Below are 55,269 nucleotides of genomic sequence, written 5' to 3'. Positions count from 1 at the left end.
AGCCGGGACGGATATCGCCCACCCAGCCCTGACCTGCGCTTTCGATGTCCCCGGTGGTCGGCCGCAGAGTTATCCACAGGCTCGTCACGGATGCCGCGGCAGCGGCTACGGTTTTTTGTGTCAGCGGGCGCGGACGGCGCCGGCCACACACTCCACGGGGGAGACGCATCATGTCCGGCAACACCATCACGCACGGGGTCGCCCCGGTCGACGAGCCGACCGGCACCACCCGGGGCGCCTCGGTCGCACTCCATCGCGCGGCCCGGGAACTGGGCCTCAGGCGAAGCGAGTTCGACCTCGCTGTGCAGCTCGGCCGGGTCCGTACGGTACCCGACGACGGAGGAGGCGGGCGGCGCGTCCCCCGCGGCGAGATCGACCGGATCCGGGCGTCGGACGGTTTCCCCGAGGTGCTCCGGGCCGGTGTCCGGGCCGTCGGGACCACGGAGGGCGCGGCCCTCATGGACGTGACCACGGCCCGGTTCACCCGTCTCGCGCGGCTGGGACTGCTGGTGCCCGTGAAGTTCTACGTCAACCGGTACCGCGCCGTCGTCTGGCTGTATCTGGCGGAGGAGCTGCGGCAGTTCAGGGCCGACGGGCGCAACACCGCACTGCTGAAGGGCCGCACACCCGAAGGACTGCGGGACCAGCTGGAAGAAGGGCTTGACCTGCGTCCTCGCAACTGGCGGGGAAGGCATCTCGGATTCCTGCTCCGGCAGGCTGACGACCCCTGGGCCCGGGCCGCGGCGATTGCGTCGCTGCTCGGCGCCGCCGAGATCTCGGACGTCGTCACCGATCCCTACGAGCGCTCCCATCTGCGCCGGTTCCGCCCCGCACCCGCTACGCACGGCTCACCGGGCTCCCCGGCCGCGCAGCTCGCCGAGGAGCTCCTGACGGCCGCCGACCCGGACGAGGTCGACTGGCTCCGCTCGGACCTGGCGGCCGCTGTGGACACGGCCCGCCGACACCGTCCGGCCCCCCGCCCGGCCCTGCACGCCGTGCCTGGCCCGCGCGGTCCGCGATCCGTACAGGGCGAGACGGCACAATCAGGGCGGCCCGAGGCGGAGCACCCCGCGCCGCCCGAGGCGGAGCACCCCCGAGGGTTGAGCGGCCTGATCGGCAGGCTCTGGCGCAGAGACTCCTGACCTACAGAGCCCGGAAAAGCCCTTCCTGCACCACGGACACCAGCATGCGTCCCTCCGTGTCGTAGATCCGCCCACGGGCCAGCCCGCGCCCACCGGTCGCGATCGGCGACTCCTGGTCGTACAGGAACCACTCGTCGGCCCGGAACGGCCGGTGGAACCACATGGCGTGGTCCAGCGACGCCATGTCGAACCCCCGGGGACCCCACAACGGCTCCACCGGGATGCGCACCGCGTCCAGGAGCGTCATGTCACTGGCGTAGGTCAGGGCGCAGGTGTGCACGAGCGGATCGTCGCCGAGCGGCCCGACCGCGCGCATCCACACGGCGCTGCGCGGCTCGGCGCCCTCGACCTCCTCGGCACTCCACCGCAGCCGGTCGACGTAGCGGATGTCGAAGGGCTGACGGCGCGCCATGCGCTCGAACTGCTCCGGCAGCGTACCCAGGTGCTCCCGGACCTCGTCGGTGACCGTCGGCAGGGACTCCGGATCGGGGACCTTGCGGGCCGGCGGCAGCTGGTGCTCGAAACTCCCCTGCTCAGGCTTGTGAAAGGAGGCGGTGAGCGTGAAGATCGTGCGGCCCTGCTGCACCGCGGTGACCCGGCGGGTGGTGAACGACCGTCCGTCCCGGTCCCGTTCGACCTGGTACACGATCGGCACGCCAGGGCGTCCGGGACGCAGGAAGTACGCGTGCAGCGAGTGCACCGGGCGGTCGCCGTCGGTGGTGCGGCCCGCGGCGACCAGCGCCTGGCCGGCCACTTGGCCGCCGAAGACCCGCTGCAGCGACTCCTCGGGGCTTCGGCCACGGAAGATGTTGACCTCGATCTGCTCCAGGTCAAGGAGGGCGACGAGGCTCTCGGCCGGATTCGTCATGGGTGGGGTTCTCCTGTGCTCACAGCTGGCCGACATCGGAGACACGGACGACCGCACGGCCCTCCGTGTCCGAGGCGGTGAGATCGACCTCCGCACTGATGCCCCAGTCGTGGTCGTCGTTCGGGTCGTCGAAGATCTGCCGCACGCGCCACAGCCCGTTCTGCGGCTCCTCCTCGATGATCAGCAGCTTCGGACCGCGCGCGTCCGGGCCGGTGCCGAGGTCGTCGTACTCGTCCCAGTACTTGTCCATGGCCTCGCCCCACGCGTCGGCGTCCCAGCCCGCGTCGGCGTCCATCTCGCCCAGCTCACCGACCTGGTCCAGGGCAGCCAGCTCGACACGGCGGAACATGGCGTTGCGGACCAGCACACGGAAGGCGCGCGCGTTGGCGGTGACCGGCCGTACCTGATCGGCCTTCTCCTGCGCCTCCTCGGCGGTCATCTCCTCCGGGTTGGCGAGCTGCTCCCACTCGTCGAGGAGACTGGAGTCGACCTGGCGCACCATCTCGCCGAGCCACTCGATCAGGTCCTGGAGGTCCTCGGACTTCAGATCGTCCGGCACGGTGTGGTCGAGGGCCTTGTAGGCGCTCGCCAGGTAGCGCAGCACGATGCCCTCGGTGCGGGCCAGTTCGTAGTGGGAGACCAGCTCCGTGAAGGTCAGTGCCCGTTCGTACATGTCACGGATGACCGACTTCGGGGACAGCGGGTGGTCCCCGACCCAGGGGTGGCTCCTGCGGTACGTGTCGTAGGCGTGGAAGAGCAGCTCCTCCAAGGGCTTCGGGTACGTGATGTCCTGGAGGCGCTCCATGCGCTCCTCGTACTCGACGCCGTCCGCCTTCATCGCGGCCACGGCCTCACCACGCGCCTTGTTCTGCTGGGCGGCGAGGATCTGCCGCGGGTCGTCCAGCGTGGACTCCACGACCGACACCATGTCCAACGCGTACGACGGCGACTCCGGGTCCAGCAGTTCGAAGGCGGCCAGGGCGAACGTGGACAGCGGCTGGTTCAGCGCGAAGTCCTGCTGGAGGTCCACCGTGAGACGCACGACGCGCCCCTCCGCGTCCGGCTGGTCGAGCTTCTCCACGATGCCGCCGTCCAGCAGCGAACGGTAGATGGCGATGGCCCGCCGGATGTGCCTGAGCTGCTGCCGGCGCGGCTCGTGGTTGTCCTCCAGCAGGTGCCGCATCGCGGAGAAGGCGTCGCCAGGACGGGCGATCACCGACAGCAGCATGGTGTGCGTGACCCGGAAGCGGGACGTCAGGGGTTCCGGCTCCGAGCCGATGAGCTTGTCGAACGTGCTCTCCGACCAGGCGACGAACCCCTCGGGAGCCTTCTTCCGGACGACCTTCCGCCGCTTCTTCGGGTCGTCACCGGCCTTGGCGAGCGCCTTCTCGTTCTCGACGACGTGCTCGGGCGCCTGGGCGACCACGAACCCCTCCGTGTCGAACCCGGCCCGCCCGGCCCGCCCGGCGATCTGGTGGAACTCCCGGGCCCTCAGCGTGCGCACCCGGGTGCCGTCGTACTTGGTCAGCGCCGTGAACAGCACGGTACGGATCGGGACGTTGACGCCCACGCCGAGCGTGTCCGTTCCGCAGATCACCTTCAGCAGGCCGGCCTGCGCGAGTTTCTCCACCAGCCGCCGGTACTTGGGCAGCATGCCGGCGTGGTGGACCCCGATGCCGTGCCGCACGTAGCGGGAGAGATTGCGGCCGAACTTCGTGGTGAAGCGGAAGTTGCCGATGAGGTCGGCGATCCGCTCCTTCTCCTCGCGCGTGCACATGTTGATGCTCATCAGCGCCTGTGCCCGCTCCACGGCCTGCGCCTGGGTGAAGTGCACGATGTACACGGGGGCCTGCCGGGCCGCCAGAAGATCGGTGAGCGTCTCGGTGAGCGGTGTGTAGCGGAATTCGTAGGAGAGCGGCACCGGCCGGGTGGCCGAGCGGACCACCGCGGTGGGACGGCCGGTACGGCGCGCGAGGTCCTTCTCGAAGAAGGAGACGTCACCGAGCGTCGCCGACATCAGGACGAACTGGGCCTGCGGCAGTTCCAGCAGGGGAATCTGCCAGGCCCAGCCGCGGTCCGGCTCCGCGTAGAAGTGGAACTCGTCCATGACGACCTGGCCGATGTCCGCGTGCTTGCCGTCACGCAGCGCGATGGACGCCAGGACCTCGGCCGTGCAGCAGATGACGGGGGCGTCGGAGTTCACGGAGGCGTCGCCGGTCAGCATGCCCACGTTCTCGGTGCCGAAGATCTTGCACAGCTCGAAGAACTTCTCCGACACCAGCGCCTTGATCGGTGCCGTGTAGAAGGTGACCTCGTCCCGGGCCAGGGCGGCGAAGTGCGCGCCCGCCGCGATCATGCTCTTGCCGGAGCCGGTGGGCGTCGACACGATCACGTTCGCGCCGGAGACCACCTCGATCAGCGCCTCCTCCTGGTGGGAGTAGAGCGCGAGACCGCGTTCCTGGGCCCACGCCTCGAAGGCTTCGTACAAGGCGTCGGGGTCGGCGGTCCGCGGCAGCTGATCGATGAGGGTCACGCCCCCATCTTGCCTGCCCCGGGCCGCGATGGGGGAATCGGCTGTCCGTGTGAAGATCACGAACGCTACGCTGGGTCGCCGACGCGGCAACAGCGGACCCAAACAACTGCACAGCGGCACACGAGGAATGGGGCGGGCAACGGCGATGATGGGACCAGCACACTCACTGTCGGGCGCCGCGGCGTGGCTCGGCGTCGGGGCGGCGACCGCCGCCGCGGGACAGCCGATGCCCTGGCCGGTGCTGCTTGCCGGAGCCCTGATCTGCGCCGGAGCGGCGCTCGCCCCGGACCTCGACCACAAGGCTGCCACCATTTCCCGGGCCTTCGGACCGCTCTCCCGGGGTCTGTGCGAGATCGTCGACAAGCTGTCCTACGCCGTCTACAAGGCCACGAAGAAGGCGGGCGACCCGCGCCGCTCCGGCGGACACCGCACCCTGACGCACACCTGGCTGTGGGCGGTCCTGATAGGCGGGGGCGCGTCGGTCCTGGCCATCACGGGCGGCCGTTGGGCGGTGCTGGCGATCCTCTTCGTGCACATGGTGCTGGCCATCGAGGGGCTGCTCTGGCGGGCCACCCGCGGCTCCAGCAGCGACGTGCTGGTCTGGCTGCTGGCCGGGACCAGCGCGTGGATCCTCGCCGGCATCCTGGACAAGCCGGACGGCGGCGCGGACTGGCTGTTCACGGCGCCCGGCCAGGAGTACCTGTGGCTGGGGCTGCCGATCGTGCTCGGCTCGTTGGTGCACGACATCGGGGACGCGCTGACCGTTTCGGGCTGCCCGATACTCTGGCCGATACCGGTGGGACGCAAGCGGTGGTACCCGATCGGTCCGCCGAAGGCCATGCGGTTCCGGGCGGGCAGCTGGGTGGAGCTGAAGGTGCTGATGCCGGTGTTCATGCTGCTCGGGGGAGTGGGCGGCGCGGCGGCGCTCAACTTCATCTGACCGACGCGGGCCCGGCCGGCTCAGCCGGTTTCCCCGGTGTCCTGCCCCTCGCCCGCGCCGTAACGCCGTTCGAAGCGGGCGACGCGGCCCTCCGAGTCCACCGTTCGCGCCTTGCCCGTGTAGAAGGGGTGGCTCTCCGAGGAGATCTCCACGTCCACCACCGGGTAGGTCTCGCCGTCGTCCCACGCGATGGTCTGGTCGCTGGTCGCGGTGGACCGGGTCAGGAAGGCGTACCCGGCACTGCGGTCACGGAAGACGACGGGCCGGTAGTCGGGGTGCTTGTCCTGCTGCATGGCTGCTCCTCGTACCGCACGGTTCATGGGAGCGACGGCAGGGGGCTGCCGCCGCGAATGGTGTCAGCCGGGCAGGGAGTCCTCGTCGACCACGTGCATCGCGGCCTCCTCGGCGGAGGCGGCCGCGCCGTCGATGCCCACGTCCATGGCGACCAGCGCCGGCTCCTCGTCCTCGTGCGCCCCTTCGTCGGGCGCCACGAGCCGGCCGGAGCGGCCCGCGCCGACCTCTTTGTCCAGCAGTTCCCCGTCGGTGCCGTCGGAGTCGCCCAGCCCGTCACCGTCGGGCGCGAGCTCGTCCGGCCGCTCCTCGGCGAGCCGCTGGTCCAGCGTTTCGCCGCGGCGGCGTTCGGCGGCGGTCACACCGGTGTGCTCCACCGCCCAGGGGCGCTCGGGCGGGGACCAGCCCCGGTCGAGGGGATCGTCGACACCGTCCTCCTCGAGGGTGTCCTCACCGTCGAGCAGCCCGGTGTCCTCCCGCTGCTCGGATCCGTCGGGCTGGTAGACGTCATCTCCCCATCCGTCGACGCTGTTCACGGATACCTCCAGGGGGTGGGGACCGGCCCCTTCTCACCGTGGACGGCGGCGGGCCGCCGCTGCACGGGGCACAGGCCTCATCTGTCGCGGAACCGCGCGGTTCCCGGGCCTACCTCGAGCCGGTGCCTTCTCCCAGCCTTCCACTCCCGTTCGGGACCGCGCAACGGCACGGACCCCGCCGGAGTACGCGGCAGGCCCGCCCCCGCGGCTTCGCCGGGCCGGCCGGCCCACGCCGGGCGCCCCGGCGCCGGCGGCGGGTCCGCTCCCGGGCCATCACCCGGCCTCCCACCGAGGCCCCGCCCGACCGGGCCGACTCGGCCGCGAAGGTGCGCGGGGCGGCTACCCGTGCCAGGACCTCCACAGCGCCGCGTAGGCGCCGTCGGCCGCGACGAGCTCGTCGTGGCTGCCCAGCTCGCTGATCCGGCCGTTCTCGACCACGGCGATGACGTCCGCGTCGTGAGCGGTGTGCAGGCGATGGGCGATCGCGATCACCGTGCGTCCGTCCAGGACCCGGGCCAGGGACCGTTCGAGATGGCGTGCGGCCCGTGGGTCGAGCAGGGACGTCGCCTCGTCCAGCACCAGGGTGTGCGGGTCGGCCAGCACCAGGCGGGCCAGCGCGATCTGCTGGGCCTGCGCCGGGGTGAGCGCGAAGCCGCCCGAGCCGACCTCGGTGTCCAGCCCCTTGTCGAGCCCACGGGACCAGTCGTCCGCGTCGACCGCGCCCAGCGCCGCCCACAGCTCGGCGTCGGTGGCGCCGGTCCTGGCGAGCCGGAGGTTGTCGCGCAGGGAGCCCACGAAGACGTGGTGCTCCTGGTTGACGAGGGCGACGTGCGAGCGGACCCGTTCCGTGGACATCCGGGACAGTTCCGCGCCGCCCAGGGTGATCCGGCCCTCGCGCGGACCGTAGATGCCCGCGAGCAGCCTGCCCAGGGTGGACTTGCCGGCACCCGAGGGGCCGACCAGGGCCAGCCTGGTCCCGGGGACGACCTCCAGCGACACCTTGCGCAGCACGTCGACCCCCTCCAGGTAGCCGAAGTGCACGCGGTCGGCACGCACGTGCCGTCCGTCGGGGGTCAGCGTGCCGTCACCGGCGTCCGGCTCGATGTCCCGGACGCCCACCAGCCGCGCCAGGGAGACCTGGGCCACCTGCAGCTCGTCGTACCAGCGCAGGATGAGGCCGACCGGGTCGACGAGCATCTGCGCGATCAGGGCGGCCGTGGTCAGCTGGCCGACCCCGATCCAGCCCTGGAGGACGAAGACACCACCGATGAGCAGGACGGAGGCGAGCACGGTCACATGGGTGACGTTGATGACGGGGAAGAGCACCGACCGCAGCCAGAGGGTGTAGCGCTCCCAGGCCGTCCACTCCTTGATCCGGCGCTCCGACAGCTCGATGCGACGGGCGTCGAGCCGGTGCGACTCGACGGTGCGCCCGGCGTCCACCGTCTCGGCGAGCGCGGCGGCCACCGCGGCGTACCCGGCGGCCTCCGAGCGGTAGGCGGCGGGCGCCCGGCGGAAGTACCAGCGGCAGCCGATCACCAGCAGCGGCACCGCGATCAGCACCGCGGGCGCCAGGGGCGGTGCCGTGACCACCAGGCCGCCGAGCAGCAGCACCACCCACACGGCGCCGATCGCGAGCTGGGGCACGGCCTCGCGCATGGCGTTGGCGAGCCGGTCGATGTCCGTGGTGATCCGGGAGAGCAGGTCGCCCGTGCCGGCCCGTTCCAGCACGCCGGGCGGCAGCCCGACCGAACGCACGAGGAAGTCCTCGCGCAGATCGGCCAGCATCCGCTCGCCGAGCATGGCCCCCCGCAGCCGTACCTCGCGCACGAAGACGGCCTGCACCACGAGGGCGAGCACGAAGAGCGTGGCCGTGAGGCCGAGGCGCAGCTCGCGCGCGTCGTCCGAGACCCGCTCCACGAGCCCGCCCAGCAGGTAGGGGCCCGCCATCGACGCGATCACGGCGACGGTGTTGACGGTGACGAGGAAGAGGAAGGCCCGACGGTGCCGGCGCAGCAGTTCCCCGACGTAGGCGCGCACGGTCGGGCGGGCGCCGACGGGCAGGGAGCCGGCCGTCGTGGGGGCCGCCGGGTCGTAGGACGGTGGCGCGACGCCGATCATGCCGTCTCCTCGATCTCTTCCAGTCGGTGCAGTACGTCGTCGTCGCTCAGGGCGCCGTCACGGTCGTCGACGCGGCCGTCGTCACTCAGGGGCCGCGCCGGCTGCCTGCCGGCCGGTACGGCGTCCGGCTGCGCCGCGGCCTCCTTGTCGGTCTCGCGGGTCACCACTGCCCGATACCTGGGTTCGGCGTGCAGCAGTTCCCGGTGGGCGCCGACCGCGGCGACCTCGCCGTCGTGCAGGAACACGATCCGGTCCGCGCGGTCCAGCATCAGCGGTGACGAGGTGAACACCACCGTGGTGCGCCCGGCGCGCAGTGCCCGCACGCCCTCCGCGATCCTCGCCTCGGTGTGCGAGTCGACGGCCGAGGTCGGTTCGTCCAGGACCAGCGCCTCCGGGTCCGTGATCAGGGACCGGGCCAGTGCCAGGCGCTGGCGCTGGCCGCCCGACAGCGAGCGGCCCCGTTCGGTGATGCGGGCGTCCAACGGGTCGTCGGCGCCGAGCGAGCCCTGCGCGAGTGCCGCCAACACGTCGCCGCACTGGGCGGCGGCGAGCGCGTCCTCGGCGGCGACGGCACCGGACGCGGGCACGTCCAGCAGCTCGCGGAGCGTTCCGGAGAGCAGTACCGGGTCCTTGTCCTGCACCAGGACCGCGGTGCGCGCGGACTTCAGGGGCAGCTCGTCCAGTGGCACCCCGCCCAGCAGGGCCGACGCACCCTGCTCCGAGGGATGCCCGCCGAGCCGTTCCGCCAGCCGCCCGGCCGCGTCCGGGTCACCGCACACCACGGCGGTGAGCCCGCCCGCCGGAGCCAGGAGACCGGTGGTCGGGTCGTACAGGTCCCCGGTGGGGATCTCGGCGGCGCGCGACCCCCCGGTGTCCGTGGCGCGTTCCAGGGCCAGCACCCGTGCGGCCCGCTTGGCCGAGGGGCGGGAGAAGGAGTACGCCATGGCGATCTCCTCGAAGTGCCGCAGCGGATAGGTGAGGATCATGACGGAGCTGTAGACGGTGACGAGTTCGCCGACGCCGATGCGGCCCTGGCGGGCCAGGTGGACGCCGTGCCAGACCACCGCGATCAGCAGCAGTCCCGGCAGCAGCACCTGGATCGCGGAGATCAGGGACCACATGCGGGCGCTGCGCACGGCGGCGTGGCGCACCTCCTGGGAGGCGCTGCGGTAGCGGTCGAGGAAGAGCTCCTCGCCGCCGATGCCGCGCAGCACGCGCAGTCCGGCGACGGTGTCCGAGGCGAGCTCGGTGGCGCGGCCGGCCTTGTCGCGCTGGACGTCGGCCCGCCGGGTGGCGCGGGGCAGCAGGGGCAGCACGGCGAGGGCCAGCACCGGCAGTCCCACGATCACGACGACGCCGAGCGCCGGCTGGTAGACGACCAGCGCCACGCAGACCAGCACGATGGTGAGTGCGGCGGCGGTGAAGCGGGAGACGGCCTCCACGAACCAGCCGATCTTCTCGACGTCGCCGGTGGACACGGCCACGACCTCACCGGCCGCCACGCGCCGGGTCAGCGCCGAGCCCAGCAGCGCCGTCTTGCGGGCCAGCAGTTGCTGGACGCGGGCCGCGGCGGTGATCCAGTTGGTGACGGCGGCGCGGTGCAGGAAGGTGTCGCCGAGCGCGTTGCCGACGCAGCACAGGACCATGACGCCGCCCGCGAGGGCGAGTCGGCTGCCGGAGCGGTCGACGACCGCCTGGATGGCGAGACCGACACAGAAGGGCAGGGCGGAGACGGAGGCGAAGTGCAGCAGGCCCCAGGCCAGCGACGTGAGTTGGCCACCGAGCTGGTTGCGGAACAGCCACCACAGGAATCGGGGGCCCGAGCGTGCGTCCGGCACACCCGGGTCGGGATACGGAAGGTCTTGGATCTGCATGACGTCCCAGTGGCTCGTGTCAGGGGGTGCCGTTGCCATACGGCATCAAGAGGCTGCAAACCGTGAAAGGTTCGCGTCGCCACGTGCCCAAAATCAAGCGGTTTTCCGCGACGGCGTACGAATCCGGCTGCGGAGCGCCGCGCGCCGTCCGCCCGCGTCGGCAGCGGTCCACCCGCCCTCGTCCGCCGCCGTCCCGACGGCATGCGCGCAGGGGATGCGACGATGGACGAATGGCACGTGGTGGTGGACGGCGTACGGCGGTCGTGACGGCGGCTCTTGGCTCCCTGCTGGCGGTGGCGGCGCTGTCCGCCTGCGGCGGCCCGTCGGGGGACGGCGCGGACTCCCGGGCGAGCGGACCCCCGGGCGGGGACGGCCGGAGCAGCGCGGCGGCCGACCCGACGAGGATCCCCGGCGTCGGCGACCGGCTCCTCGAGCGCATCCCCAGCGACTCGCGCCAGGTCGTCGCGGTGTACGGAGACGGCAGGGATTCCGCCGACTCCACGGTCGTGCTCTACACGAAGCAGGGCTCCGCCTGGCATCGCGCCCGCAGTTGGGCGGCGCACAACGGCACCAAGGGGTGGACGACCGACCACCACGAGAACGACAAGCGCAGTCCCGTCGGCGTGTTCACGCTCAGCGACGCGGGCGGCGTGCTCCCGGACCCGGATCCGGCCCCCGGCACGGGGCTGCCGTACAGCAGGTCCGCGAGCTTCGCGGCCCCGCGGTGGTGGGCGAAGTCGTACTGGCACGACTTCGACTACGTCATCGCCATCGACTACAACCGTGTCAAGGGCACTCCGCCGAACGACCCGACCCGTCCCGAGGGGACGTCGAAGGGCGGTTCGATCTGGCTGCACATGGACCACGGCAGCGGTACGTCGGCCTGCGTCAGCCTGCCCAAGCCGGCGATGGAGTACCTGCTGCGCACGTTGGACCCGGACCGGCACCCCGTGGTGGTGATGGGGGACAGGGCGCACTTGAAGGCCTGAGCGAGGGGCTTTCGGGACCCGGCCACTCGGATCACCCGGCCACTCGGATCACCCGGCCACTCGGATCACCCGGGACCGGACCGACTGCCCGGATCACGCCGTCCGGCGGCCCTCGCCCGTGTCCGGCCCGTCGATCAGGGTGTCCAGCAGTCCGCCCAGCACCGCGCGCTGCTCGTCCGTCAGCGGGGCCAGGATCTCCTCGGCGGCGGACCGGCGCGCACCGCGCAGTTCCCCGAGGGCCGCGTGCCCGTCGTCGGTCAGCTCGATCCGGATGACCCGGCGGTTGGCGGGATCCGGGACGCGGCGCACCTTCCCGGCCGCTTCCAGCCCGTCGACCAGAGTCGTCACCGCCCGGGGCACGACCTCCAGGCGCTCGGCGAGGTCCGCCATGCGCGGGGGCGAGCCGTAGTGCGCCAGCGTGCGCAGCAGCCGGGACTGGGCCGGGGTGATGCCGAGGTCGCGGTGCTCGAGATGGCGCTTCTGGATGCGGTGCACCCGGCGGGTGAGCCGCAGCAGCTGCTCGGCGAGCAGGCCGTCGGGATCGGGGGCGGTCATGGGGGAACAATATCAGGATGATGTTCATTGTGAGTATAGGTAACAATGACCTATGATCCGTAAGGTCCGCGCATGCCTGCGGCAGGCCCCCGAGGTCTGCGCCGCGAAGGCTCCGCGGGCCTCCCCTCGCCGCCTCCGAAGGAGCCCATGCACCCCGATCGCGAATCCGCCTGGACCGCACCCGCCGACGCCAGGGAACAGCCCCGGCAGGTGCGTCGCATCCTCAAGCTGTTCCGCCCCTACCGCGGCCGCCTCGCGGTCGTCGGTCTGCTGGTCGGCGCCGCGTCCCTGGTGTCGGTCGCCACGCCCTTCCTGCTCAAGGAGATCCTCGACGTCGCGATCCCCGAGGGGCGTACGGGCCTGCTGAGCCTGCTCGCCCTCGGCATGATCTTCGGCGCCGTCCTCACCAGCGTCTTCGGCGTGCTGCAGACCCTGATCTCCACGACCGTGGGCCAGCGCGTCATGCACGACCTGCGCACCGCCGTCTACGGACGGCTCCAGCAGATGTCCCTCGCCTTCTTCACCCGCACCCGCACCGGCGAGGTCCAGTCCCGCATCGCCAACGACATCGGCGGCATGCAGGCCACCGTCACCTCCACGGCGACCTCACTGGTGTCCAACCTCACCAGCGTGGTCGCCACGATCGTCGCCATGGTCGTCCTCGACTGGCGCCTGACCGTCGTCTCGCTGCTCCTCCTCCCGGTGTTCGTGTGGATCAGCCGCCGCGTCGGCAGGGAACGCCGGAAGATCACCACCCGGCGCCAGAAGCAGATGGCCGCGATGGCCGCCACGGTCACCGAGTCGCTCTCCGTCAGCGGCATCCTGCTCGGCCGCACCATGGGCCGTTCCGACTCGCTCACCCGCGCCTTCGCGGACGAGTCCGAGAGCCTGGTCGACCTGGAGGTGAGGTCGAACATGGCGGGCCGCTGGCGGATGGCCGTCATCACGATCGTCATGGCCGCCATGCCGGCCGTCATCTACTGGACCGCGGGCATCGCCCTGCAACTCGGCGGCCCCGACGTCTCCCTCGGTACGATCGTCGCCTTCGTCTCGCTCCAACAGGGGCTGTTCCGCCCGACCGTGAGCCTGCTGTCGACCGGTGTGCAGATCCAGACCTCGCTCGCACTCTTCCAGCGCATCTTCGAGTACCTCGACCTGCCGATCGACATCACCGAGCGGGAGGACCCCGTCCACCTCGACCACATCAAGGGCGAGGTCCGCTTCGAGAACGTCGAGTTCGGCTACGACGGCAAGGGCGGCCCGGTGCTCGACGGCATCGACATCACCGTCCCCGCCGGCAGCAGTCTCGCCGTCGTCGGTCCCACCGGTGCGGGCAAGTCCACGCTCGGCCACCTGGTGCCGCGGCTGTACGACGTGACGGGCGGCCGGGTCACCCTCGACGGGGTCGACGTGCGCGACCTCGACTTCGACACCCTGGCCCGCGGGGTCGGCGTCGTCTCGCAGGAGACGTACCTCTTCCACGCCTCCGTCGCCGAGAACCTGCGCTTCGCCAAGCCGGACGCCACGGACGCGGAGCTGGAGGCGGCGGCGAGGGCGGCCCAGATCCACGACCACATCGCCGCCCTGCCCGACGGCTACGACACCGTGGTCGGCGAGCGCGGGCACCGCTTCTCCGGCGGCGAGAAGCAGCGCCTGGCCATCGCCCGCACCATCCTGCGCGACCCGCCCGTCCTCGTCCTGGACGAGGCGACCAGCGCCCTGGACACCCGTACCGAGGCCGCCGTGCAAGGTGCCATCGACGCCCTGTCGGCCAACCGCACCACGATCACGATCGCGCACCGCCTCTCCACCGTCCAGGGCGCCGACCGGATCGTGGTCCTCGACTCCGGACGACTGGCCGAACAGGGTACGCACGAGGCACTGCTGGCGCAGGACGGGAGGTATGCCGCGCTGGTCCGTCGGGACGCCCGACTGGAGCCGACAAGATGACGATATGCCGGGTTTGCGGCTGTATGGGGGTTACCGTGCCCGCATGCAGATGAACACTCCGCCACGGAGCGCGAGAAGCGTGAGAAGCGCGAGGAGCGCCAGAGGCCCCAGGGCGGGCCTCAGAGGCTCCACAGGACTCAGGGGTCCCAGAAGCCCCAGAAGTCCCAGGAGAACGATCCGGTTGACGCGCCGGGGCCGTATCGCCCTGATCGCGGCCGGCGCCGTCGTCGCCGGTACCGTCGTGGCGGTGCCGCTGCTGACGACGGAGGACGAGGGCGAGTCCCGTCCCACCTCCCTGGTGATCCCGGAGGGGTGGCGCGCGACCCAGGTCTACGGAGCCGTCGACAAGGTCCTCGCCCTGCCCGCGGGCACTACCAAGAAGTCCCTGGCCAAGGCCAACCTCAAGCTGCCGAACGACGCCGAGGGCAACCCCGAGGGCTATCTCTTCCCCGCGACCTATCCGCTGGGCGAGAACCCGACCCCGGAGAAGCTGCTGACGGCCATGGTCGACACGGCGAACAAGAAGTTCACCGGCGCGCCGGTCGCCGCGGGCGCCCAGCGCAACGCGCTGAACGTCTACCAGGCGGTCACCATCGCCAGCATCGTGCAGGCGGAGGCCGCCGCCAAGGAGGACATGGGCAAGGTCGCCCGGGTGATCTTCAACCGGCTGGAACGCGGCATGCCGCTGCAGATGGACTCCACCATCAACTACGCCCTGGGCCGTTCCACCCTGGAGACCACCGACAAGGACACGAAGATCGACAGTCCTTACAACTCGTACCAGCGCATGGGGCTGCCGCCCACCCCCATCGCCAGTCCGGGCGACGAGGCGATGACCGCCGCGATCAACCCGACCCCCGGTGACTGGCTCTACTTCGTCACGGTCAAGCCGGGCGACACGCGCTTCACCGCCGACTACGCCGAACACCAGCGCAACGTGGACGAGTTCAACCGCCTCCGGCAGAGCGCCTCGAAGCAGGCCGAGGCCGAGGCCGCCAAGTGACCGGTCGGGGCGTCACGCGGCGACCGGCTCCTCCTCGGCCAGCAGCCGCCTGATGTCCCGCACGGCCGCGCGTCCCGCCCGGTTGGCGCCGATGGTGCTGGCGGAGGGCCCGTAGCCGACGAGGTGGATCCGCGGGTCGGCCACCGCGCGCGTCCCCTCGACACGGATACCGCCGCCCGCCTCCCGCAGCCGCAGCGGCCTCAGATGGTCGATGGCGGCCCGGAACCCGGTCGCCCACAGGATGACGTCCGCGGCCACCCGCCGCCCGTCGCCCCACTCCACCCCCTCGGGCGTGATCCGGTCGAACATGGGCTGCCGGTCCAGCACCCCCGACTCCAGACCGGCCCGGACCGCCTCGTTCAGCGGCAGCCCGGTCACCGACACGACACTCTTCGGCGGCAGCCCCTGCCGCACCCGTTCCTCCACGAGCGCCACCGCCGTCCGGCCCGCGTCCTCGTCGAAGGGCCCCTCGCGGAAGACGGGGGGCCTTTTGGTCACCCACGTGGTGGCCGCCGCGTACGGGGCGATCTCCATCAGGTGCTGCGTGCCCGAGGCGCCGCCGCCGACCACGATCACGCGCCGACCGGCGAACTCCTCCGGCCCGGCGTACTGCGCGGTGTGCAGTTGCCGTCCCCGGAAGGTCTCCTGCCCCGGATAGCGCGGCCAGAAGGGCCGGTCCCAGGTGCCGGTCGCGTTGATCAGCGCACGCGTCGCCCAGGACCCGGCCGACGTCTCGACGTCCAGCCGTCCGTCCGTCCCCTCGCGCACGGCGCGCACGTCGACCGGCCGCAGCACCCGCAGGTCGAAGGTCCGCTCGTACTCCGCGAAGTAGCCGCTCACCACCTCGGCGGACGGCCGCGCCGGATCCGCGCCGGTCAGCTCCATCCCCGGCAGGGCGTGCATCCCGTGCACCTTGCCGTACGTCAGGGACGGCCAGCGGAACTGCCAGGCGCCGCCGGGCCCGGGGGAGTGGTCGAGCACCACGAAGTCGCGCTCGGGCTCGAAGCCCGTGCGCCGCAGGTGATAGGCCGCGGCGAGCCCGGCCTGACCGGCACCGATGACGACGACCTCGACCTCGCGTGTGTTGTTCACGCTTCTACCAACTGCGTGGCAGGCCCCGATCTTCCCCCGGTGTCAGGATGGGGTCATGTCAGATGCCTTCACCACCCGAGTCCTCAACCTCGCCACCGGCTCGGCGGAGCGGGTCGCCGACATCACCGGTGACTGCGAGTCCTTCCTGCGCGAGGCGGCGTCCGGCCGCGACGGCCTCCTCAACGTGTTCGTCCCGCACGCCACCGCCGGGATCGCGATCATCGAGACCGGCGCCGGCAGCGACGACGACCTGCTGTCCGCCCTGCACACCCTGCTCCCCGCCGACGACCGCTGGCAGCACCGCCACGGCAGCCCCGGGCACGGCCGCGACCACGTGCTGCCCGCGTTCGTGCCCCCGCACGCGACGCTGCCGGTGATCGGCGGCCGCCTGGAGCTCGGAACCTGGCAGTCGGTGTGCCTGGTGGACACCAACCGGGACAACCCCGACCGCCGGGTCCGGCTGAGCTTCCTCGGCTGACGGCAGCCGACCGCGGGGTTCCGGCGTCCTACTCCACCGCCATCTCGCCCAGCTCCGACCAGCCCTCCTGGTCGACCGTCGTGTTCACGATGCGGGGCGTGCGGGCCAGATGGCGCGGCAGCTTCTCCTGGGCGGCGCGGAAGTGCGCGGACCGGACGTGCGCGGCACCCGCCTCGTCGTCGCGGAACGCCTCGACCAGTACGTACTCGGTAGGGTCGTCGACGCTGCGCGACCAGTCGAACCAGAGGCAGCCGGGTTCCGCCCGGGTGGCCCGGGTGAACTCGCCGGCGATCTCCGGCCACCGGTCCGCGTGTTCGGGGAGCACCTGGAACTTCGCCGTAATGAAGATCATGGGATCGGTTCGCTTTCTGTGATGCGGGCCCTGGAGGGCGTTCCCCGGTCACGGCACGAGGACGGCGCGGCCGCGGAAGCGTCCCGCGACCGTGAGCACCGTCGGCTCATACAGGTCGAGGCGGCTGCCGACGAGGTTACCGAGGCTCGGCACGAGCCGCGCCACCCGCGCCGCGGGACGGCCCGGTACGGGTCGACGTACCGGGCCGCACACACCGCTCCTGAGCACGCGCACGCGCCGCCGGACCGGGCCGGGGATCAGGCGCCCGCTCGCGTCCGCCCCCGGACGACCAGCCGCTTCACCAGCGGCCAGGCCAGCAGCAGCACGATCACCGCGTACACCGTCACCGAGAACGGCGTGTCGACCAGACCCGTCACGCTGCCGTCGCTGATCTGCAGGGCACGGCGCAGCTGCTGCTCGGCGTTCGGGCCGAGGATGACGCCGATCACGGCGGGCAGGATGGGCAGCCCGTAGCGCCGCATACCGAACCCGATCAGACCGATGACCAGCAGGATCACCAGGTCGACCACCTCACCGCCGACCGCGTACGCGCCGACCGCCGCGAAGAACATGATCCCCGCGTACAGGTACGGCCGCGGGATCCGCAGCAGCTTGGCCCACACCGGCGCCAGCGGCAGGTTCAGGGCGAGCAGCAGCACCATGCCGACGAAGAGGGAGGCGATCAGACCCCACACCAGCTCGGGCTCGCGTTCGAAGAGCAGCGGTCCGGGCTGGATGCCGTACTGCTGGAAGGCGGCCAGCATGACCGCGGCGACCGCGGTGGTCGGCAGGCCCAGCGTCAGCATGGACACCAGCGTGCCCGCCGCCGAGGCCGACGCCGCCGACTCCGGTCCCGCCACGCCCTCGATGGCGCCCTTGCCCCACTCGTCCTTGTGCTTGGACAGCCGCTTCTCCGTGACGTACGACAGGAAGGTGGGGATCTCCGCGCCGCCCGCCGGGATCGCGCCGAACGGGAAGCCGATGAACGGGCCGCGCAGCCAGGACTTCCAGGTGCGCTTCACGTCGGCGCGGCCGAGCCACGGGCGGCCCACCGGGATGGGTTCGGCCGCACCGCGCCGCAGGTGGGCCGCCACCCACAGCGCCTCGCCGATCGCGAACAGACCGACCGCCACGATCACCACGTCCACGCCGTCGGCGAGTTGCAGCGAGCCGAAGGTCAGCCGCTGCTGGCCCGTCATCTGGTCCAGGCCCACCAGACCGATCGTCAGGCCGATCAGCAGCGAGGCCAGGCCCCTGATCCGCGACGAGCCCAGCACCGACGTCACGGCGATGAACGCCAGCACCATGATGGCGAAGTAGTCCGGCGCACCGATGTCCACCGCCAGGTCGGCGACCGTCGGCGCGAGCGCCACCAGCAGGACCGTGCCGATCATGCCGCCCGCGAAGTGACCGATGGCCGCGGCCGCCAGCGCCTGTGCGCCGCGCCCCGCCTTGGCCATGGGGTTGCCCTCCATGGCCGCGACCACGGCGGCGCTCTCGCCGGGGGTGTTGAGCAGGATGGAGGTGGTCGAACCGCCGAACATCGCGCCGTAGTAGATGCCCGCGAACATGATGAACGCCGCGACCGGGTCCAGCCCGTACGTGACCGGCAGCAGCAGCGCCACCGCCATCGCCGGACCGATGCCGGGCAGCACGCCGATGGCCGTGCCGAGCAGCACACCGAGGGCGGCCCACAGCAGGTTGAGCGGGGTCAGGGCCGTGCCGAACCCGTCCATGAGGGAGTTGAGGGCGTTCATGTCAGAGCACTCCCATCAGCGGACCACCGGGCAGCGGCACGCCGAGCAGCTTGTCGAAGACGACGTAGGTGATCAGGGACAGCACCGCGGCGATCAGCGGATCGCGGTCCACGCGCCGGCTGCCGAGCGCGAAGGCGGCGCCCCAGAAGAGCAGCGCCCCGGCGACGGGGAAGCCGGCCGGCTCGATCAGGGCGGCCGCGCCGAGGAAGATCCCGGAGAGCAGCAGCACCGTGCGCCAGTCGGCCGGTTCGGACAGGTCGATGTCCTCGCCGCCCTCGGCCTCGCCCCGGCCGCCGCGCAGCACGTCGACGGCGAGCAGCGCGGCGATCACCAGCAGACCGATGCCGACCACGACCGGCACCGTCTTGGGTCCGACCGGACCGCGCTGGGTGATGTCGACGTCCATGGTGAGCGCGTCGGTCAGGACGAGCACGCCGAGCGCCAGCAGCAGGGCGCACACGCCCAGTTCGGAGTGCTCGCGCAGCCACGAGCGCCGGCCGGCGGCCGCCGTCTCGCGGTTCTCGGGGAGTTCGGTCGGCGTCGTCACAGTCCCAGCTCCTTCAGCACCGACACCACACGCTTGTCCTGCGCGTCCAGGAAGTCACCGAACTCGTCACCGGTCAGGAACGCGTCGTCCCAGCCGTTCTGGTCCATGGACTTCTTCCACTCGGGCGAGTCGTGCAGTTCCTCGAACAGGCGGATCAGCTTGGCGCGCTGTGCCTCGGACAGACCGGGCGGGGCGACGATGCCGCGCCAGTTGGTGAAGTCCACGTCGTAGCCGGACTCCTTGAGGGTGGGCGCGTCCTTGAGGTCGTCCACCCGCTCGGGACCGGTCACCGCGAGCACCCTCAGCTCGCCCGCCTTGATCTGGTCCAGGTACTCGCCGACGCCGGAGACCCCGAAGCCGACCTTGTTGCCGAGGATGGAGGCGAGCAGCTCGCCGCCGCCGTCGAAGGGGATGTAGTTGACCGACTTCGGCTGGATCCCGGCGGCCTGCGCCATCAGCATCGGCGCGAGGTGGTCGGGCCCGCCCGGCGACGAACCGCCGCCCACCGGTATCTTCCCCGGGTCCTCCTTCCAGGCGCCGATCAGCTCGTCGATCGTCTTGTACGGCGAGTCCTTGGCGACCACGACGACGTCCTGCTCCTCGGTGAGCCGCGCGATCGGCGTGGCGTCGGCGAGGGTCTTGGGCGCGTGGTTGGAGCGGGCGGCGCCCACGACGCCGAGGCCCATGGACATGGCGAGCTTGCCGTTGCCGTGCTCGCTCACCAGCCGGCTCAGGCCCACGGTGCCGCCCGCGCCGGGCAGGTTGAACACCTCGATGTTGTGCGTGAGCCCGGCGTCCTCGGCGTTCTTCGCGGCCGTGCGGGCGGTGATGTCGTAGCCGCCGCCGGGCGTGTTGGGAACCATGAAGCGAAGGCCCGGAATCTGGGTGCCGGAGTCCGAGTCGTCGCCCGAGGAGAGCAACGGCGGTCCCGCCAGCACGAGCACGGCGGCCCCGAGCAGGGCAAGGGGGGTGCGCAGGCGCACGTATGACACCACCTGTCGGTTGGGTAGAGGGGTACGGGGAGCCCTGTGGGGGAGGGTGACGTGGGCCACATGGTGCCCGCGCGTCCGCCGCCTGTCTTCCTTGCGGAACCAAGGGAGGTTGTGTTCATTGCGGTCGCCGCGGCCGCGGCATCAACATCGCTGTCGGATCGCCGGTTCATTGCGAAGCAGGCACATCCCTTTCCTTCGCCGCAGGTGGGCGCCATGATGGCGACCCGGCACCCCCGCCCCTCCATGAGCCCGGAACGAGTCCGCCGTGGCACCCACCTTCCGCCGTCAGACCCTCGCGGGCGAGATGCTGGTCCTCCAGCTCGCCATCGTCGTGGTGGTCCTGCTCGCGGTGGCCGCCGTCTCGCTCGCCCAGTCCAAAGCCACCTTCAACCGCGTCGAAGGCCGCCGGGTCACCGCGCTGGCCGAGCAGCTGGCCGCCACGCCGCTGGTCCGCAGCCAGCTGCTGCGCCCGGTGCCGCAGGAGGCCCTCGCACCGCTGGTCAACTCCACGCAGACCCAGTCCGGGGTCACCTCCGTCACGGTGGCCGACGCCGGCGGCCGCGTCGTCAGCTCCACCGACCCCACGCTGATCGGTGCCCGGCTGCCGCGAGGCGAGGGCGCCCGCGTGTCGAGCGGCTGGTCGGGGCCGCTGACCGTGCAGGGCAGCCGGGAACTGGTCGCCCAGGTCCCGGTGCTCGGTGCCACCCGGCAGACCCTCGGCCGCCACCTCGGCACGGTGATGGTCGGCGAGGCCGACACGACCGTGTGGCAGCGCCTCAGCGGTGCCTCCTCCTACCTCCTGGCCTACCTCGGCATCGCCAGTGGCCTCGGCGTGGCCGGCTCCTGGCTGCTGGCCCGGCGCGTCAAGCGGCAGACCCTCGGCCTGGAGCCGCGTGAGATCGCCGGCCTCGCCGAGCACCGGGAGGCCATGCTGTACGGCATCGCCGAGGGCGTCGTCGCCCTCGATCCGCAGCACCGGCTCACCCTGGTCAACGAGGTGGGCCGGCGCCTGCTCGACCTGCCCGCCGACTGCGTGGGCCAGAGCCTGGACGGCCTCGGCATCGACGGCCGGCTGCGCGACGTCCTCGCCGGCGTCACCCCCGAAGCGGCCGAGCCGCGTGACGAGGTCGTCGTGCGCCACGGCCGGGTCCTGGTGATGAACCGCATGACCGTCACCAAGGACGGCCGCCCGTTCGGCTCGGTCACCACCCTGCGCGACCGCACCGAACTGGCCCGCCTGGAGCGGGAGATCGGCTCCTTCCGCAGCACCTCCGAGCTGCTGCGCGCCCAGGCCCACGAGTTCGCCAACCAGCTGCACACCATCTCCGGGCTCATCCAGATCGGCGAGCAGGACGAGGTGGTGCGCTACATCCGCGGGCTCAACCAGCGCCGCCAGTCCCTGGACGTCACCCTCAGCCGCCGGGTCCGGGACACCGCCGTGGCCGCGCTGATCACGGCGAAGTCCTCCCTCGCGGCCGAGCGCAGGGTCGCCCTGCGCGTCTCGGACCGTACGGCGCTGGACCGGCTGGAGCCGGCCGACGCCGCCGACGTGGCGACCGTGGTCGGCAACCTCGTCGACAACGCCGTGGACGCCGCCGCGGCCCCGGACGGCGCACACGGGGCCTGGGTCGAGGTCGAGCTGCGGCAGGACGCCGCCAGCGTCGAGATCGTGGTCCGCGACTCCGGGCCCGGCGTGGCGCCCGAACTGGCCCGGGAGGTCTTCTCGCACGGCTTCACCACCAAGGCCGCCCGGCAGGGCGAGCGGGGCATCGGCCTGGCGCTGACCCGGCTGGTCTGCGAACGTCACGGCGGTGAGATCTCGGTGACCAACACCCCCGAGGGGGCCATGTTCACCGCACGCATGACCGTCAGCCACCTCACCGACGCGGTGGCGGAAGGAGCAGCACCATGACGGCTACGAGCGGCACGTCCGACGCGACCGCCCCGACCGCCGCGAACCCGGAGACGCCACGGGCCGCCGCACCGATCGGCGTGCTCGTGGTCGACGACGACTTCATGGTGGCCCGCGTCCACCGCGCGTTCGTCGAACGGGTCGAGCCCTTCCGGGTCGTCGGCGTCGCCGGGACCGGGGAGCAGGCGCTGGCCGCCGTCGCGGAACTGAGCCCCGACCTGGTCCTGCTCGACCTGTACCTGCCTGACGTCTTCGGCCTCGACGTCATCCCACGGCTGCGCGCCGCGGGCCACGACTGCGACGTCATGGTCATCAGCGCGGCCCGGGAGGCGGACGCGGTGCGCGGCGCCGTGCGGCACGGTGTGGTCGACTACCTCCTCAAACCCTTCGAGTTCGAGGACCTGCGGGTCCGGCTGGAGCGCTACGCCGTTCAGCGGGGCCGGCTGCTGGGCACGGTGGTGCGCAGCCAGGCCGACGTCGACCGGGTACTGGCCGGGGCCGCGGCACAGGCCGCGCCGGTCCCCGCGCTGCCCAAGGGGATGAGCGTGGAGACCGCCGGACTCGTCGAGCGGACCCTCCGCGGGGCCGACGGCACCCTGTCCGCGAGCGAGTGCGCGGCGCTGACCGGCATCTCCCGGGTCAGCGCCCGCCGCTACCTGGAGTACTTCCACACCGTGGGCACAGCGGAGGTCTCCCTGCGCTACGGGGTGGCCGGCCGCCCCGAGCGCCGCTACCGCTTCCGGGGCGCGGTCACCGGCCCGGCGCTCCGGCCCGCAGGCCGTCCATGACGAAGTCCAGGAACCGGGTGACCCGCGGCTGCCAGTCCTCCCCGGGGTCGATCAGCCACAGACCGCCGAGGACGAGGAAGAAGTCGTCCCCGGTCACTCCGGGCCGGATCATGCCGGCCTCGTCGTTGGCCCGGAGCAGGAGCTCGGCCGCCTCCTCCAGCGGGGTGGGGCGCGGCTTCTCGGGGGCCCCGGGCGCGCTGGTGACCAGCCGGATCGCGTCCGCCAGACCCGCCTTGGTCATGGCGAACTCGGCCAGGCGGTCCATCCACTCGCGCAGGGCCCGGTCGGGTTCCCGGGTGGCCAGCATCTCGGGCGCGGCCTCGGCCACCTGCTGCATCCCGTAGCGGTAGATCTCCAGGACGAGTGCCTCGCGGTTCGGGAAGTTGCGGTAGAAGGTGCCCTGCCCGACCCCCGCCTTCTTGGCGATGGCGCTCAGCGGGGCGTTCGCGCAGTGCGTCAGTTCCTCCGTGGCCACTGCCAGGATGCGCTCGCGGTTGCGCTGGGCGTCCGAGCGCAGGGGAGTGCCCGGCTTGTCCTTGTCCGACTGCGGCACTCGTCCTCCTTCCGGGTTCGTGGCCGAATCCCGACCTTGCTAAGCGGACAACTGTCCGTTACGTTTCCAGTGAGTGGACAGTTGTCCGTTTACCCGCCCACTCTACCGGCGGAAAGCGGCCTACGGCCCCCGCCCACCCGTGAACCCACTGCCTACAGCCAGTTTTCCCGGTCACCAGACACCAAAGAAGGCTGATCATGGCCCCAGCGCCCTCGTCGACGTCCAGCGCCGTCGTCCTGAACATCAACGGCGAGAAGCACCAGCTGACCGTCGACCACCGCACCACCCTGCTCGACGCCCTGCGCGAGCGCCTCGACCTCACCGGTACCAAGAAGGGCTGCGACCAGGGGCAGTGCGGCGCCTGTACCGTCCTGGTCGACGGGCGTCGCGCCGTCTCCTGTCTGAACCTCGCCGTGGCCGCCGAGGGACGCGAGATCACCACCATCGAGGGGATGGCCGAGGGAGACCGGCTGCACCCGGTCCAGCAGGCCTTCCTCGACCTCGACGGCTACCAGTGCGGCTACTGCACCCCCGGGCAGATCTGCTCGGCGATCGCCGTCATCGAGGAGCACGCGGCAGGCTGGCCCAGCGCCGCCACCGAGGACGTGCGCCCCGAGGCCGGGCCGCCACCGCTGACGCCGGACGAGATCCGCGAACGGATGAGCGGCAACCTGTGCCGCTGCGGCGCCTACGTCTCCATCGTCCAGGCGGTCACCCGCGCCGCCGAGGCGCACGAGGCCGCGGCCCACGACGACGACCGTGCCGACCGGTCCGGGACCACCGAGGAGACGGCCGCATGAGGGAGTTCGCATACCAGCGCGCCGACGACGTCTCCGGCGCCGTGGCCCTGCTCGCCGCCGACCCGGACGCCCGCTTCCTCGGCGGCGGCACCAACCTCGTCGACCTGATGAAGACCGGCGTCGAGCGCCCTTCCCGGCTCGTCGACGTCCGCGAACTCCCCCTGGACGGCATCGAGGAGACCGCGGACGGCGGCCTGCGCATCGGCGCCACCGTCACCAACAGCGACCTCGCCGCCCACCCCGAGGTGCGCCGCCGCTACCCGGCCCTGGCACAGGCGGTCCTGGCCGGCGCCTCCGGCCAGCTGCGCAACATGGCCACCGTCGGCGGCAATCTGCTCCAGCGCACCCGATGCGGCTACTTCACCGACCTGAGCAAGCCCTGCAACAAGCGGGCCCCGGGCAGCGGTTGCTCCGCGCTCACGGGCGAGCACCACAACCACGCCGTCCTGGGCGCCTCCGACCACTGCGTGGCCGTCCACCCCTCCGACATGGGCGTGGCCCTCACCGCGTTCGACGCCGTCGTCGGCTACGAAACCCTCGACGGGCCGGGCCAGGTGACGCTGGCCGACTTCTACCTCCCCGTCGGGGACACCCCGGACCGGGAGACCGCCCTGCCGCCCGGCGCGCTGATCACCGGTGTCACCCTGCCGCCCGCCCCCGTCGCCGCCCGCTCCCGCTACCGCAAGGTGCGCGAGCGTGCCTCGTACGCCTTCGCGATCGGCTCGGTCGCCGCCGTGCTCGACGTCGAGGACGGCGTCGTGCGCGAGGCCCGGCTGGCCTTCGGCGCGGTCGCCTCGCGGCCCTGGCGGGCCCGCGCCGCCGAGTCCGTACTGACCGGAGCGGAGGCCGACGGCGACACCTTCGCCGCCGCCGCGGACGCCGAACTCGCGGCCGCCAGGCCGCTGCCCGACAACGGATACAAGGTGACCCTCATGCGCAACCTCGTGGTGGCCGTCCTGACCGAACTCGCCGAGGAGACCGCCCGATGACCACCGCCACGACCGGCCGTACGGCGCACAGGGGCGTCGTCGGCACCTCGCACACCCGCGTCGAGGGCCGCGACAAGGTCACCGGTGCGGCCCGCTACGCGGGCGAGATCCCCTTCGCCGACCTCGCGCACGGCTGGCTGGTGCTGTCCACCGTCGCCCGCGGCCGCGTCCGCGCGATCGACACCGAACCCGTCCTCGCCATGCCCGGCGTACTGGCCGTCCTGCACCACGGCAACGCCCCGCGCGTCGACACCGACTACATCGGCCTGCTGGGCGTCCCGCCGGACCCCACCGCCGCGGTCTTCCAGCAGGACCGGGTGCACCACGTGGGCTGGCCCGTCGCCCTCGTCGTCGCCGAGACGCCCGAACAGGCCCGGGAGGCCGCCGAGGCGCTCGTCGTCGCCTACGACGAGGAACCGCACGACACCGCCCTCACCACCGGCCACCCGGGTGCCCACCCGGCCGGCGGGGTCATGCCCGGCGAGACCGCCAAGGGCGACCTGGAGGCCGGCCTCGCCGCCTCCGCCGTCGTGGTGGACGAGGAGTACACCACTCCCGAAGAGCACCACAGCATGATGGAGCCGCACGCCGCCACCGCCCTGTGGGACGGCGGCCGGCTGGAGGTCGTCGACTCCAACCAGGGCACCACCTGGATCCAGGGCGAACTGGCGAACATGTTCTCCCTCGACGCCTCCGCGGTGCGGGTGCGTTCCGAGCACATCGGCGGCGGCTTCGGCAGCAAGGGACTGCGCGCCCACCAGGTCGCCGCCGTGATGGCCGCCACCGAACTGCAGCGGCCGGTGCGCGTGGTCATGACCAGGCGCCAGATGTTCTCGCTGGCCGGCTACCGCAGCCCCACCCTCCAGCGCGTGCGGCTCGGCGCCGACGCCGACGGCCGGCTGCGCGCCCTGGAGCACCGCTCGCTGAACCAGACCTCCACCGTCTACGAGTTCGTCGAGCCCAGCGCGGGCGTGGCCCGGGTGATGTACGACGCCGACGCCCACCACACGGCCAACGAGGTCACGCCGCTCGACGTGCCGTCGCCGACCTTCATGCGCGCGCCGGGCGAGGCACCGGGGTCCTTCGCCATCGAGTCGGCCCTCGACGAACTCGCCGAGCGCAGCGGCATCGACCCCATCACACTGCGCCTGCGCAACGAACCCGAGGTCGGCCCGGTCTCCGGTCTGCCCTTCAGCAGCCGCAACCTGGAAGCGTGCTTCCGCGAAGGAGCCCGGCGGTTCGGCTGGGCCGAGCGCGACCCGCGCCCCGGGACGCGCCGGGAGGGGCGCTGGCTGCTCGGCACGGGCACGGCCGCCGCCTCCTTCCACGCGGGCGCCGGTCCCTCCACGGCCGTCGTCACCGCGCAGGCCGACGGCGGCTTCACCGTGCGGATCGCCGCCGCCGACATCGGCACAGGCGCCCGTACGGCGCTCACCCTCGTCGCCGCCGACGCCCTGGAGGTCGCGCCCGACCGGGTCCGGGTCCGGATCGGGGACAGCGACTTCGGCCCCGCGATGATCGCGGGCGGCTCGATGGGCACCCGTTCCTGGGCCTGGGCGATCCGGCTGGCGGCCCGCGAACTGCGGGAGCGGCTGGCCCTCGGCGCGACGATCCCGCCGGAGGGCATCACCGTACGGTCCGACACCACCGAGGCCCTCGGCGCCCTCGCCCAGAAGGAACGGCACTCCTTCGGCGCGCAGTTCGCCGAGGTCGCCGTGGACACGGCCACCGGCGAGGTGCGGGTGCGCCGCATGCTCGGCATCTTCGCGGCCGGCCGGATCGTCAACCCGCTCACCGCCCGCAACCAGCTCGTCGGCGGCATGGTCTGGGGCATCTCCATGGCCCTGCACGAGGAGGCGGTCCGGGACCGTTCGAGCGGCGCCCTCTACGCCCCCGACCTCGCCGGGTACCACGTGGCCACCAACGCCGACGTGGGCGACATCCAGGCCGACTGGGTGGACGACCCCGACCCGGACGACCCGGTGGGCATCAAGGGCGTCGGCGAGATCGGCATCGTGGGCGCCGCGGCGGCCGTCGCCAACGCCGTCTGGCACGCGACCGGCGTACGCCACCGCAGCCTGCCGATCCGGCCGGACCGGGTGCTGACGGCGGGGGTGCCCGCGGCAGGGGGCGGCCCGCATGCTTGACATCGCCGACGAGCTGGACCGCTGGCTCGCGCAAGGGCGGGAGTTCGCCGTCGCCAGTGTCGTCTCCGTCGGCGGCAGCGCACCGCGCGGGCCCGGCGCGGCCCTCGCCGTCGACCGCGACGGCACGGTGATCGGCTCGGTCTCCGGCGGCTGTGTGGAGGGCGCGGTGTACGAGCTGTGCACCGAGGCCCTGGACAGCGGCGAGAGCGTGCGCAGACGGTTCGGCTACAGCGACGAGGACGCCTTCGCGGTCGGGCTGACCTGCGGCGGGGAGATCGACGTGCTGGTCACGCCGGTCGGCGCGGACGCACCGTCGCGCGAGGTGTTCCGGGCGGCGCTCTCGACCGCCGCCCTGGGTGGGACCGTGGCCCTCGCCCGCGTCGTCCGGGGCCCGGCCGAGCTGCTGGGCCGGGCGCTGCTGGTCCGTCCCGACGGCACCCACGAGGGCGGTCTCGGCGGGCACCCCGGCCTCGACCGCACCGCGGCCGCCGAGGCCGGGGCCCTGCTGGACGCCGGACGCACCGGCACGGTCGGACTCTCGGAGGACGGCTCGCACTGCCCCGGCGGGCTCACCCTCCTCGTCGAGTCCAGCGTGCCGCCGCCGCGCATGATCGTCTTCGGCGCGGTCGACTTCGCCGCGGCGCTGGTGCGGGCCGGGAAGTTCCTCGGGCATCACGTCACCGTGTGCGACGCCCGGCCGGTCTTCGCCACGCGGGCCCGCTTCCCGGAGGCCGACGAGGTCGTCGTCGACTGGCCGCACCGCTATCTGCGGCAGACCCGGACCGACGAACGCACGGTGCTGTGCGTGCTCACCCACGACGCCAAGTTCGACGTGCCGCTGCTGACCGAGGCCCTGCGCCGGCCGGTCGCCTTCGTCGGTGCCATGGGCTCGCGCCGCACCCACGAGGACCGCGACCGACGGCTGCGCGAAGCGGGCCTGACCGAGGACGAGCTGTCCGGGCTGCGCTCACCGATCGGCCTGGATCTCGGCGCGCGCACACCGGAGGAGACGGCCCTGTCCATCGCGGCGGAGATCGTCGCGGCTCGCCGCGGTGGAACGGGCGTACCCCTGACGGGCGGTTCGGCTCCGATCCACCGGGAGCGGGAGGTGTCGGGAGCGGCTGCCTGAGGGGCGCGGACCGGCCCACTGCCCGTCCGGTGGCCACCGGACGGGCTCGAACGGGCCGGACGGACGCCCGGAGACTCAGGGCAGGGTCGACTCGTCGGCCAGGCGGACCGCGCACTCCAGCATCATCGCGTGCACGAAGGCCTGCGGGAGGTTGCCGCGGAGCTGGCGCTGGCGCACGTCGTACTCCTCGGCGAACAGCCCGGGCGGTCCGCAGGCCGCCCGGGTGCGCTCGAACCAGCGGAAGGCGCCGACCCGGTCGCCGACCCGGTGCGTGGCGAGCGCCATGGTGAAGCCGCAGAGCAGGAAGGTCCCCTCGGCCTCGCCGAGCGGCACCCCGGAGTGTTCGAAGCGGTACAGGTACCCGTCCTCGGCCAGGCGGGACTCCACGTACGCGCGGGTGGCGGCGTCACCGTCGCCGTCCCCGAACGCGCAGCCGCGGGCCATCGGCACCAGCAGTGCGGCCTCCGGCCCGTCGTCGTCCTCGGCCCGCCGCCAGCGGCCGTCGGCGCGCAGGCAGCGGCGCCGGGTCTCCCGCAGCACCGTGTCGGCGAGGTCGGCGCACCGGTGCCCCGCGGCCCCGGGCAGCACCTCCGCCATCCGCCGCAGCCCGCACACCACGCTCAGCCGGGAGTGGGTCCACCACCGGTTCTCCAGCTCCCACAGGCCGGCCTCCGGCTTCAGCCACTGCCGCTCGACGACGTCCACGGCGACGGCCGCGGCCCGTTCCGCCTCGTCGGTCAGCCGGTCGTGCGCGGCGGCCGCGGCGAACAACTGCAGAGCCTCGCCGAAGGTGTCCAGCTGGAACTGCGCACCCGCGTCGTTGCCGACGTGGTCGTTGCCACCGGGGTAGCCGGACAGCCGCAGGGAGCGTTCCTCACCGACCGGCCGCCCGTCGACCGTGTAGGCGGGGCGCACCCCGTCGCCGTCCGCGAGAATGCGCTCGGCGACGAAGCGCACGGCGTCGTCGGCCAGGGGGTGCGGCCCGTGCGCGGCGACCGCGAGGCCGGCGTAGCACTGGTCGCGCAGCCAGGCGTAGCGGTAGTCGTAGTTGCGCCCGCTGTTGGCCCGTTCCGGCAGGGACGTGGTCGCGGCGGCGACCATCCCGCCGGAGACGCTGGTCAGCCCGCGCAGCACGGCGTACGCGTGCCGGGCGTCCCGGGGCGCGATCAGCCGCGAGCAGTCCGGGACGGCCTGCTCCCACTCCCGTTCCGTCGCCCGCCACAGTGCGTCGGCGTCGAGTGGCCCTGTCTCCGGCCCCTCGGACAGTTCCAGCACGAGGTCGTGCGTCTCGCCCTCCCGCAGCCGGAACTCGCCGCACAGCCCCGCCCCGTCCCGCCACACCGCGTCCGGTGCCCCGGCGAGCCGCATCCGCAGCCCCTCCGTCCCGGCCGTCCACATGCCCCCTTCCTGCCGGGAATCCCGCATCCGCGTCCCTCCGAAGCCGGGCCGCGGGTCCAGGTCCATGCGCAGCCGCGCCTCGCCCCGCTCCACCCGCATGCGGCGCAGCAGTACGAGCCGGTCCGTGCGGGTCGGCAGGGCCAGCGCCTCCCGGCACTCGATCACACAGCCGGCGGTCACCCACCGGCTGATCCGGATCAGCGTGCCCTCCTCGTAGGAGCCGCCCCAGACGTGCCAGGGGTCGGCCGGCCCCACGGTGAAGTGCCCGGCCCCGCCGATCAGCGCCGAGAACACCGCGTCGTCGTGCCACCGCGGGGCGCACAGCCACACGATCCGGCCCCGGGGGTCCAGGACGGCCCCCCGCTCACCGTCGGCGAGTACCGCGTACTCGCGCAGCGCCCAGGGCGGGCACGACGTGTCCGGTTCCGGCGTGCGCCGGTCGTCGCTGTCCTTCATGACGCTACGGCTGTCCCGGCGCCGGTGACCGAAACGACGCCGTCCCGGTAGTCCCGGCGGTCCCCGCACGCACGCGAGTCACCGTGGCCACGGACGTCACCGGGACCCAGCCCGCCCCGTGCTCACCCAGGGGGCCCACCGTCAGCCCCGCCTCGCGGCAGTCGCGCACGATGTCCGGCAGCGCGCCGAGCGCTGCCCGCCAGCTGCCCGGGGCGGAGGAGTGGTCGGTGTCGTGGAGGAGGATGGTGCCACCCCCGCGCAGGTCCGCCGCCACGGTCGCGCGTACCGAGGCGGGCGTGGCGTCGTGCCGCCAGTCCTTGCCCCACGCGGTCCACAGCACGGGCCGCAGCCCGGCCCGGCGGGCGGCCGCCCAGCGACCGGAGGTGAGGATGCCGTAGGGCGGCCGGTACCAGCGCGGAACACTGCCGGCCACCTCGGCCACCACCCGGACGGCACGCCGCAGGTCACGCGCGTCCCGCACCGGCGACGGCCACCAGGGGCAGTCGTGCGTCCAGCCGTGGACGGCGAGTTCGTGTCCGCGCCGGACCAGCTCACGGGCCTGCGCGGGGTGGCGCGCGACGTTCTCGCCCAGGACGAAGAACGTGGCCCGTACCCCGAGCCCGTCCAGTACGCCGAGGAACCGCGGCGTGGACACCGGGTCGGGGCCGTCGTCGAAGGTGAGCGCGACATGGCCGGGGCTGCCCCGGCCTGCCAGACCCGGGAACCGGCGTCGGCGCAGTTCCGGCAGCCAGGTCGCGGCCGGACCGATGTGGGCCAGCGCGGCGGCGAGGACCGGAGCGACGGCGTACACCGCCCGTCCGGCGGGAAACCCGTGACGCATCCGTGGTACCTCCGGTCTGTTTCCTGCGCTTCGTCCCGAGTCGTGCGGACCGCGTTCCGTTCCGGGGCGCCCGGTCCCGATCCGTGCCGCTCCGTCCGCTCCGTTCACCGCTTCACCGCCCGCCCGGGGCCGTCCCGCGCCGCCGGGGCCGTGTCCCAGGCGCCGTGCACCGACGGCGCCCGGGCCAGTCCGACGCTGCCGAGGCCGATCAGCGCCACGCCGATCAGCTCGGGCAGCACCCGCACCCCGAGCAGGATCTCCTCGCCGAACAGGGCCCAGCCCAGGGCGACGCTGGTCAGTGCGTCGCCGAGGGTCAGGGCCGGCTGCGAGGCGGCCAGGGTCCCCGCCCGCAGGGCACTCTGCAGCAGCAGGAAGCTGGCCACGCCCACCACCGCGGTGGCGTACGGCGGCCACTGGGTCAGCACCTCGCCCACCCCCTGGGGGAGCCGTCCGGTCAGCTCCTTGAGCAGCGCCGCCGTACCGCCGAACCCCACCGCGGACGCCGATCCGAACAACGCCGCGCGGGGAGCGCCGTGCACCAGGCTGCCGACCGAGGCGAGGACCGTCATCAGGAGGAGCAGCGCCAGCCCCGCCCAGATCCACCGGCCCGCGGTGGCGGTGTCGTGACCGGCCGACGGAGCGGCGGAGCCCAGGAACAGCGCCAGCCCCACGGCCAGCGCGACGAACGCCAGCCACGTCCGCGTGTCCGGACGCCGGTGGAAGACCGCACTGCCGACGACCAGCGTGAACAGCAGTTCGGTGGCCATCAGCGGCTGGACGACGGCCAGACTGCCCACCGCCAGCGCGGCCGCCTGGAGCACCGTCGTCAGCGCGAGCAGCGCCGCCCCGCCGACCCAGTACCGGTCCCGCACCAGCCGCAGCAGCGAGCGCACCACCGTGTGCCTGGCTCCCGCCCGGTCCTCGTCCTGCGCCGCGGCCCGGCGCTGCAACACCGACGCCGCAGCGTTGGACAGCGCCGCGAACAGGGCGAGGACGACGGTGAGGACACTCACCGCGGCGCGCTCCCGGTCATCCGAACCGTGCGGCCAGCCGCCGGTACAGCCCCGGAGCCGCGCCCCGCACCCGGCACGGCAGACGCAGCCACGAGGGCACGTACACCTCGTCCCGGCCCCGCAGCACCGCGCTCCGCACCGCGTCGGCCACGCGCTCGGGAGGCACCGGACGCGGCCTGGAGCGCCGGTAGGGAGCGCCCCGGCGCTCGAAGAACGGAGTGTCGACGACGCCCGGCACCACGTGGGTGACCCCCACGCCCGTGCCGCGCAACTCGTAGCGCAGCGAGTCCGCGAAGGCGCCGATCGCGGCCTTGGCGGCGGAGTACACGGCCTCGTCGCGCACCGCGACACTGCCCGCCAGCGACCCGATGAGCACCACCCGCCCCGAACCCGCCGCCACCATCCCCGGCAGCAGCAGCCGCACCAGCCGCAGCGTGGCCAGCACGTTGATGTCGAGCACCTCGTCGATGGTGTGCGGCGGCATGTCCAGGAACTCCCCGGCCCAGCCCACCCCGGCCCCGGCCACCAGCAGGTCCACCCGGCCCGCCGTGGCCAGCGTGAAGTCGGTGAGCTGCCGGTCGGCGCCGGGGAGGGTGAGGTCGGCGGCGAACGCGGTGGCCGACGCGTCGTCGGCGACCTGGCGCAGCCGCACCGGGTCGCGTCCGGTGAGCACCAGCCGCCAGCCGTCCTCGTCACCCAGCCGACGGGCCACGGCCGCGCCGATGCCGGAGGACGCCCCCGTCACGAGTGCCGTGCGGGTCCGCGTGTCCCGGACCCCGACGGGCCGCCGCGGGGGCCTCGCGTGGTCCGCGTCGGGTGCGACGACCTGCGGTCCGGGGACGGACCGGGGACGGGAGAACGCATGGACCATGGGGACCACCTTGGCTCGGGGCGGGCACCGCGAAGCGTCCGACCGTGCGGTCGGGCTCCGGCGTCCGGCCGGACGGGCGGTCACGGAGTATCCCCCAGGGCCCGCCCGAAACGCCCGCTTGCGTGGTGGTTTGGAAGTGGCGGTACCGGCAACTTGGTCCGCCGTGCATCCTCGCAGCTCGTCAGCGCCCCGCCGCCCCGGCGCCCCGCGCGGTCCGCGGGACGGCAGACGTCTGCTGGTGATCAGCGCGAGCATGGGAGCCGGTCACGACACCGTCGCCGCCGAACTGGTCCGGCGGGCCCGGGAGGGCGGCGACACCGCCCAGGTCGTCGACGTCCTCGCCCTCCTGCCGTACGGCCTGGGCACGGCCCTCAGGTGCTTCTACCGCGGGGCCGTACGGCACTTCCCGTGGGCGTACGCCGCCCTGTACCGCCTCTTCCTGCGTCCCGGCGCGGGACGCCGACCGAGCGGGACGCCCCTGGCCCGGCTCGCCGGGAGCAGGCTGCGCGAGCTGGCGGAGCGCACCGGCGCCGACGTGGTCGTGCCCGTCTTCCACCTGGGCGCACAGCTGACCGGCCACCTCCGGGACCGGGGGCTGCTGTCTGTGCCCAGCGTCGTCCTCGTGATCGACTTCGAGCCGCACCGGCAGTGGCTGCACCCCGGCAACGACCACTGCCTGTGCCTCACCGAGGAGGCGGCGCGCGAGGTGCGGGAGAGGACCGGCAGGCCCGCGGCGACGTGCGGCCCCGTCGTGGCGCCGGAGTTCTCGGCCGAGGACGTCCCGGGTGCGGCCCAGTGGCGGGAGACCTTCGAACGGCTCGGCTCCGGGCGGCCCGCCGTGGTGCTGTCCGCCGGTGCCTGGGGCGTCGGCTCGCGCCTGGACGCCACCGTCCGGCTCCTGACCGGCCACGGCTATCTGCCGGTCGTGCTCTGCGGCGACAACCAGCGGCTGCGCCGCACACTGTCCGGCACACCGGGCGTCCTCGCCCTGGGCTGGGTGACGGACATGCCGGGCCTGCTGCACGCCGCCCGTGCCCTGATCGACAACGCGGCCGGCCAGACCGCCGTACAGGCGCTCGCGGCCGGGCTGCCGGTCGTCGGCCACCGCCCCATACCCGGCCACGGCGCGGACGGCGTACGGCGGATGGCCGCGCTCGGGGTGTCCGAGGTCGCCGAGGACGCCAACGCGCTGCTGGAAGCGCTGCGGCGGCTCACGACACCTGGCCGGGACCGGCGGCGGCGGATCGCTGCCGGACGCGCGCTGTTCACCGAGGACGCGGACGCCCTGACGCTGGTGACCGACGTCGCAGACGCCGCGCGTGCGGGCGCAGGACGGTGAGGGAGCGGTGCGAGAGCGCCGCGGCGGGTCCGTTTTCCCGGACCGTCACGGGGCACCCGCCCGGCAGCGCGAACCGGCACAAGGAGGCGACGCCGTGCGGCTCGACGAATTCCTCACCCGGGTCCGCGACCGCGGTGAGTACCACGGCGAAGACGAGGCCGAGCAGGTCGTCACGGCCGTCCTGTGGGTGATCGCGTCCCGCATCCCGCCGGAGGAGGCCGCCGACCTGGCCCGCGACCTGCCCTCACCCCTGGACGACGTGCTGCGCCTGGAACGCGGGAGACCCGAGGCCTTCGGCCGCGAGGAGTTCCTGCGGCGGGTGGCCCAGCAGACCGGCGCCCGGCCGCGCACCGCCGAATGGGACGCGGGTGCCGTGCTGTCCACCCTCGCCGAGGCGGTGCCCCGCGAACGCGTCGACCGACTGCTGGCCCGCCTGCCCGCCGACTGCGCCGACCTCTTCGGCGGCCCGGCACCCCACTGACAACCGCCTGGAGACGGGCCACCGAGACCGAGGAGACACCCATGACGGACGTTGAGCAGCGCTACGCCGACGGGGAGGAGACACCCCTCGGCGGCTACGCGGCGCTCGCGACGACCTTCGCGGCCACCGCCGGCGCGTTCGCGGTGACGGCGTGGCGCCGTGGGGTCCGGCTCCCGGACACCGTCCCCGCCTGGGACGTGGCCCTGCTGGGAACGGCGACGTTCAAGGCCTCACGGCTGCTGACCAAGGACAAGGTCACCAGCTTCCTGCGGGCGCCGTTCACCAGCCGGGAGGGCGAGGGCAACGCCAACGAGGTGATGGACGCCGGGCGCGGCACCGGACTGCGCCGTGCCGTCGGTGACCTGATCTCCTGCCCGTTCTGCACCTCGGCCTGGGTGGCCGGCGGACTCGTCGGCACCTACGCCGTCGCACCCCGGGCCGCGCGGCTGCTGTCCGCCGGCCTGAGCGCGGTCGTGGTGTCGGACTGGCTCCAGTACGCGTGGAGCCTGACCGCGCAGAAGGCCGAGGAATGACCGGCCGGCCACCGGTCGGGCGGTCGGTCAGTCGCGCTCGGCGCGCTCCGCCCGCTCGGCGTGCAGCTTCTTCACCCGGGCCGCTTCCTTGCGCACATCGGCCTGGACCGCCTGCTCCCGCTCCAGCCACTCCGGGCGCTCCTGCTTCAGCGCGTCGATCTGCTCCGTGGTGAGCGGCTCGGTGACGCCGCCCCGGTGCAGCCCCGCGATGGAGACGCCCAGCTTGGCCGCGACCACCGGCCGCGGGTGCGGACCGTCGCGCCGCAGCTCGCGCAGCCACTCCGGCGGGTCGGCCTGGAGCGCGTTCAGCTCGGCGCGCGTGACGACGCCCTCCCGGAACTCGGCGGGTGTGGCTTCGAGGTACACACCCAGCTTCTTCGCCGCGGTCGCGGGCTTCATGGTCTGGGTGTTCTGGTGCGACGTCATACGGTCAAGGGTATCGATCGTGTGAGCGGCTCCCGACCACGCCCGGTAACCTGGCCGGGTGACAGGCTCGGAAGCTCCCCCCTCGTTCCGGCTCGCGTACGTCCCGGGGGTGACGCCCGACAAATGGGTGCGCATCTGGAACGAGCGGCTGCCGGACGTCCCCCTCGCCCTGACCCAGGTGCCCGCCGCGGAAGCGGGCGACGTCCTGCTCGGCCGTGACGCCGACGCCGGACTCGTACGGCTGCCCGTCGACCGTACGGCGCTCAGCGCCATCCCCCTCTACACCGAGACCACGGTCGTGCTGATCCCCAGGGACCATCTCGTCACCGCGGCCGACGAGGTGACCGTCGAGGACCTCGCCGACGAGATCGTGCTGCACCCCCTGGACGACGTCCTCGACTGGGAGCGGCTGCCGGGCAGGCCCGCCCTGGAGCGCCCCGCCACCACCGCGGACGCCGTCGAACTGGTGGCGGCCGGGATCGGTGTGCTGCTCGTGCCCCTGTCGCTGGCTCGCCTGCACCACCGCAAGGACCTCACGTACCGCACGGTCACGGACGCTCCCGGATCGGGCGTGGCCCTGTCCTGGCCCGAGGACGCGCACACGGACCGCGTCGAGGACTTCATCGGCATCGTCCGGGGCCGGACCGTCAACAGCACCCGGGGCCGGCAGCCCGAAGCGGCGCGCGCGAAGGGCGGAAGCGCCGAAGCGACGGCCCCCGCCCGTCGCAAACCGGCGGCCGGGAAGACGGGCGGCAAGCCGGGCGGCGCCACGGGCGGCAAGGCCGGCGGGAAGCAGACCGGGGGTGCCCGGCGCGTTGCCGGAGGCGGTCACCGGGGCGCGGGCGGCGGCAAGGGCAAGGGCGGCGGACGCGGCGGCCGACCGCGTCAGCGCTGACCCCACCGGACTCGGACCCCCCGGACCCGACGCGTCAGCGGACCGTCGGACTCGGCGTCGGCGCGGAGGTGTTCACCTCCAGGCCCGGCGGCGCGGTGAGCGAGAGCACCGGCTCGCCTGGCTGCGGAGCCGGCGGCGTGAGCTGCACCTTGGGCAGGTTCGGCGGGGCGGTCTGCTGGAAGTTGACCTGGTCGAAGTTGACCAGGCCGGTCTTCTCCAGCACGGTGATGTGGTCCAGGACGGTGTCGTTGGCCTGGTCGGCGAGCTGCCGCACCAGGGAGTTCTTGGTGTTGGCGCGGATGTTGGCGATGGCCGGGAAGATCTGGCCGTGGGTGATCCGCATGATGTTGACCGCGGTGGTGTCGAACTGCTTGCCCGTGGTCCCGTCCACGGTCGACACGAACTGCTGCTGCTGCGGCGAGGCCAGGTTGGGCAGGGTGATGCCCAGCTCCGGCGCGATCCTGCGGCAGGTGGCGTCCAGCCGGGAGTGACCGACGACCAGGTGCTCACCGGCCTCCCGCATCTCCGGTGTCGTCCCCCGCTCCATGGCCATCAGCCCCAGCGGGTGCTCCCACAGCCCCGCGGCCCGCACCTTCACCACGAAGTCCCGGTCCTGTTCGGTGAGCGGCCCGTACCGCGTGTTGGTGACGACCCGGGCCTGGTCACTGCCCGCGTTCTGCACCCCGAGCATGGTCGGGTAGGCGAGTGCGGTGAGGGTGAGCACCAGGGCACCGGCCACGAAGGCGGTCCCTGCCGTGGTGCGCGTGATGCGCATCGTGCCTCCTGGGGCGAAGACAGGCTCGGACACCAGGGGGTACGGATACGGAACGCGATCTGATCACCGCCTCGGGCAAAACCTCGCGACCCGAGGCGTGCTCCCGGTCACCTCAGGAGGCGCGCGCCGTCCGCACGAGCCAGTCGTGCGCCGCCCGCGCCGTGAACTCCTCCTGGCCCCCGCGCACCAGCAGCCCGGCGGTGGCGAACTCCGGGGCGTCGGCCTGCGCCGCGACGTACGGGATCGCGATGCAGCGCATCCCGGCCGCGTACGCGGCGGCGGCACCGGGAGCGGCGTCCTCCAGGACCACGCAGCGGGCCGGTTCCGCCCCCAGCCGGCGGGCCGCCTCCAGGAAGACGTCGGGGGCGGGCTTGCCCCGCGCCACCTCGTCGGCCGAGACGACCGTGCGCAGATGCGCGTCCAGACCGGTGCGGCCCAGAATCGCCGCGATGGCCTCGGGCGACGAACCCGACGCCACCGCCATCGGTACGCCCTCGCCCGCCAGCAGTTCGACGAACTTCCGCATCTCGGGGTAGGCGCGGGCCGAGGTGCCGGCGAGCCCCAGGTAGTGGCGGTTCTTGACGGTGAGCAGTTCCTCGACCGTGGCCCGCAGCCCGTACCGTCGCTTCCAGTCGGCCACCGTCTCCCGGGTGCTGATGCCCACGTACGCCTCGTGGTCCGCCCAGGTGAAGTCGGGGACGCCGTACTCGGCGAGGGTGCGCCGGCCCGCTTCGTAGTAGTTCGGCTCGCTGTCCACGAGTGTTCCGTCGAGATCGAAGATGACCGAGATGCCGCCGAGCGGGCCCATGGTGCTCATGGCGTCCAGGATGCCAAGGATCACCTGCGGGCCGAGCGCCCGATCGACTCCACCAGCGGCAACAGCCGGTGCGGCACCCGCTCGCGCAGGGCCACCTCGCTGCGGGTGCGGACCACGCCGGGCAGGCTGATCAGCTTCTGCACCACGTCCTCCAGGTGCGCGTTGTCACGGGCCACGACCCGGGTCAGCAGGTCCCCGCCACCCGTGATGGAGAAGGCCTCGACGATCTCCGGCACCGCCGCCAGCGCCTCGCCCACCTCGTCCAGATGGCCCTGGGTGACCTCGATGTGCACGAACGCGAGCACCGGGTGGCCCAGCGCGGCGGGGGAGAGGGACGGGGCGGTACCGGTGATCACGCCGTCGCGCTCCAGGCGGTCCAGCCGGGCCTGGAGGGTGCCGCGGGCGATCCCGAGGAGGCGGGCGTACTCCCGCACGCTGGTGCGCGGCTGCTGGAGCAGCAGCCGCAGGATGCGGGTGTCGAGTTCGTCGACGGCCATCGCGGGTACGGCCCCCTCTCGTCGGCCATTGGCTCTCCGGTGGCCGCAGGCGTGCCCTGATCACTGTACCAATGGCCCACTCTGTCAGCGGCCTGTTGAGCCAGTGGTGGCAGAGATGCTCCTATAGAGAGGTCGATGGCGCTGCGGACCCCGCGGCGCCTTTTGCATGCGGTGACTTCCGGGCCGGTGGGCGTGAGTGAGCGAGGGGGCGGTAATCAGTGCTGAAGAAGGTGTTCGTGAGCCCGGACCCGGGACGGTCGCGCCTGCGGTTCGCCGCACGGGCCGTCCTCGGCATCGGGCTGGCCGTCGTGGTGTGCGGGCTGGCCGGTACCTCCCTGGTCGGCGCGATCATCGGCGGTCTCGCCGCCCTGCTCGCGCTGTTCACCGTCACCGACGCCACCGTGCGCGGCCAGGCCGTCACCACCGCGCTGCTGCCGGTCGCCGGGCTGCCCGTGCTCACCGCCGCCGCGGCGCTGCACGGCCTCCCCGTGGCCCGGGACCTCACCTTCCTCGCCGTCGTCGGAGCCGGTGTGTACGCGCGCCGCTGGGGCCCGCGCGGGCACAGCCTCGGTGTCTTCGCCTTCATGACCTTCTTCATCGCCCAGTTCCTGCACGTGACCACAGACCGGCTGCCCGAGATGTTCGCCGCCGTCCTGCTGTCCGTGGCCGCCGCCGCGGCGGTGCGGTTCGGCCTGTGGTGCTACGAGCGCCGACGGCCCGCGCCCGCCGTCCCCGCGCCGCCCGCCGGCACCGGGCTGGCCCGCATCACCACCCGGCAGGCCGTGCAGGCCACCGCGGGCGCCGGTTTCGCCCTGGTCGTGGGCCAGCTGGTGTCCGGCGACCGCTGGTACTGGGCCGTCGGCGCGACCTGGTGGGTCTTCGTCAACACCACCTCGCGCGGCGAGACACTGGTGCGCGGCTTCCGCCGGGTCCTCGGCACGGTCGTCGGCATCGGCCTGGGCTTCCTGATCGCCGTGCCGGTGGCCGGGTCCCCGCTGCCCACCGCCGTGCTGGCCGCCGCCTGCGTCTTCGGCATCTTCTACACCGCCGCGGTCTCCTACACCTGGATGATGCTCTGCGTGACCCTGCTCGCTGAGCTGCTCTACGGCCTCCTGGGCGTCCTCAGCCCCGGCCTGCTCGCCCTGCGGATCGCCGAGACCAGCGTGGGCGCGCTCGGCGCCGCGCTCGCCGTGCTCTTCGTCCTGCCCGTCACCACGCACGCCGTCACCGACGTCTGGATCCAGCGCGCCCTGCGTTGCGTGCACGCCTGCACCGCGGAGGCCGCCGCCCGCCTCGCCGGGACCGAGGGCGCCGACCCGGCGCCCCGCGTGGCGGAACTGGAGCAGCTGTTGGCCCGGGTGCGGCTGTCGGTCGCCCCGCTGGTGCACCCGCTGAGCCCGATGCACGGCCGCAGGCGGCGGGCCCGCCGGGTCCTCGGCCTGCTCGACGACTGCGCCCGGGAGATCCGCGGCCTGGTCGCCGTCGCCGCCGACCCCGAAGCGTCGCACGACGCCCGGCTGGCCGCCGCCTGCTGGCGTGTCGAGGCCGCGGTCGAGGCACTCACCGGCGGGGGCGCCGTCCCGGCCCGCGCGGGCGGCCCCCGCGCCGCCGAACCCGCGCTGGCCCACCTGCATGACCTGGAACACGCCCTCGTCGAACTCGCCGCCCCACTGCGCAACCCCTCCGGTTCACGTCTGGCCGGTGCCTGACCCGTCTCACCGGGCCGTCCCCGCTGCACCCGTTTGGTCTAGACCGCAAGTGATCGACTGCTACCGTCGCTCCGGGGCGGACGATCAGGGTCGGCACTCCAGGCGACGCAGCACGAAGCGGGACGAGAGGGGCAGCGGTGACGGACGGCGGCAGGCGGCAGCGGCGGGCATACATCGGGTCGTTCACGGCGGCCGGCGGTCCCGGGATCCTGACGGCGACCGTCGCGCCCGACAACGGCGCCCTCACGGTCGTGAGCGGCACGGACGGGCTGGCCGACCCCTCCTACCTGGCCCTGGCGCCCGACGGGGACACGCTCTACGCCGTCAGCGAGACGGCCGAGGGCGCGGTGGCCGCCTACCGGGTGAGCGGGGACAGGCCCGAGCCCACCGGGCGGCCGGTGCCCGTCGAGGGCGACGGACCGACCCACCTCAGCCTGTACGCCGGGCACGTGCTGACCGCCAACTACGGCTCCGGCACCGTCACCGCCGTACCGGTCCGCCCCGACGGCACCCTCGCCCGCTCCGCGTCCGGCGTCCTGCGGCACACCGGCTCCGGCCCGCACGCCCAGCGGCAGCAGGGGCCGCACGCCCACCAGGTGCGGCCCGATCCCAGCGGGCGGTGGGCCGTCAGCGTGGACCTCGGCACCGACTCCGTGCGGGTCTGCACCCTCGCGGACGGTGTCCCCGCCGTGCACCGGGAGATCGCGCTGCGCCCCGGCTCGGGGCCGCGGCACCTGGTCTTCCACCCGGACGGCTCGCACGCCTACGTCGTCAACGAACTGGTCCCCACCGTCACCGTCTGCCGCTGGGACGCCGCCGACGGCGCGCTCAAGCCCCTCACCGAGGTGCCGGTGCTGCCGGGGGCCCCGGCGGGCGACGCCTACCCGTCCGGCATCGCCGTCTCGCCCGACGGCCGCTTCGTGTGGACCGCCACCCGCGGGGAGGACGTCCTGTCCGTGCTCGTCGTGGAGCCGGACGGACTGCGGCTGTCCGCCACCGTGCCCTGCGGCGGACACTGGCCCCGCGACATCACCGTGTCGGACGGCTTCCTGTACGCGGCCAACGAGCGCTCCGGAGACGTGACCTGGTTCGCCCTGGACCCGGCCACCGGCATCCCCCGCCGCACCGGCTCCCTCGCGGTCCCAGCAGCCTCCTGCGTCATCTTCGCCCCCGCGTAGCGGGCGGGCAGTCGTGCCTCCCCCAGTGCCTGAACGGCCTGGGAGGTACCCCCAGGCGGCACGGGTGGGCGGTGGGGGTACCTCCCGCTCATGGGGGTCCCCCCGCGCGAGCGCAGCCGAGCGTGGGGGAGAAGCCGAGAGTGGGGGAGGCACCCCGCAACGCCGGGCAACGCGTCACACTCCGCGCAGGGCGCCATCCCGGCCAACGGCTCCGCACCCGGCCACGCCGAAGGGGCCCGCTCCTCACCCGGAGCGGGCCCCTTCACACACGCCGAAATGCGCGAGCGCACGCGCACCTCACCGAACCGGCGCCCCCTGCGCCTGCTGCGGCGAGATGCCCAGCGCCGTCGTGTACTTGGCCAGCGCCAGCTTGCCGATCGCCGGGTACGGACCGAGCGGCTCGGCGGTGGAGCAGCCCGCCTCCTTGGCCGCCTCCTCCAGCACGGAGGCATCGATCTCCGGGCCGATCAGATACGGCGCCAGCGCCAGCTGCTGGGAGCCGGAGGAACGCAGCTGCTCGGCCACGGCCGCGATCGAGCCCTCCTCGTCCAGCGCCGCCGCGATCACCGGCACGGCCAGGCGCGCGGCGAGCAGCATGCCGGTGATCCCGGCCGCCTGGACGGCCTCGTCACCGCCGACGGAGGCCAGGATGATGCCGTCCGCGGCGGTCGCCACGGTGAACAGGCGGGCACGGTCGGCACGGGCGAGACCGGCCTCCGAGAGCCGCACGTGCAGGGCCTCGGCCAGCAGCGGGTGCGGTCCGAGCACGTCGGTCAGCTCGGCCGCGATCTTGCTGTCCATCACGGCCTGACGGATCCGGCGCAGCAGCGCGTTGTCCGGCCCGGCGAGCAGCGGCACGACGACCGCGACGGGGCCCTCGGGCTCCTGCACGTCCAGGCCGGCGGCGCGCGCCTGCTCGAAGCGGGCGGTGCGCTCCTCGGCGGCCCGGACGAGGACGGTGGTCAAGGAGGGGAACTCGGCGTCGTCGTCCCCGTCGAGGTGGCCGATCCGGGCGTCGAGCCCGGGCAGCTCGGAACGGGCGATGCTGATGACCTCGTCGGCGAGGCTTCGGGTGGCGCTACTGGGCGTCCCCGGCACCGCGAGGACGAGCGCCGGCGCGCCCTCGGGAGCCACCAGTGGTTCGGGACGGCGGTGCCGTCCGGGCTGGCGGGGGCGCGGCATTCGTACTGGCAGGCCGGACGCGGGCCCAGTGGGGGAGCTCATGGCGCCGCATGTTACTGGTTTCCGGGGTTTCCCTGTTCGGGGAGGGTGCAGGTGAGCGGTATCCGTCCGGTTTTGTCTGATGAGTGATGTACGGATCGGCCGACATCGGCATGATTCACCTCGCCGGCGGACCACTTCTCAGCCGTCCGGCACGGTCGTCACCCACAGCATCCTGTCGTCACTCGGAAGGGTGAGCGAGCCGGTCGCCAGGCCGGTCGCGATCCGGACCGCGCCGTCCAGCGGATCACCCTCCGCGGTCGTCCGCCGCGCCTGCGGCAGCCGCTTCGTCAGCTCCTCTCCCAGCGGTGCGAGGAGCGGATCGCCCAGCCGCCGCAGCCCGCCGGTGACGGCGACGAGGGGCTCACCTCCGGCCGGGCAGACCGCGGCGGCCGAGTCGGCCAGGTGCCGGGCGGCGGCCCGCAGGATCTCCGCCGCGACGGGGTCGGCGGCCGCACACGCCGCCACCTCCGGTGCGAAGGAGGCCAGGACGGCCGGACGGTCGGACCGCGGATACAGCTGCCCGGGCAGTCCCGCCGCCGGGCCGAAACGCTCCTCGGCGCGGGCCAGCAGCGGTGCGGAGCCGCCCTCCCGGCCGTCGTGGGCGCGCAGCGCCGCCTCCAGGCCCGCCCGCCCGATCCAGGCGCCGCCGCCGCAGTCGCCCAGCAGATGCCCCCAGCCGTCCGCCCGGCGCCAGCGCGACAGGTCGGTGCCCACGGCGATCAGTCCGGTACCGGCGGCCACCACCGCCCCGGCCCGCGGACCGAGCGCGCCCACGTACGCGGTCACGGCGTCGGCGGCCAGGGCGACCGTCCGCACGCCCAGCTCCCGGGCCAGCGCGTTCGGCAGTTCGGCGCGCAGCGCGTCACCCAGCGTGGCCAGCCCGGCGGCCCCGAGAACGGCGGTGCCGAGCCGGGTGACGCCGGTTTCGGCGGCCAACGCCCTGGCCATGGGAAGCAGTTGCCCCATGAGGTGCCCCGGGTCGATCCCGCGCGCACCGGTGCGGACGGGCTCCCGCGAGACACGCCGCCCGAGCGGGCCGTGTCCGCCGCCGTCCTCGCCGAGGGCGCCGACGGCGACGCGCAGCCCCGAGCCGCCGGAGTCCACGGCCAGGAAGCCGGTCCTCACGGCAGGCGCCAGTCGACCGGCTGACCTCCCAGGCGCATCAGCAGGTCGTTGGCCCGGCTGAACGGACGGGAGCCGAAGAAGCCCCGGTCGGCCGACATCGGGGACGGGTGCGCCGACTCGATGGCCGGCAGGTCGCCGAGCAGCGGCCGCAGATTGCGGGCGTCGCGGCCCCAGAGGATGGACACCATCGGCTTGCCGCGCGCCGCGAGCGCCCGTATCGCCTGCTCGGTGACCTCTTCCCAGCCCTTGCCGCGGTGGGCCGCGGGCTTGCGCGGGGCCGTGGTGAGCGCCCTGTTGAGCAGCAGCACGCCCTGCTGTGTCCAGGGCGTCAGATCCCCGTTGGAGGGCTGGGGGAGATTCAGGTCGGTGTTCAGCTCCCGGAAGATGTTGAGGAGGCTGCCGGGCAGCGGGCGTACCTCGGGCGCGACGGAGAACGACAGTCCGACGGCGTGTCCCGGAGTGGGGTAGGGGTCCTGTCCGACGATCAGGACCCGTACGTCGTCGAAGGGTTGTTGGAAGGCCCGCAGGACGTTCGCCCCCGCCGGGAGGTAGGTGCGTCCGGCGGCGATCTCCGCGCGCAGGAACTCACCCATCGAGGTGATCCGCCCGGCGACGGGTTCCAGGGCCTTCGCCCAGCCCGCTTCGACGATTTCGTTCAAGGGTCGTGGTGCCACGGGCGTCACCCTACTGCCGTACGGGTGACGCCGATCAACCGGTGGCCAAGGCCGGTCCCCCCGGTCCGGTTCATCCGACGACCGCGGCCCGCACGCACAGCACGTCCGGCAGGTGGGAGGCCAACTGCCGCCAGCTGTCGCCGTCGTCGGCCGACGCGAACACCTCGCCGTTGCGGTTGCCGAAGTACACGCCCGCCCGGTCCGCGTCGTCGGTGGACAGCGCGTCGCGCAGCACCGTGCCGTAGTGGTCCTCCTGGGGCAGGCCCGCCGAGAGCGGCTCCCAGCTCTTGCCCGCGTCCGAGGTGCGGAAGACCCGGCACCGGTGGTCCGCGGGCACCCGGTCGGCGTCGGCGTTGATCGGGAAGACGTACGCCGTGTCGCCGCGGTGCGGGTGGGCGGCCACCGCGAAACCGAACGTGGAGGGCAGGCCCTCGCCGATGTCCGTCCAGTGGGCGCCCGCGTCGTCGCTGCGGTACACCCCCCAGTGGTTCTGGAGGTACAGGCGGTCCGGGGTGGCCGCGTCCCGCGCGACCTTGTGCACGCACTGGCCGAACTCCGGGTCGGGATCCGGCAGGAAGACGGCGGAGACGCCCGAGTTCGACGGCGTCCAGCTCGCGCCGCCGTCGGCGGTGCGGAACACGCCCGCGGTCGACACGGCGACCGTCACCGACCCGGGGTCGCGCCGGTCGGTGAGGACGGTGTGCAGCCCCTCACCGCCACCGCCCGGCACCCACTTCGACCGTGTGGGGTGCTCCCACAGCGGGCGGACCAGCTCGAAGCTCTCGCCGCGGTCCTCCGAGCGGTACAGCGCCGCCGGTTCCGTGCCCGCGTACACCACGTCCGGCTCGGCGGCCGCCGGGTGCAGCTGCCACACCCGCTCCAGGGAGGCGCCGGTGTCCTTGGGGAACTTGACGGCGGGCGCGGCCGGTTCGGTCCAGGTCCGGCCCAGGTCGTCGGAGTGGAACACCGACGGCCCCCAGTGCGCGCTGTCCCCGCCGACCAGCAGCCGCGGGGTGTCGCCGCGGGTGTCGAGGGCGACCGAGTAGACCGCCTGTGCGTTGAAGTGGGGACTCTCGTCGAACTCCCAGGTGCCACCCCGTCGGCGCCCGATGAACAGGCCCTTGCGGGTGCCCACGGCGAGCAGTACCTCGGTCATGCCGATCACCTCCGCGGCGTCCTCGTCGACGCCTTCGTCTCGGACACGGGCCAGTCTGCACCCAGCCACTGACAGTCACCCCTGGAAAGGGTGTCGCCCCAGGTCAGACGGTGGTGTCGGGCCCGCTCGGGGGGTCTCGGCGCCGACCGCTCAGCTCTCGCCCGGCAGGGCCCGGTCCAGGATCCCGTCGAGGTCGGCCGTGGCCGGCAGCGTGCCGAAGGCGTGCCCCCAGTCGCCGCCCAGCCGGGTCGCGCAGAAGGCGTCGGCGACGGCCTGCGGGGCGTGCCGGACCAGGAGGGAGGCCTGGAGGGTGAGGGCCATCAGCTCCACCAGGCGGCGGGCGCCGGTCTCGGACGCCTCGCCGAGCCCCGCCCGGAGCCGGGCCACGGCCGCGTCGAGCCGGGTGTCCGCCCCGCGCGCCAGGGCCAGTTCCTCGAAGAGGGCGTGTGCGGACGCGGGGGAGCGGCCGAGGGCCCGCAGCACGTCGAGGGCGTTGACGTTGCCCGACCCCTCCCAGATCGACAGCAGCGGCGCCTCGCGGTAGTGGCGCGGCATGCCCGACTCCTCCACGTAGCCGTTGCCGCCCAGGCACTCCAGGGCCTCCGCGGTGAACGCCGGACCCCGCTTGGTCACCCAGTACTTGCCGACGGCGGTGGCGATCCGCCGGAACGCCGCCTCCCCCCGGTCCCCGCGCACGGCACGGTCGGCCGCGCCGGCCAGCCGCAGGGTGAGCGTCGTCGCGGCCTCGGACTCCAGCGCGAGGTCGGCCAGGACGTTGCGCATCAACGGCTGGTCCACCAGCCGGGCGCCGAACGCGCTGCGGTGCCGCACGTGGTGACCGGCCTCGACGAAGGTCTTGCGCATCAGCGTCGCCGAGGCCATCACGCAGTCCAGCCGGGTGCAGTTGACCATCTCGATGATCGTCTTGACGCCCTGCCCCTCGGGCCCGACCAGCCAGGCCACCGTTCCGTCGAACTCTGGCTCCGAGGAGGCGTTGGAACGGTTGCCGAGCTTGTCCTTCAGGCGCTGGACGCGGAAGGTGTTGCGGGTGCCGTCGGGCAGCACGCGCGGCACCAGGAAACAGGACAGGCCCCCGGCCGCCTGCGCCAGCACCAGGAACACGTCGGACATCGGCGCCGACGTGAACCACTTGTGCCCGCGCAGCGTGTAGACCCCGGGTTCGGCGGTCGGACCGGCCGTCGTGGTGTTCGTCCGGACGTCCGAGCCGCCCTGCTTCTCGGTCATTCCCATGCCGGCCAGCAGACCGCGCTTGTCCGTGGGCGTCCGCAGCCCGGGTTCGTACTCCCGGGAGGTCAGCAGCGGCTCGTAGACCTCCGCCAGCTCCGGCTGGGCGCGCAGGGCCGGAACGGCCGCGTACGTCATCGAGGTCGGGCACCCGTGCCCCGCCTCCGTGTGGCCCCAGACCAGTCCGCCGGCGGTCCGCGCGACGTGCGCGCCCGGCCGCTCGTCGGCCCACGGCGCCCCGGCCAGGCCCTCGCCCACCGCCACCCGCATCAGGTGGTGCCAGCTCGGGTGGTACTCGACTTCGTCGACCCGGTTGCCGTACCGGTCGTGCGTGCGCAGTACGGGCTCGTGCCGGTTCGCGAGGTCGCCCCAGTCCTGCGCCTCGGCGCTGCCCGCCCGACGGCCCAGCCGCCGCAGGCCGTCCTCGGCCCACCCGGCGCCCTCCCGCCGCACACCCTCCAGCAGGACCGTGTCGTCGGACGCGTCGTAGGGGGCCAGGGGAGGGGGCTGGTTGGTGACCTCGTGCGTCGCGCGGCCCTCCGGACGGCCCCGGGGCTCCTCGGACGGCTCGTAGGACTCGTACGGCGGTTCCTGCGCGAGTGTCGTCATGAGTCGAGTGTTGCACTATTCCTGCGACCGCAGCAATAGTGCAACATCAGGGGCGCACGTACAGTACGTGCTCATGTGGACGAACGACACGCGCCCGCGCGGATGAGCGGTTCCGGGGCCACCGGTGGGCTCACCCTGCGTCCGCTGTCCGCGCGGTCGGTGGTCCTGAGCCTGCTGCTCGGCACACACCCCCCGGAACTGCCGGCGCGGGACCTGGTACGGCTCGTGGAGGGGTTCGACGTCGGCGCCTCCACCGCCCGCGCGGCGCTGAGCCGGATGGCCGCCGCCGGGGACCTGCGCCGCACGGACGCCGGGTACCGGCTCAGTGAGCGGCTGCTGGAGCGTCAGCGGCGCCAGGACGAGGCCCTGCGCCCGCGCACGCGCGCGTGGGACGGCGACTGGGAGACGCTCGTGATCACCGCGACGGGGCGCGGTCCCGCCGACCGTGCCGAACTGCGGACCGGGCTGACCGCCCTGCGCCTGGCCGAACTCCGTGAGGGCGTCTGGCTGCGCCCCGCCAACCTCGACCGCCCGCTGCCCGCGGCTCTCGACCGGGTGGCCGAGCGGCTCGTCTCACGCCCCGAGGCCCCGGCCCGCGAACTGGCCGCGCGCCTGTGGCCGCTGGGAGACTGGGCGGACACGGCACGGGCGCTGCTCGCCCACGTCGACCGGGCCGGGCGTCCGGCCGACCGCCTCACCGCCTTCGCGGCCGTCGTGCGTCACCTGCTCGCCGACCCGGTGCTGCCCGCGGAGCTGCTCCCGCCCGGCTGGCCGGGCACGGCCCTGCGGGACGCCTACGCGCGCTACCAGCGGGAGCAGTCCGGACAGGTCCGGGCGCACGGCACCCGGACCTGACGCGTCACTTGTAGGTGATGTCGGACGAGGAGTACTTGCAGTACGTGCCGTCGGCACCCGAGCCGTTCGAGTCCGGCTCGTCGCCGTCGTCGTTGCCGATGTACTTCTGGCACGGGACGATCTTCTTGCCGCTGTCCCCGACGATCGTGATGTTGCGCAGGGTCGCGCTGTCGCCGTAGTTGGTGTTGATGCCGGCGATCCTGCTGCCCTTCCAGTTCACCTCGATGCCGCTGAGGTTGATCGTCCGCTTGTACTGCGTCGAGCAGTTGCCGCACGAGCGGACGAAGGTGCCGAAGTTCTTGACGGCGAAGCCGGAGACGTTCAGGGTGCCGGCGCCGTTGAACTGGAAGACCTTGTCGCCGGCCTCCTTGGCACCGCCGCCCGAGACGGTGTAGACGTTCGACGACGAGGAGCCCCGGAAGGTCGCCGCGTCCTCGCCGACGTCCTCCCACCAGACGTTCTGGAGCGTGCAACTGCCCTTGCAGTGGACGCCGTCCGCCGCCGGGGCGCCGATGATCACGTTCTTGAGGACGGCGCCCGGGGCGAGTTCCAGGATCGGGCCCTGGTCCTCGTCCTGGCCGCCGGAGCCCAGGTCGCCGGTGCCGTACAGGCGCTTCATCCCGTAGTCCTTGGTGCCCGACACCGAGATGGTGGAGGAGACGCCTTGGCTGCCGTTGGGGGTCGGCCAGGTGGCGGCGTGCGCCGAGGAGGCTCCGGAGGTCATGAGCATGCCAACCGAGAGCCCGAGGGCGGCGAGCCCGCTGGTCACCGCGCGCCCTGGTGCGCGAAGGGGTTTCGCAACGGTCATGTTCTGATCCCTTCCAAAGGGAGTGGGGGTGGAACGGAACATGTACGTGAACGGTGCGTTTCATCATGACCGGAGTCATGAGTGCAGGGGTGCATTCGTAGAGAATCTCCGGCCCCGCATGCCCATGACGGTCATGCTCATGAACGGACCGTAGAGGGCAAGCGCTTTCTAGTCAACGCCTCGCGCGTGGTGCGCTCCGCTGACAGGGTGCCGCCCTCGGTGAACGAAGCGTGTTCTGTTCGTATGGAATGTGATCATTCGGTTACGTTGCGTATGTGCTCGAAGCATCCTTCGTTGATCGTTCTCTTCAGCTTTCCGACCGCTGTCCGGACGACGGTGAGATGTCCGTGCGGCACGCCTGGGTGGTGAGCGACGGCTCCACCACGACCTCGTGGTTCGACGTCCGGCTGACCTTCGCAGACGGCGCCCGGGTGGACGCGCTCGCCGTGCTGTGCGGTGAGGACGTGCGGGTCGAGGAAGTACGGGCCCGGCCGCCGCTGTCCCTCGACGACCTGGCCGTGCTCGCGGAGTGGCTGGAGAACCCCCTGTTCGAGGCCTGTGTCCCGGCCCCCGCCCGGCCCGCGCCGACCGCGTCGCGGCGGGCCCGGCCCCAGTGGCCGCGCGGCCGGGAGGGGCGCAGGCTCGTCGCCCAGGAGTACCGGACGGCCCGGGAGGAGGGTGGCGACCCGGTCCTCGCGGTGATGCGCGCGACCGGGCACAGCAGGCGCAGGTCGCTCAGGCTGATCGGCCAGGCCCGCGACGAGGGATTCCTGACGCCGCGTCGCGCACGCCGCTGAGGCACACCCGGGGGGCCGTCCCGCCGACGGTGCGCCGCGTCGTCACAGCATCGCGCGCATGCGGGAGATCTCGCTCGTCTGCTGGGCGACCACGTCGTCGGCCATCTCCTCGATCAGTACGTTGTTCCCCTCGGACTTCACGTCCGTGGCCATGCTGATCGCGCCCTCGTGGTGAGTGATCATCAGAGTGAGGAAGAGCTGGTCGAAGGCCTTGCCCTCGGCCGCGCGCAGCTTCTTCAGCTGCGCCTCGGTCGCCATGCCCGGCATCGCGGCGTGCTCGTGCCCGCCGCCCGTGACCTTCTCGCCGTGGGTCCCGAGCCAGCCCTCCATCGCCTTGATCTCCGGCCCCTGCGCGGCCGAGATCCGTTCCGCCAGCTTCTTGACCTGGCCGGACTCGGCGTGTTCCGGCGCCAGTTCGGTCATCTCCAGCGCCTGGGCGTGGTGCTGGATCATCATCCGCGCGTAGGAGACGTCCGCCGAGTTGGGGGAGTCGTCGTCCGCGCGCTGTTTCCCGGCGTCCTCGGCGGACAGGGTCCGGTTGCCCTCGCCCGGCTTGCCCGGCGCGATCACCGAGGGTCCGGCGGCGGCCGCCGAACCGCTGTCGGATCCGGAGTCGCAGGCCCCCAGTCCGAGCACGGCCAGTGCGGTCAGCGAGGCCGTGACGAGTGACGCGCTGGACATCGCGGGGCGAAAGGACACAACGACCTCCTGTTGCTGGGATGCCCCTCTGAAAGAGGGATGCCGAGCACCTTGTGGGTGCGTGACCGTCCTAGCACGCTTCCGCGCGTCACTGATCAAAAAACTTCATTGCGAGTTTGTTGCCCCCTGTTGGTATGTGCATGGCGAAGACGATACTGCGGGGTGCGTGAACCGTTCCGACGGGAACGGACGTTGGGAGGAAACAGTGACCCTGTTGAGTGACCCGCGACCGCGGCGCAGACGTCTGGGAGTCGCGGCTGCCGCCGCCGGACTCCTGTCCGCGCTGCTCACCGCCGGCCCTGCCGTGGCGACCCCCGACCCCGGGGACAGTCCGGCGACGTCGAAGGAGGTGTCCAAGAGTGCGCGCGCCGAGGTGCGCGACGCGATCGAGAGCGGCGAGATACCCGGCCAGGACGAGATCGTCCACTCGGACAACATCGAGCACCTGACCAACATCCCCAAGGACGCCCTGCCCGGCACCAACTCGGACCTGGCCTTCCAGGGCCGGTACGCCTTCGCCGGGAACTACGACGGCTTCCGCATCTTCGACATCAAGGACCCGAAGAAGCCGAAGACCGTCGCGCAGGTGCTGTGTCCCGGTTCGCAGAACGACATCTCCGTCTCCGGCAACCTGCTGTTCCTGTCGACCGACTCCTCGCGCAGCGACAGCAGTTGCAACAGCACCACGCAGCCCGCGACCGAGAAGTCCTCCTGGGAGGGCATGAAGGTCTTCGACATCAGCGACAAGCGGAACCCGAAGTACGTCGCCGCCGTCGAGACCGCCTGCGGCTCGCACACCCACACGCTGGTGCCCGAGCGGAAGAACGTCTACATCTACGTCTCCTCCTACTCGCCGAACGCCGCCTACCCCGACTGCCGGCCGCCGCACGACGGGATCTCCGTGATCAAGGTGCCGCGCAAGGCACCCGAGCGGGCCGCCCTCGTGGGCTTCCCCGTGCTGTTCCCCGGTGAGGGGCCCGACGGCGGCGGCAACCCGGGCGGGCCCACCAACCCGGGCGTCTCCAAGACCACCGGCTGCCACGACATCACCGTCCTGCCCTCCGAGGACCTCGCTGCGGGCGCCTGCATGGGCGACGGCATCCTGTTCTCCATCAAGGACCCCGAGCACCCGAAGGTCATCGACCGCGTCCAGGACAACGTGAACTTCGCGTTCTGGCACTCGGCGACCTTCAACCAGAAGGCGAACAAGGTCGTGTTCACCGACGAGCTGGGCGGCGGCGGCGCCGCCACCTGCAACGCGGAGATCGGCCCGAACCGCGGCGCCGACGGCATCTACGACATCGTCGGCCGGGGCGACCACCGCAAGCTGGTCTTCCGCAGCTACTTCAAGATTCCGCGCCACCAGGCGGACACCGAGAACTGCGTGGCCCACAACGGCTCGCTGATCCCGGTCAAGGGCAAGGACATCATGGTCCAGGCCTGGTACCAGGGCGGCATATCGGTCTGGGAGTTCACCGACTCCTCGCGGCCCAAGGAGATCGCCTACTTCGAGCGGGGTCCGCTGACCACCGACACGATGACCACCGGCGGTTCCTGGTCGGCGTACTACTACAACGGCTACATCTACTCGAACGACATCGCCAAGGGCTTCGACGTGCTCAAGCTCAGCGACCGGCGCACCGACCCGGCCAAGCGGGTCCACCTGCCGGAGCTCAACACGCAGACGCAGCCGGACTACTTCGACTGAGCGGTCCGGTCCGTCCGGTCCTGCCGCTCCGTCCGGTCCGGCCGATCGAGTACGCCGGTCGCGAAGAACCGTGACAGGTCCGGGTCGCACGTCGTCCCGCCGGGCGCCTCGGCGTCCGGCGGGACACCCAGCTTCCAGTCCAGCCGGTAGCGCTCGAACAACCCGGCGCGCAGCTCCGGCACCGGCATCGGCACCCCGGGCACGAGAGCCGCGAAGACGGCGCCCATCAGCTGTGCGCGCAGCATCGGATAGTCGCGGTCGACGTCCTGCGAGCCGTGCCGGGCCACCGCGTCCCTCAGCAGCTCCGCCAACCTCCGCTGCTCCGGGCACGGCACGAAGCCGACCTCCGCCTGGAGCAGGCCCGCCATGTGCTGGCGCATGAGCACCGGCCGGTCCCGGGCGAGCCCCAGGATCGCGTCGATGGCCCGCGCCAGCCGCTCGCGTCCCTCGCCGGTGCGCGGCTCGCGCTCCAGGGCCTCCTCCAGGGTGCGGTGCATCAACCGGTGCACGGCGGACTGCACCAACTGGCGCTTGCCGGGGAAGTAGTACGAGACCAGCCCCCGCGCCGAGCCCGCACGGTCCGCGATGTCGCCCAGCGTGGTCGCCTCGTATCCGCGCTCGCCCACCAGCTCCACGGCGGCCTGCAGGAGACGCTCCTTCGAGCGCCGCCGCAATTCTTCATTGACCGAGGCGCTGCGCGGGGACATGCTGTACTCCTGCGTTGACTGGCTGGCAGCCAACTATACTCGGCGCAGGCGGACGGTCCTCCGGGACCGATCCGGCTACCGTCTGTCTCGGGCGACACGGGGGATCGTCCGAGACGGACGGAACCGCCCGGTGGTTGCCTCGGGCTACGTGATCAGGTCCAGTACCGGCCGCAGCCCCGCCCGGCGTTCCGCCACGGGCAGGTGGTCGACGAAGTGCACCCCGCAGCCGAGCGCCGCCGCGCCGCCGTCCGCCCTCCGGTCGTCGCCGACCATCAGCGTGCGCCCCGGCTCCACGCCCAGTGCCGCGCAGGCGACGCCGAACAGCCGGGGGTCGGGCTTGCGGATGCCGTGCTCGTACGACAGGACGTACGTGTCCACGTACCGGTCGAGGCCGTGCGCGCGGAACACCGGTCGCAGGTCCCAGCCGATGCTGCTGACCACGCCCACGGCGATGCCGCGCCCGCGCAACGCGCCCAGCACCTCGACGGCGTCGGCGTAAGGACTCCCCGCGCTCGGCGACAGTGCCGCTCGTACAGCGCGTCGTGCAGGCCCGGGTGGGGCAGCGGCACCTGCCGGGACAGTCCGGTGCAGGCGGCCCGGTGCAGCGCGGAGCTGTCGTCGCGGACCTCCCACACCTCGGCGAGTTCCTCCGGCACCCGCAGCGGCGGTGCGCCGCCGGGCAGCGCTCCCGCTCGCCGGAGCGCCTCGGCCGTCCGGGCCAACTCCGGGGCGGTGAGCTCCAGTCCGGCACCCTCGAGCGCCGCGCGCAGCCAGGCTTCGGTGGATTCGACGCGGAACAGGGTGCCGGAGAAGTCGAACAGAACGGCGGTCATGGTCCGGAGCTTAGGGGGACGGAGGCGAGAGGAGCGGCGTACGGGGCGGCCCGGCCCTGCGGAACGCCGCGCCGCTCACGGATGCCAACGCCGGTGCACCAGCACCGCGAGCGCCACGACCAGGGCGCCCAGCAGCCAGCCGCCGAGGACGTCCGTGGCCCAGTGCACGCCGAGCCACACCCGGGTCACGCCGACCCCCGCCACGGAGACCACGGCGACGGCGAGGCCGGTACGGCGCAGGCCGCGGCCGACGCCGTAGGGGTGGAGCAGCCATACCAGCAGGCCGCACACGAACGTCGCGGTCATCGCGTGCCCCGAGGGGAAGGCCGCGTAGTGCGCGGAGTCCACGGGGTCGGGCCAGACGGGGCGGGGGCGGTCCACCGCCGCCTTGAGGACCTGCTGCAGCAGGCTGCCCAGCAGACAGGTCGCCCCCAGCCACACGGCCGTCCACCGGTCCGCCCGGCGCCACCACAGCCACAGCACCACCACCGCGCACAGCAGTCGCATCGTCCAGGTGTCCCACACCCAGTCGGTGAGGATCCGCATGGCGTGGGTGACGCCGCCCTCCTCGACGGCCCAGCGGTGGGTCGTGCCGGCGATGTCCTCGTCGAACCGCACCAACGGCCGCCATTCGACGGCCACCAGGGTGAGCAGGAGGACGGAGCACACGGCCAGTACCCAGGTGACGCGGAGGGCGGTGCGTGGCTGCGGCGGGGCGGGCGGGGAGTCGACCGGCGGCGTCTGCATGCTGCGATCCTCGCCGAACCGGCGCCTCCGGGGCCACTGCCGTGGCGGGGGCACCCCCTAGCCCAAGGCCCGCAGCCCCGGTGCGAACGCCAGCAGGACCGGGACGACCGGTACCAGCGCGCCCGCGGCCGTCAGCCGCAGCCTGCGAGCCGCGGTCAGCCTGTTCGGCGGGGTGAGCAGGCGGTGGACCCGCTTCGGGACGTCGGCCCGGGCGGTCGGGCACGGGCCGAAGACACCGCGGCCCTCGTTGAGTTCGACCAGGGCCAGGGCGGTTGTCAGCCGGCCGAAGCGGCGGGAGGCCACGTCGTCGGCCGCGAGTTCGACCAGGCGGTGCATCTCGTCGCGGAACGCGGCGAAGACCGGAACCTGCGGAAATCCGTCCGCCAGCGCGGCGGAGCAGTGCAGCAGCCAGTCGTGCCGCGCCTGCGCGTGCCCCTCCTCGTGGGCGAGCACCGCGTCCAGCTGCCGGCCCTCCAGGCGGCGCAGCGCGGCGGTGGTGACCACCAGTTGAGGGG

General features: G+C 73.1%; 53 protein-coding genes and 1 pseudogene (2 of these 54 cut by a window edge). 22 read left to right on the top strand and 32 right to left on the bottom strand.

The genetic code is table 11. From position 1 onward, the window contains the following. Positions 1-32 carry the 3' end of a roadblock/LC7 domain-containing protein gene (locus ACZ56V_RS17585; RefSeq protein WP_356372706.1) on the top strand. Its footprint begins 382 nt before the window's first position, so the window shows 32 of its 414 coding nt (coding positions 383-414); the start codon falls outside the window, past its left edge; it ends in the stop codon at positions 30-32. 138 nt (positions 33-170) lie between these two features. Further along, entirely contained in the window at positions 171-1,142 is a 972-nt protein-coding gene (locus ACZ56V_RS17580) for a DUF6397 family protein (protein WP_467381353.1), read from the top strand. A 1-nt stretch (position 1,143) separates the two neighbouring features. Here the strand turns inward: ACZ56V_RS17580 and ACZ56V_RS17575 are convergent, their stop codons facing one another. Continuing rightward, positions 1,144-2,010: an acyl-CoA thioesterase gene (locus ACZ56V_RS17575; protein ID WP_356372702.1), complete on the bottom strand. Its 867-nt coding sequence runs from the start codon at positions 2,008-2,010 to the stop codon at positions 1,144-1,146. 19 nt (positions 2,011-2,029) lie between these two features. Further along, the gene (locus ACZ56V_RS17570) at positions 2,030-4,543 is read right to left on the bottom strand and encodes a DEAD/DEAH box helicase (RefSeq protein WP_468943191.1); all 2,514 of its coding nucleotides are present in this window, start codon (positions 4,541-4,543) and stop codon (positions 2,030-2,032) included. Between the two features lie 145 nt (positions 4,544-4,688). Here ACZ56V_RS17570 and ACZ56V_RS17565 point away from each other — a divergent pair, with 145 nt between their 5' ends. Further along, entirely contained in the window at positions 4,689-5,483 is a 795-nt protein-coding gene (locus ACZ56V_RS17565) for a metal-dependent hydrolase (RefSeq protein WP_398911951.1), read from the top strand. 20 nt (positions 5,484-5,503) lie between these two features. Here the strand turns inward: ACZ56V_RS17565 and ACZ56V_RS17560 are convergent, their stop codons facing one another. The 4 genes from ACZ56V_RS17560 to ACZ56V_RS17545 form a co-directional block, all read right to left on the bottom strand. After that, complete coding sequence (locus ACZ56V_RS17560; protein WP_104632641.1) at positions 5,504-5,776, bottom strand: type B 50S ribosomal protein L31; 273 nt, start codon at positions 5,774-5,776, stop codon at positions 5,504-5,506. A gap of 63 nt (positions 5,777-5,839) precedes the next feature. Next, entirely contained in the window at positions 5,840-6,310 is a 471-nt protein-coding gene (locus tag ACZ56V_RS17555) for a DUF5709 domain-containing protein (RefSeq protein ID WP_468943187.1), read from the bottom strand. A 339-nt stretch (positions 6,311-6,649) separates the two neighbouring features. Then, positions 6,650-8,431 (bottom strand): ABC transporter ATP-binding protein, encoded by a 1,782-nt coding sequence (locus ACZ56V_RS17550; protein WP_468943184.1) that lies wholly within the window; start codon positions 8,429-8,431, stop codon positions 6,650-6,652. Continuing rightward, on the bottom strand, positions 8,428-10,305 hold the full coding sequence (locus ACZ56V_RS17545) for an ABC transporter transmembrane domain-containing protein (RefSeq protein WP_398911949.1): 1,878 nt from the start codon (positions 10,303-10,305) through the stop codon (positions 8,428-8,430). The genes ACZ56V_RS17550 and ACZ56V_RS17545 overlap by 4 nt, the downstream gene beginning before the upstream one ends. Positions 10,306-10,535: 230 nt before the next feature. Here ACZ56V_RS17545 and ACZ56V_RS17540 point away from each other — a divergent pair, with 230 nt between their 5' ends. After that, entirely contained in the window at positions 10,536-11,294 is a 759-nt protein-coding gene (locus tag ACZ56V_RS17540) for a L,D-transpeptidase family protein (RefSeq protein WP_398911948.1), read from the top strand. A gap of 93 nt (positions 11,295-11,387) precedes the next feature. On the opposite strand, the gene ACZ56V_RS17535 is transcribed toward ACZ56V_RS17540, so the two are convergent. After that, complete coding sequence (locus ACZ56V_RS17535; RefSeq protein WP_398911947.1) at positions 11,388-11,849, bottom strand: MarR family winged helix-turn-helix transcriptional regulator; 462 nt, start codon at positions 11,847-11,849, stop codon at positions 11,388-11,390. Between the two features lie 147 nt (positions 11,850-11,996). Here ACZ56V_RS17535 and ACZ56V_RS17530 point away from each other — a divergent pair, with 147 nt between their 5' ends. Continuing rightward, positions 11,997-13,799 (top strand): ABC transporter ATP-binding protein, encoded by a 1,803-nt coding sequence (locus tag ACZ56V_RS17530; protein ID WP_398911946.1) that lies wholly within the window; start codon positions 11,997-11,999, stop codon positions 13,797-13,799. Between the two features lie 241 nt (positions 13,800-14,040). Next, positions 14,041-14,802, top strand: coding sequence for an endolytic transglycosylase MltG (gene mltG / locus ACZ56V_RS17525; protein ID WP_398912139.1), 762 nt, complete (start codon positions 14,041-14,043; stop codon positions 14,800-14,802). A 12-nt stretch (positions 14,803-14,814) separates the two neighbouring features. Here mltG and ACZ56V_RS17520 read toward each other — a convergent pair whose 3' ends face one another. Further along, a complete protein-coding gene (locus ACZ56V_RS17520) occupies positions 14,815-15,894 on the bottom strand; it encodes an NAD(P)-binding domain-containing protein (RefSeq protein ID WP_468943178.1) in 1,080 nt (359 codons plus the stop codon). A gap of 55 nt (positions 15,895-15,949) precedes the next feature. On the opposite strand from ACZ56V_RS17520, the gene ACZ56V_RS17515 reads away from it, so the two are divergent. Continuing rightward, the gene (locus ACZ56V_RS17515) at positions 15,950-16,372 is read left to right on the top strand and encodes a secondary thiamine-phosphate synthase enzyme YjbQ (RefSeq protein ID WP_398911944.1); all 423 of its coding nucleotides are present in this window, start codon (positions 15,950-15,952) and stop codon (positions 16,370-16,372) included. Between the two features lie 28 nt (positions 16,373-16,400). Here ACZ56V_RS17515 and ACZ56V_RS17510 read toward each other — a convergent pair whose 3' ends face one another. The 4 genes from ACZ56V_RS17510 to ACZ56V_RS17495 all read right to left on the bottom strand — a co-directional run bounded on the left by ACZ56V_RS17510 (position 16,401) and on the right by ACZ56V_RS17495 (position 20,011). Further along, on the bottom strand, positions 16,401-16,724 hold the full coding sequence (locus ACZ56V_RS17510; RefSeq protein WP_398911943.1) for a putative quinol monooxygenase: 324 nt from the start codon (positions 16,722-16,724) through the stop codon (positions 16,401-16,403). 257 nt (positions 16,725-16,981) lie between these two features. Next, positions 16,982-18,481, bottom strand: coding sequence for a tripartite tricarboxylate transporter permease (locus ACZ56V_RS17505; RefSeq protein ID WP_398911942.1), 1,500 nt, complete (start codon positions 18,479-18,481; stop codon positions 16,982-16,984). Between the two features lies 1 nt (position 18,482). Beyond that, on the bottom strand, positions 18,483-19,028 hold the full coding sequence (locus ACZ56V_RS17500) for a tripartite tricarboxylate transporter TctB family protein (RefSeq protein WP_356372168.1): 546 nt from the start codon (positions 19,026-19,028) through the stop codon (positions 18,483-18,485). After that, positions 19,025-20,011 (bottom strand): Bug family tripartite tricarboxylate transporter substrate binding protein, encoded by a 987-nt coding sequence (locus ACZ56V_RS17495; protein ID WP_356372169.1) that lies wholly within the window; start codon positions 20,009-20,011, stop codon positions 19,025-19,027. Before ACZ56V_RS17495 ends, ACZ56V_RS17500 begins: the two co-directional genes overlap by 4 nt. A gap of 274 nt (positions 20,012-20,285) precedes the next feature. Between ACZ56V_RS17495 and ACZ56V_RS17490 the strand changes: the two genes are divergently transcribed. Continuing rightward, on the top strand, positions 20,286-21,932 hold the full coding sequence (locus ACZ56V_RS17490) for a sensor histidine kinase (protein WP_468943172.1): 1,647 nt from the start codon (positions 20,286-20,288) through the stop codon (positions 21,930-21,932). Next, on the top strand, positions 21,929-22,720 hold the full coding sequence (locus ACZ56V_RS17485; RefSeq protein ID WP_398911939.1) for a response regulator: 792 nt from the start codon (positions 21,929-21,931) through the stop codon (positions 22,718-22,720). Before ACZ56V_RS17490 ends, ACZ56V_RS17485 begins: the two co-directional genes overlap by 4 nt. Here the strand turns inward: ACZ56V_RS17485 and xdhR are convergent. Continuing rightward, positions 22,683-23,273, bottom strand: a complete 591-nt coding sequence (gene xdhR / locus ACZ56V_RS17480) for a purine salvage operon transcriptional regulator XdhR (RefSeq protein ID WP_468943168.1) — start codon at positions 23,271-23,273, stop codon at positions 22,683-22,685. The two genes, ACZ56V_RS17485 and xdhR, sit on opposite strands and share 38 nt — an antisense overlap. Positions 23,274-23,470: 197 nt before the next feature. Between xdhR and ACZ56V_RS17475 the strand changes: the two genes are divergently transcribed. From ACZ56V_RS17475 to ACZ56V_RS17460, 4 genes are read left to right on the top strand one after another with little or no spacing between them, the layout of a single operon-like run. Further along, positions 23,471-24,073, top strand: coding sequence for a 2Fe-2S iron-sulfur cluster-binding protein (locus ACZ56V_RS17475; RefSeq protein ID WP_104632658.1), 603 nt, complete (start codon positions 23,471-23,473; stop codon positions 24,071-24,073). Beyond that, a complete protein-coding gene (locus tag ACZ56V_RS17470; RefSeq protein WP_468943164.1) occupies positions 24,070-25,062 on the top strand; it encodes an FAD binding domain-containing protein in 993 nt (330 codons plus the stop codon). Before ACZ56V_RS17475 ends, ACZ56V_RS17470 begins: the two co-directional genes overlap by 4 nt. Further along, on the top strand, positions 25,059-27,209 hold the full coding sequence (locus tag ACZ56V_RS17465; RefSeq protein WP_468943161.1) for a xanthine dehydrogenase family protein molybdopterin-binding subunit: 2,151 nt from the start codon (positions 25,059-25,061) through the stop codon (positions 27,207-27,209). Before ACZ56V_RS17470 ends, ACZ56V_RS17465 begins: the two co-directional genes overlap by 4 nt. Beyond that, positions 27,202-28,338, top strand: a complete 1,137-nt coding sequence (locus ACZ56V_RS17460; protein WP_398911935.1) for an XdhC family protein — start codon at positions 27,202-27,204, stop codon at positions 28,336-28,338. The genes ACZ56V_RS17465 and ACZ56V_RS17460 overlap by 8 nt, the downstream gene beginning before the upstream one ends. 75 nt (positions 28,339-28,413) lie before the next feature. Here ACZ56V_RS17460 and ACZ56V_RS17455 read toward each other — a convergent pair whose 3' ends face one another. From ACZ56V_RS17455 to ACZ56V_RS17440, 4 genes are all read right to left on the bottom strand, one after another. Further along, positions 28,414-30,192 (bottom strand): glycoside hydrolase family 15 protein, encoded by a 1,779-nt coding sequence (locus tag ACZ56V_RS17455; protein ID WP_468943159.1) that lies wholly within the window; start codon positions 30,190-30,192, stop codon positions 28,414-28,416. A 4-nt stretch (positions 30,193-30,196) separates the two neighbouring features. After that, entirely contained in the window at positions 30,197-31,033 is an 837-nt protein-coding gene (locus ACZ56V_RS17450; RefSeq protein WP_468943156.1) for a polysaccharide deacetylase family protein, read from the bottom strand. Between the two features lie 104 nt (positions 31,034-31,137). Continuing rightward, positions 31,138-32,046, bottom strand: coding sequence for a DMT family transporter (locus ACZ56V_RS17445; RefSeq protein WP_356371800.1), 909 nt, complete (start codon positions 32,044-32,046; stop codon positions 31,138-31,140). A 16-nt stretch (positions 32,047-32,062) separates the two neighbouring features. Next, positions 32,063-32,917 carry an SDR family NAD(P)-dependent oxidoreductase gene (locus ACZ56V_RS17440; protein WP_356371801.1) on the bottom strand — a complete coding sequence of 285 codons (855 nt, stop codon included), beginning with the start codon at positions 32,915-32,917 and terminating at the stop codon, positions 32,063-32,065. A gap of 163 nt (positions 32,918-33,080) precedes the next feature. Between ACZ56V_RS17440 and ACZ56V_RS17435 the strand changes: the two genes are divergently transcribed. The 3 genes from ACZ56V_RS17435 (at position 33,081) to ACZ56V_RS17425 (ending at position 35,270) form a co-directional block, all read left to right on the top strand. Further along, positions 33,081-34,256, top strand: a complete 1,176-nt coding sequence (locus ACZ56V_RS17435) for an MGDG synthase family glycosyltransferase (RefSeq protein WP_467381327.1) — start codon at positions 33,081-33,083, stop codon at positions 34,254-34,256. Between the two features lie 94 nt (positions 34,257-34,350). Continuing rightward, positions 34,351-34,737 carry a DUF2267 domain-containing protein gene (locus ACZ56V_RS17430; protein WP_468943152.1) on the top strand — a complete coding sequence of 129 codons (387 nt, stop codon included), beginning with the start codon at positions 34,351-34,353 and terminating at the stop codon, positions 34,735-34,737. Between the two features lie 41 nt (positions 34,738-34,778). Continuing rightward, a complete protein-coding gene (locus ACZ56V_RS17425; protein WP_398911929.1) occupies positions 34,779-35,270 on the top strand; it encodes a DUF1360 domain-containing protein in 492 nt (163 codons plus the stop codon). A 27-nt stretch (positions 35,271-35,297) separates the two neighbouring features. Here ACZ56V_RS17425 and ACZ56V_RS17420 read toward each other — a convergent pair whose 3' ends face one another. Further along, on the bottom strand, positions 35,298-35,696 hold the full coding sequence (locus ACZ56V_RS17420; RefSeq protein WP_398911928.1) for a DUF5997 family protein: 399 nt from the start codon (positions 35,694-35,696) through the stop codon (positions 35,298-35,300). Positions 35,697-35,754: 58 nt separating this feature from the next. Between ACZ56V_RS17420 and ACZ56V_RS17415 the strand changes: the two genes are divergently transcribed. Beyond that, positions 35,755-36,591: a LysR substrate-binding domain-containing protein gene (locus ACZ56V_RS17415; protein WP_468943148.1), complete on the top strand. Its 837-nt coding sequence runs from the start codon at positions 35,755-35,757 to the stop codon at positions 36,589-36,591. A 34-nt stretch (positions 36,592-36,625) separates the two neighbouring features. Here ACZ56V_RS17415 and ACZ56V_RS17410 read toward each other — a convergent pair whose 3' ends face one another. The 3 genes from ACZ56V_RS17410 to ACZ56V_RS17400 all read right to left on the bottom strand — a co-directional run bounded on the left by ACZ56V_RS17410 (position 36,626) and on the right by ACZ56V_RS17400 (position 38,680). Beyond that, entirely contained in the window at positions 36,626-37,366 is a 741-nt protein-coding gene (locus ACZ56V_RS17410) for a DUF4142 domain-containing protein (RefSeq protein ID WP_104636249.1), read from the bottom strand. Between the two features lie 112 nt (positions 37,367-37,478). After that, positions 37,479-38,174 carry an HAD family hydrolase gene (locus ACZ56V_RS17405; protein ID WP_468943501.1) on the bottom strand — a complete coding sequence of 232 codons (696 nt, stop codon included), beginning with the start codon at positions 38,172-38,174 and terminating at the stop codon, positions 37,479-37,481. A 29-nt stretch (positions 38,175-38,203) separates the two neighbouring features. Further along, positions 38,204-38,680, bottom strand: coding sequence for an Lrp/AsnC family transcriptional regulator (locus ACZ56V_RS17400; RefSeq protein WP_059297488.1), 477 nt, complete (start codon positions 38,678-38,680; stop codon positions 38,204-38,206). 218 nt (positions 38,681-38,898) lie between these two features. On the opposite strand from ACZ56V_RS17400, the gene ACZ56V_RS17395 reads away from it, so the two are divergent. Continuing rightward, a complete protein-coding gene (locus tag ACZ56V_RS17395) occupies positions 38,899-40,389 on the top strand; it encodes an FUSC family protein (protein ID WP_468943144.1) in 1,491 nt (496 codons plus the stop codon). 137 nt (positions 40,390-40,526) lie between these two features. Next, positions 40,527-41,567 carry a lactonase family protein gene (locus ACZ56V_RS17390; protein WP_398911925.1) on the top strand — a complete coding sequence of 347 codons (1,041 nt, stop codon included), beginning with the start codon at positions 40,527-40,529 and terminating at the stop codon, positions 41,565-41,567. 297 nt (positions 41,568-41,864) lie between these two features. Here ACZ56V_RS17390 and ACZ56V_RS17385 read toward each other — a convergent pair whose 3' ends face one another. The 5 genes from ACZ56V_RS17385 to ACZ56V_RS17365 all read right to left on the bottom strand — a co-directional run bounded on the left by ACZ56V_RS17385 (position 41,865) and on the right by ACZ56V_RS17365 (position 47,600). Next, positions 41,865-42,791, bottom strand: a complete 927-nt coding sequence (locus ACZ56V_RS17385; RefSeq protein WP_398911924.1) for a sirohydrochlorin chelatase — start codon at positions 42,789-42,791, stop codon at positions 41,865-41,867. A 138-nt stretch (positions 42,792-42,929) separates the two neighbouring features. Further along, complete coding sequence (locus ACZ56V_RS17380) at positions 42,930-43,916, bottom strand: N-acetylglucosamine kinase (protein WP_468943142.1); 987 nt, start codon at positions 43,914-43,916, stop codon at positions 42,930-42,932. After that, positions 43,913-44,590: a uracil-DNA glycosylase gene (locus ACZ56V_RS17375; RefSeq protein WP_468943140.1), complete on the bottom strand. Its 678-nt coding sequence runs from the start codon at positions 44,588-44,590 to the stop codon at positions 43,913-43,915. Before ACZ56V_RS17375 ends, ACZ56V_RS17380 begins: the two co-directional genes overlap by 4 nt. Positions 44,591-44,660: 70 nt before the next feature. Then, the gene (locus ACZ56V_RS17370; protein WP_468943137.1) at positions 44,661-45,815 is read right to left on the bottom strand and encodes a WD40/YVTN/BNR-like repeat-containing protein; all 1,155 of its coding nucleotides are present in this window, start codon (positions 45,813-45,815) and stop codon (positions 44,661-44,663) included. A gap of 81 nt (positions 45,816-45,896) precedes the next feature. Continuing rightward, positions 45,897-47,600 carry a DNA alkylation response protein gene (locus tag ACZ56V_RS17365; protein WP_468943134.1) on the bottom strand — a complete coding sequence of 568 codons (1,704 nt, stop codon included), beginning with the start codon at positions 47,598-47,600 and terminating at the stop codon, positions 45,897-45,899. 102 nt (positions 47,601-47,702) lie between these two features. On the opposite strand from ACZ56V_RS17365, the gene ACZ56V_RS17360 reads away from it, so the two are divergent. Beyond that, positions 47,703-48,455: a PaaX family transcriptional regulator C-terminal domain-containing protein gene (locus ACZ56V_RS17360; RefSeq protein WP_467381526.1), complete on the top strand. Its 753-nt coding sequence runs from the start codon at positions 47,703-47,705 to the stop codon at positions 48,453-48,455. A 4-nt stretch (positions 48,456-48,459) separates the two neighbouring features. On the opposite strand, the gene ACZ56V_RS17355 is transcribed toward ACZ56V_RS17360, so the two are convergent. Further along, the gene (locus ACZ56V_RS17355) at positions 48,460-49,263 is read right to left on the bottom strand and encodes a pectate lyase (RefSeq protein ID WP_467381312.1); all 804 of its coding nucleotides are present in this window, start codon (positions 49,261-49,263) and stop codon (positions 48,460-48,462) included. A 341-nt stretch (positions 49,264-49,604) separates the two neighbouring features. Between ACZ56V_RS17355 and ACZ56V_RS17350 the strand changes: the two genes are divergently transcribed. Next, entirely contained in the window at positions 49,605-50,060 is a 456-nt protein-coding gene (locus ACZ56V_RS17350; RefSeq protein ID WP_398911897.1) for a DUF6214 family protein, read from the top strand. A 42-nt stretch (positions 50,061-50,102) separates the two neighbouring features. On the opposite strand, the gene ACZ56V_RS17345 is transcribed toward ACZ56V_RS17350, so the two are convergent. Next, a complete protein-coding gene (locus ACZ56V_RS17345) occupies positions 50,103-50,759 on the bottom strand; it encodes a DUF305 domain-containing protein (RefSeq protein ID WP_398911896.1) in 657 nt (218 codons plus the stop codon). Between the two features lie 205 nt (positions 50,760-50,964). Here ACZ56V_RS17345 and ACZ56V_RS17340 point away from each other — a divergent pair, with 205 nt between their 5' ends. Beyond that, on the top strand, positions 50,965-52,467 hold the full coding sequence (locus ACZ56V_RS17340; protein ID WP_467381309.1) for an LVIVD repeat-containing protein: 1,503 nt from the start codon (positions 50,965-50,967) through the stop codon (positions 52,465-52,467). On the opposite strand, the gene ACZ56V_RS17335 is transcribed toward ACZ56V_RS17340, so the two are convergent. The 4 genes and pseudogenes from ACZ56V_RS17335 to ACZ56V_RS17320 all read right to left on the bottom strand — a co-directional run. Continuing rightward, a complete protein-coding gene (locus tag ACZ56V_RS17335) occupies positions 52,455-53,174 on the bottom strand; it encodes a TetR/AcrR family transcriptional regulator (protein ID WP_398911894.1) in 720 nt (239 codons plus the stop codon). The two genes, ACZ56V_RS17340 and ACZ56V_RS17335, sit on opposite strands and share 13 nt — an antisense overlap. A 144-nt stretch (positions 53,175-53,318) precedes the next feature. Then, positions 53,319-54,007: pseudogene (locus ACZ56V_RS17330) on the bottom strand (HAD family hydrolase). Between the two features lie 75 nt (positions 54,008-54,082). Continuing rightward, positions 54,083-54,754 (bottom strand): phosphatase PAP2 family protein, encoded by a 672-nt coding sequence (locus ACZ56V_RS17325; protein ID WP_468943131.1) that lies wholly within the window; start codon positions 54,752-54,754, stop codon positions 54,083-54,085. A 57-nt stretch (positions 54,755-54,811) separates the two neighbouring features. Further along, positions 54,812-55,269 carry the 3' portion of a M56 family metallopeptidase gene (locus ACZ56V_RS17320; RefSeq protein ID WP_468943128.1) on the bottom strand. Its footprint extends 478 nt past the window's final position, so only the last 458 of its 936 coding nucleotides appear in the window; the start codon falls outside the window, past its right edge; it ends in the stop codon at positions 54,812-54,814.

The organism is Streptomyces sp. NPDC034099, from assembly GCF_055575415.1.
The sequence above is the reverse complement of the archived record's forward strand: the minus strand, read 5'-3'. Positions and strand labels throughout refer to the sequence as shown.

Excerpts from the sequence above, each read along its gene's own strand:
- ACZ56V_RS17580 (WP_467381353.1), top strand. The coding sequence starts at position 171 with ATGTCCGGCAACACCATCACGCACGGGGTCGCCCCGGTCGACGAGCCG.
- ACZ56V_RS17575 (WP_356372702.1), bottom strand. The coding sequence starts at position 2,010 with ATGACGAATCCGGCCGAGAGCCTCGTCGCCCTCCTTGACCTGGAGCAG.
- ACZ56V_RS17565 (WP_398911951.1), top strand. The coding sequence starts at position 4,689 with ATGATGGGACCAGCACACTCACTGTCGGGCGCCGCGGCGTGGCTCGGC.
- ACZ56V_RS17560 (WP_104632641.1), bottom strand. The coding sequence starts at position 5,776 with ATGCAGCAGGACAAGCACCCCGACTACCGGCCCGTCGTCTTCCGTGAC.
- ACZ56V_RS17550 (WP_468943184.1), bottom strand. The coding sequence starts at position 8,431 with ATGATCGGCGTCGCGCCACCGTCCTACGACCCGGCGGCCCCCACGACG.
- ACZ56V_RS17545 (WP_398911949.1), bottom strand. The coding sequence starts at position 10,305 with ATGCAGATCCAAGACCTTCCGTATCCCGACCCGGGTGTGCCGGACGCA.
- ACZ56V_RS17540 (WP_398911948.1), top strand. The coding sequence starts at position 10,536 with ATGGCACGTGGTGGTGGACGGCGTACGGCGGTCGTGACGGCGGCTCTT.
- ACZ56V_RS17535 (WP_398911947.1), bottom strand. The coding sequence starts at position 11,849 with ATGACCGCCCCCGATCCCGACGGCCTGCTCGCCGAGCAGCTGCTGCGG.
- ACZ56V_RS17530 (WP_398911946.1), top strand. The coding sequence starts at position 11,997 with ATGCACCCCGATCGCGAATCCGCCTGGACCGCACCCGCCGACGCCAGG.
- ACZ56V_RS17515 (WP_398911944.1), top strand. The coding sequence starts at position 15,950 with ATGTCAGATGCCTTCACCACCCGAGTCCTCAACCTCGCCACCGGCTCG.
- ACZ56V_RS17510 (WP_398911943.1), bottom strand. The coding sequence starts at position 16,724 with ATGATCTTCATTACGGCGAAGTTCCAGGTGCTCCCCGAACACGCGGAC.
- ACZ56V_RS17505 (WP_398911942.1), bottom strand. The coding sequence starts at position 18,481 with ATGAACGCCCTCAACTCCCTCATGGACGGGTTCGGCACGGCCCTGACC.
- ACZ56V_RS17485 (WP_398911939.1), top strand. The coding sequence starts at position 21,929 with ATGACGGCTACGAGCGGCACGTCCGACGCGACCGCCCCGACCGCCGCG.
- ACZ56V_RS17475 (WP_104632658.1), top strand. The coding sequence starts at position 23,471 with ATGGCCCCAGCGCCCTCGTCGACGTCCAGCGCCGTCGTCCTGAACATC.
- ACZ56V_RS17470 (WP_468943164.1), top strand. The coding sequence starts at position 24,070 with ATGAGGGAGTTCGCATACCAGCGCGCCGACGACGTCTCCGGCGCCGTG.
- ACZ56V_RS17465 (WP_468943161.1), top strand. The coding sequence starts at position 25,059 with ATGACCACCGCCACGACCGGCCGTACGGCGCACAGGGGCGTCGTCGGC.
- ACZ56V_RS17460 (WP_398911935.1), top strand. The coding sequence starts at position 27,202 with ATGCTTGACATCGCCGACGAGCTGGACCGCTGGCTCGCGCAAGGGCGG.
- ACZ56V_RS17455 (WP_468943159.1), bottom strand. The coding sequence starts at position 30,192 with ATGAAGGACAGCGACGACCGGCGCACGCCGGAACCGGACACGTCGTGC.
- ACZ56V_RS17450 (WP_468943156.1), bottom strand. The coding sequence starts at position 31,033 with ATGCGTCACGGGTTTCCCGCCGGACGGGCGGTGTACGCCGTCGCTCCG.
- ACZ56V_RS17440 (WP_356371801.1), bottom strand. The coding sequence starts at position 32,917 with ATGGTCCATGCGTTCTCCCGTCCCCGGTCCGTCCCCGGACCGCAGGTC.
- ACZ56V_RS17425 (WP_398911929.1), top strand. The coding sequence starts at position 34,779 with ATGACGGACGTTGAGCAGCGCTACGCCGACGGGGAGGAGACACCCCTC.
- ACZ56V_RS17420 (WP_398911928.1), bottom strand. The coding sequence starts at position 35,696 with ATGACGTCGCACCAGAACACCCAGACCATGAAGCCCGCGACCGCGGCG.
- ACZ56V_RS17410 (WP_104636249.1), bottom strand. The coding sequence starts at position 37,366 with ATGCGCATCACGCGCACCACGGCAGGGACCGCCTTCGTGGCCGGTGCC.
- ACZ56V_RS17405 (WP_468943501.1), bottom strand. The coding sequence starts at position 38,174 with ATGGGCCCGCTCGGCGGCATCTCGGTCATCTTCGATCTCGACGGAACA.
- ACZ56V_RS17400 (WP_059297488.1), bottom strand. The coding sequence starts at position 38,680 with ATGGCCGTCGACGAACTCGACACCCGCATCCTGCGGCTGCTGCTCCAG.
- ACZ56V_RS17385 (WP_398911924.1), bottom strand. The coding sequence starts at position 42,791 with ATGAGCTCCCCCACTGGGCCCGCGTCCGGCCTGCCAGTACGAATGCCG.
- ACZ56V_RS17365 (WP_468943134.1), bottom strand. The coding sequence starts at position 47,600 with ATGACGACACTCGCGCAGGAACCGCCGTACGAGTCCTACGAGCCGTCC.
- ACZ56V_RS17360 (WP_467381526.1), top strand. The coding sequence starts at position 47,703 with ATGAGCGGTTCCGGGGCCACCGGTGGGCTCACCCTGCGTCCGCTGTCC.
- ACZ56V_RS17355 (WP_467381312.1), bottom strand. The coding sequence starts at position 49,263 with ATGACCGTTGCGAAACCCCTTCGCGCACCAGGGCGCGCGGTGACCAGC.
- ACZ56V_RS17350 (WP_398911897.1), top strand. The coding sequence starts at position 49,605 with ATGTCCGTGCGGCACGCCTGGGTGGTGAGCGACGGCTCCACCACGACC.
- ACZ56V_RS17335 (WP_398911894.1), bottom strand. The coding sequence starts at position 53,174 with ATGTCCCCGCGCAGCGCCTCGGTCAATGAAGAATTGCGGCGGCGCTCG.
- ACZ56V_RS17325 (WP_468943131.1), bottom strand. The coding sequence starts at position 54,754 with ATGCAGACGCCGCCGGTCGACTCCCCGCCCGCCCCGCCGCAGCCACGC.